At 73.6% G+C, this 55,718-nt stretch carries 52 protein-coding genes and 1 pseudogene (2 of these 53 only partly in view); 25 read left to right on the top strand and 28 right to left on the bottom strand.

Annotation, left to right across the window (positions count from 1 at the left end; translation table 11 throughout):
* Both SMD20_RS12540 and SMD20_RS12535 read left to right on the top strand, forming a co-directional pair.
* Positions 1 to 336, top strand: the 3' portion of a protein-coding gene (locus tag SMD20_RS12540) for a (2Fe-2S)-binding protein (protein WP_329579462.1). The gene continues 33 nt to the left of window position 1, outside the view; only the last 336 of its 369 coding nucleotides appear in the window; the start codon falls outside the window, past its left edge; its stop codon occupies positions 334 to 336.
* Positions 320 to 1,780, top strand: coding sequence for an FAD/NAD(P)-dependent oxidoreductase (locus tag SMD20_RS12535; RefSeq protein ID WP_329579459.1), 1,461 nt, complete (start codon positions 320 to 322; stop codon positions 1,778 to 1,780). Before SMD20_RS12540 ends, SMD20_RS12535 begins: the two co-directional genes overlap by 17 nt.
* Before the next feature lie 85 nt (positions 1,781 to 1,865).
* Here the strand turns inward: SMD20_RS12535 and SMD20_RS12530 are convergent, their stop codons facing one another.
* From SMD20_RS12530 to SMD20_RS12515, 4 genes are all read right to left on the bottom strand, one after another.
* A complete protein-coding gene (locus SMD20_RS12530; RefSeq protein WP_329579457.1) occupies positions 1,866 to 2,798 on the bottom strand; it encodes a M23 family metallopeptidase in 933 nt (310 codons plus the stop codon).
* Positions 2,799 to 2,932: 134 nt separating this feature from the next.
* Positions 2,933 to 3,298: a helix-turn-helix domain-containing protein gene (locus tag SMD20_RS12525; RefSeq protein ID WP_329579454.1), complete on the bottom strand. Its 366-nt coding sequence runs from the start codon at positions 3,296 to 3,298 to the stop codon at positions 2,933 to 2,935.
* 132 nt (positions 3,299 to 3,430) lie between these two features.
* Complete coding sequence (locus tag SMD20_RS12520; RefSeq protein ID WP_329579451.1) at positions 3,431 to 4,321, bottom strand: alpha/beta fold hydrolase; 891 nt, start codon at positions 4,319 to 4,321, stop codon at positions 3,431 to 3,433.
* A gap of 77 nt (positions 4,322 to 4,398) precedes the next feature.
* Positions 4,399 to 4,977 carry a hypothetical protein gene (locus SMD20_RS12515; protein WP_329579447.1) on the bottom strand — a complete coding sequence of 193 codons (579 nt, stop codon included), beginning with the start codon at positions 4,975 to 4,977 and terminating at the stop codon, positions 4,399 to 4,401.
* A 142-nt stretch (positions 4,978 to 5,119) separates the two neighbouring features.
* Between SMD20_RS12515 and SMD20_RS12510 the strand changes: the two genes are divergently transcribed.
* The gene (locus SMD20_RS12510; protein WP_329579443.1) at positions 5,120 to 6,988 is read left to right on the top strand and encodes an ABC transporter ATP-binding protein; all 1,869 of its coding nucleotides are present in this window, start codon (positions 5,120 to 5,122) and stop codon (positions 6,986 to 6,988) included.
* A 30-nt stretch (positions 6,989 to 7,018) separates the two neighbouring features.
* Here SMD20_RS12510 and SMD20_RS12505 read toward each other — a convergent pair whose 3' ends face one another.
* The 5 genes from SMD20_RS12505 to SMD20_RS12485 form a co-directional block, all read right to left on the bottom strand.
* Entirely contained in the window at positions 7,019 to 7,846 is an 828-nt protein-coding gene (locus tag SMD20_RS12505; protein ID WP_329579440.1) for an SAM-dependent methyltransferase, read from the bottom strand.
* 64 nt (positions 7,847 to 7,910) lie between these two features.
* Entirely contained in the window at positions 7,911 to 8,921 is a 1,011-nt protein-coding gene (locus SMD20_RS12500; RefSeq protein WP_329579438.1) for a TerC/Alx family metal homeostasis membrane protein, read from the bottom strand.
* Between the two features lie 207 nt (positions 8,922 to 9,128).
* Complete coding sequence (locus SMD20_RS12495) at positions 9,129 to 9,599, bottom strand: SPW repeat protein (protein WP_329579435.1); 471 nt, start codon at positions 9,597 to 9,599, stop codon at positions 9,129 to 9,131.
* A 71-nt stretch (positions 9,600 to 9,670) separates the two neighbouring features.
* Positions 9,671 to 10,051 carry an STAS domain-containing protein gene (locus SMD20_RS12490; RefSeq protein WP_329579433.1) on the bottom strand — a complete coding sequence of 127 codons (381 nt, stop codon included), beginning with the start codon at positions 10,049 to 10,051 and terminating at the stop codon, positions 9,671 to 9,673.
* Positions 10,048 to 10,713: a DUF1345 domain-containing protein gene (locus SMD20_RS12485; RefSeq protein WP_329579431.1), complete on the bottom strand. Its 666-nt coding sequence runs from the start codon at positions 10,711 to 10,713 to the stop codon at positions 10,048 to 10,050. The genes SMD20_RS12490 and SMD20_RS12485 overlap by 4 nt, the downstream gene beginning before the upstream one ends.
* 178 nt (positions 10,714 to 10,891) lie before the next feature.
* Here SMD20_RS12485 and SMD20_RS12480 point away from each other — a divergent pair, with 178 nt between their 5' ends.
* On the top strand, positions 10,892 to 11,761 hold the full coding sequence (locus SMD20_RS12480) for a glycerophosphodiester phosphodiesterase (protein ID WP_329579428.1): 870 nt from the start codon (positions 10,892 to 10,894) through the stop codon (positions 11,759 to 11,761).
* 17 nt (positions 11,762 to 11,778) lie between these two features.
* Here SMD20_RS12480 and SMD20_RS12475 read toward each other — a convergent pair whose 3' ends face one another.
* A complete protein-coding gene (locus SMD20_RS12475; RefSeq protein WP_329579425.1) occupies positions 11,779 to 12,246 on the bottom strand; it encodes an adenylyltransferase/cytidyltransferase family protein in 468 nt (155 codons plus the stop codon).
* Positions 12,247 to 12,433: 187 nt separating this feature from the next.
* Between SMD20_RS12475 and SMD20_RS12470 the strand changes: the two genes are divergently transcribed.
* Positions 12,434 to 12,871: an ATP-binding protein gene (locus SMD20_RS12470; protein ID WP_329579421.1), complete on the top strand. Its 438-nt coding sequence runs from the start codon at positions 12,434 to 12,436 to the stop codon at positions 12,869 to 12,871.
* 4 nt (positions 12,872 to 12,875) lie between these two features.
* Here the strand turns inward: SMD20_RS12470 and SMD20_RS12465 are convergent, their stop codons facing one another.
* Positions 12,876 to 13,220: a winged helix-turn-helix transcriptional regulator gene (locus SMD20_RS12465; RefSeq protein ID WP_329579419.1), complete on the bottom strand. Its 345-nt coding sequence runs from the start codon at positions 13,218 to 13,220 to the stop codon at positions 12,876 to 12,878.
* A gap of 88 nt (positions 13,221 to 13,308) precedes the next feature.
* Between SMD20_RS12465 and SMD20_RS12460 the strand changes: the two genes are divergently transcribed.
* Positions 13,309 to 13,884, top strand: a complete 576-nt coding sequence (locus SMD20_RS12460) for an NADPH-dependent FMN reductase (protein ID WP_329579416.1) — start codon at positions 13,309 to 13,311, stop codon at positions 13,882 to 13,884.
* A gap of 6 nt (positions 13,885 to 13,890) precedes the next feature.
* Here the strand turns inward: SMD20_RS12460 and SMD20_RS12455 are convergent, their stop codons facing one another.
* A complete protein-coding gene (locus tag SMD20_RS12455; protein WP_329579413.1) occupies positions 13,891 to 14,862 on the bottom strand; it encodes a helix-turn-helix transcriptional regulator in 972 nt (323 codons plus the stop codon).
* 188 nt (positions 14,863 to 15,050) lie between these two features.
* On the opposite strand from SMD20_RS12455, the pseudogene thrS reads away from it, so the two are divergent.
* Positions 15,051 to 16,250: pseudogene (thrS, locus tag SMD20_RS12450) on the top strand (threonine--tRNA ligase); the annotation flags it as partial.
* A 16-nt stretch (positions 16,251 to 16,266) separates the two neighbouring features.
* Here thrS and SMD20_RS12445 read toward each other — a convergent pair.
* Together SMD20_RS12445 and SMD20_RS12440 are read right to left on the bottom strand one after the other, a co-directional pair.
* Positions 16,267 to 17,235, bottom strand: a complete 969-nt coding sequence (locus tag SMD20_RS12445) for a magnesium transporter CorA family protein (protein WP_329579410.1) — start codon at positions 17,233 to 17,235, stop codon at positions 16,267 to 16,269.
* Positions 17,235 to 17,942 (bottom strand): DUF72 domain-containing protein, encoded by a 708-nt coding sequence (locus tag SMD20_RS12440; RefSeq protein ID WP_329579407.1) that lies wholly within the window; start codon positions 17,940 to 17,942, stop codon positions 17,235 to 17,237. Before SMD20_RS12440 ends, SMD20_RS12445 begins: the two co-directional genes overlap by 1 nt.
* Positions 17,943 to 18,014: 72 nt before the next feature.
* Here SMD20_RS12440 and SMD20_RS12435 point away from each other — a divergent pair, with 72 nt between their 5' ends.
* Entirely contained in the window at positions 18,015 to 19,490 is a 1,476-nt protein-coding gene (locus tag SMD20_RS12435) for a YibE/F family protein (RefSeq protein WP_329579405.1), read from the top strand.
* Between the two features lie 48 nt (positions 19,491 to 19,538).
* Here SMD20_RS12435 and SMD20_RS12430 read toward each other — a convergent pair whose 3' ends face one another.
* Entirely contained in the window at positions 19,539 to 20,396 is an 858-nt protein-coding gene (locus SMD20_RS12430) for an NAD(+)/NADH kinase (protein ID WP_329579402.1), read from the bottom strand.
* Positions 20,397 to 20,440: 44 nt separating this feature from the next.
* Here SMD20_RS12430 and SMD20_RS12425 point away from each other — a divergent pair, with 44 nt between their 5' ends.
* From SMD20_RS12425 to SMD20_RS12415, 3 genes are all read left to right on the top strand, one after another.
* Positions 20,441 to 21,304, top strand: a complete 864-nt coding sequence (locus tag SMD20_RS12425) for a DUF72 domain-containing protein (protein ID WP_329579399.1) — start codon at positions 20,441 to 20,443, stop codon at positions 21,302 to 21,304.
* Between the two features lie 76 nt (positions 21,305 to 21,380).
* On the top strand, positions 21,381 to 21,965 hold the full coding sequence (locus SMD20_RS12420) for a hypothetical protein (protein ID WP_329579396.1): 585 nt from the start codon (positions 21,381 to 21,383) through the stop codon (positions 21,963 to 21,965).
* 40 nt (positions 21,966 to 22,005) lie between these two features.
* Positions 22,006 to 22,749, top strand: a complete 744-nt coding sequence (locus tag SMD20_RS12415) for a DUF427 domain-containing protein (protein ID WP_329579393.1) — start codon at positions 22,006 to 22,008, stop codon at positions 22,747 to 22,749.
* On the opposite strand, the gene SMD20_RS12410 is transcribed toward SMD20_RS12415, so the two are convergent.
* Genes SMD20_RS12410 through SMD20_RS12395 form a run of 4 tightly spaced genes read right to left on the bottom strand, consistent with a single transcriptional unit; the run spans position 22,746 to position 27,620 of the window.
* Complete coding sequence (locus tag SMD20_RS12410; RefSeq protein ID WP_329579390.1) at positions 22,746 to 23,345, bottom strand: TIGR03086 family metal-binding protein; 600 nt, start codon at positions 23,343 to 23,345, stop codon at positions 22,746 to 22,748. The genes SMD20_RS12415 and SMD20_RS12410 overlap by 4 nt on opposite strands.
* A 33-nt stretch (positions 23,346 to 23,378) precedes the next feature.
* Entirely contained in the window at positions 23,379 to 24,680 is a 1,302-nt protein-coding gene (locus tag SMD20_RS12405; protein ID WP_329579387.1) for a M20/M25/M40 family metallo-hydrolase, read from the bottom strand.
* Entirely contained in the window at positions 24,677 to 26,539 is a 1,863-nt protein-coding gene (locus tag SMD20_RS12400) for a prolyl oligopeptidase family serine peptidase (protein WP_329579384.1), read from the bottom strand. The genes SMD20_RS12405 and SMD20_RS12400 overlap by 4 nt, the downstream gene beginning before the upstream one ends.
* Before the next feature lie 4 nt (positions 26,540 to 26,543).
* The gene (locus SMD20_RS12395) at positions 26,544 to 27,620 is read right to left on the bottom strand and encodes a C39 family peptidase (RefSeq protein ID WP_329579381.1); all 1,077 of its coding nucleotides are present in this window, start codon (positions 27,618 to 27,620) and stop codon (positions 26,544 to 26,546) included.
* 94 nt (positions 27,621 to 27,714) lie between these two features.
* Between SMD20_RS12395 and SMD20_RS12390 the strand changes: the two genes are divergently transcribed.
* Both SMD20_RS12390 and SMD20_RS12385 read left to right on the top strand, forming a co-directional pair.
* Positions 27,715 to 29,076, top strand: a complete 1,362-nt coding sequence (locus SMD20_RS12390; RefSeq protein WP_329579378.1) for an SWIM zinc finger family protein — start codon at positions 27,715 to 27,717, stop codon at positions 29,074 to 29,076.
* Positions 29,077 to 29,327: 251 nt separating this feature from the next.
* Positions 29,328 to 32,021 carry a DUF6493 family protein gene (locus tag SMD20_RS12385; RefSeq protein ID WP_329579374.1) on the top strand — a complete coding sequence of 898 codons (2,694 nt, stop codon included), beginning with the start codon at positions 29,328 to 29,330 and terminating at the stop codon, positions 32,019 to 32,021.
* 16 nt (positions 32,022 to 32,037) lie between these two features.
* Here the strand turns inward: SMD20_RS12385 and SMD20_RS12380 are convergent, their stop codons facing one another.
* Both SMD20_RS12380 and SMD20_RS12375 read right to left on the bottom strand, forming a co-directional pair.
* Entirely contained in the window at positions 32,038 to 33,147 is a 1,110-nt protein-coding gene (locus SMD20_RS12380; RefSeq protein ID WP_091075230.1) for a DUF5925 domain-containing protein, read from the bottom strand.
* 59 nt (positions 33,148 to 33,206) lie between these two features.
* On the bottom strand, positions 33,207 to 34,628 hold the full coding sequence (locus SMD20_RS12375) for a protein kinase domain-containing protein (protein WP_329579367.1): 1,422 nt from the start codon (positions 34,626 to 34,628) through the stop codon (positions 33,207 to 33,209).
* Positions 34,629 to 34,723: 95 nt separating this feature from the next.
* Here SMD20_RS12375 and SMD20_RS12370 point away from each other — a divergent pair, with 95 nt between their 5' ends.
* The 5 genes from SMD20_RS12370 (at position 34,724) to scpA (ending at position 42,362) form a co-directional block, all read left to right on the top strand.
* The gene (locus tag SMD20_RS12370; protein WP_329579364.1) at positions 34,724 to 36,592 is read left to right on the top strand and encodes a CASTOR/POLLUX-related putative ion channel; all 1,869 of its coding nucleotides are present in this window, start codon (positions 34,724 to 34,726) and stop codon (positions 36,590 to 36,592) included.
* 28 nt (positions 36,593 to 36,620) lie between these two features.
* Complete coding sequence (gene mtnA / locus SMD20_RS12365; RefSeq protein WP_329579361.1) at positions 36,621 to 37,559, top strand: S-methyl-5-thioribose-1-phosphate isomerase; 939 nt, start codon at positions 36,621 to 36,623, stop codon at positions 37,557 to 37,559.
* Between the two features lie 79 nt (positions 37,560 to 37,638).
* Entirely contained in the window at positions 37,639 to 38,415 is a 777-nt protein-coding gene (locus SMD20_RS12360) for a peptidoglycan recognition protein family protein (RefSeq protein WP_329579358.1), read from the top strand.
* 60 nt (positions 38,416 to 38,475) lie between these two features.
* Complete coding sequence (locus SMD20_RS12355; protein WP_329579356.1) at positions 38,476 to 40,212, top strand: methylmalonyl-CoA mutase subunit beta; 1,737 nt, start codon at positions 38,476 to 38,478, stop codon at positions 40,210 to 40,212.
* Entirely contained in the window at positions 40,209 to 42,362 is a 2,154-nt protein-coding gene (gene scpA / locus SMD20_RS12350; protein ID WP_329579353.1) for a methylmalonyl-CoA mutase, read from the top strand. Before SMD20_RS12355 ends, scpA begins: the two co-directional genes overlap by 4 nt.
* On the opposite strand, the gene SMD20_RS12345 is transcribed toward scpA, so the two are convergent.
* Positions 42,340 to 44,121, bottom strand: coding sequence for a serine/threonine-protein kinase (locus SMD20_RS12345; RefSeq protein WP_329579350.1), 1,782 nt, complete (start codon positions 44,119 to 44,121; stop codon positions 42,340 to 42,342). The two genes, scpA and SMD20_RS12345, sit on opposite strands and share 23 nt — an antisense overlap.
* Positions 44,122 to 44,197: 76 nt before the next feature.
* On the opposite strand from SMD20_RS12345, the gene meaB reads away from it, so the two are divergent.
* From meaB to SMD20_RS12330, 3 genes are all read left to right on the top strand, one after another.
* Positions 44,198 to 45,193: a methylmalonyl Co-A mutase-associated GTPase MeaB gene (meaB, locus tag SMD20_RS12340; RefSeq protein ID WP_329579348.1), complete on the top strand. Its 996-nt coding sequence runs from the start codon at positions 44,198 to 44,200 to the stop codon at positions 45,191 to 45,193.
* Between the two features lie 79 nt (positions 45,194 to 45,272).
* Complete coding sequence (locus SMD20_RS12335) at positions 45,273 to 45,893, top strand: TetR/AcrR family transcriptional regulator (RefSeq protein WP_329579345.1); 621 nt, start codon at positions 45,273 to 45,275, stop codon at positions 45,891 to 45,893.
* Complete coding sequence (locus SMD20_RS12330; RefSeq protein ID WP_329579342.1) at positions 45,890 to 46,975, top strand: acyltransferase family protein; 1,086 nt, start codon at positions 45,890 to 45,892, stop codon at positions 46,973 to 46,975. The genes SMD20_RS12335 and SMD20_RS12330 overlap by 4 nt, the downstream gene beginning before the upstream one ends.
* 18 nt (positions 46,976 to 46,993) lie before the next feature.
* On the opposite strand, the gene SMD20_RS12325 is transcribed toward SMD20_RS12330, so the two are convergent.
* Together SMD20_RS12325 and SMD20_RS12320 are read right to left on the bottom strand one after the other, a co-directional pair.
* Positions 46,994 to 48,748, bottom strand: a complete 1,755-nt coding sequence (locus SMD20_RS12325) for an AMP-dependent synthetase/ligase (protein ID WP_329579339.1) — start codon at positions 48,746 to 48,748, stop codon at positions 46,994 to 46,996.
* A gap of 51 nt (positions 48,749 to 48,799) precedes the next feature.
* Positions 48,800 to 48,964 (bottom strand): hypothetical protein, encoded by a 165-nt coding sequence (locus SMD20_RS12320; RefSeq protein WP_329579336.1) that lies wholly within the window; start codon positions 48,962 to 48,964, stop codon positions 48,800 to 48,802.
* A gap of 130 nt (positions 48,965 to 49,094) precedes the next feature.
* Here SMD20_RS12320 and pcp point away from each other — a divergent pair, with 130 nt between their 5' ends.
* The 3 genes from pcp to SMD20_RS12305 all read left to right on the top strand — a co-directional run bounded on the left by pcp (position 49,095) and on the right by SMD20_RS12305 (position 52,676).
* On the top strand, positions 49,095 to 49,736 hold the full coding sequence (gene pcp, locus SMD20_RS12315) for a pyroglutamyl-peptidase I (protein ID WP_329579333.1): 642 nt from the start codon (positions 49,095 to 49,097) through the stop codon (positions 49,734 to 49,736).
* Between the two features lie 277 nt (positions 49,737 to 50,013).
* The gene (locus tag SMD20_RS12310; protein ID WP_329579330.1) at positions 50,014 to 51,648 is read left to right on the top strand and encodes an ABC-F family ATP-binding cassette domain-containing protein; all 1,635 of its coding nucleotides are present in this window, start codon (positions 50,014 to 50,016) and stop codon (positions 51,646 to 51,648) included.
* Positions 51,649 to 51,812: 164 nt separating this feature from the next.
* Positions 51,813 to 52,676: a hypothetical protein gene (locus SMD20_RS12305; RefSeq protein WP_329579327.1), complete on the top strand. Its 864-nt coding sequence runs from the start codon at positions 51,813 to 51,815 to the stop codon at positions 52,674 to 52,676.
* Between the two features lie 46 nt (positions 52,677 to 52,722).
* Here the strand turns inward: SMD20_RS12305 and SMD20_RS12300 are convergent, their stop codons facing one another.
* On the bottom strand, positions 52,723 to 52,983 hold the full coding sequence (locus SMD20_RS12300) for a TFIIB-type zinc ribbon-containing protein (RefSeq protein WP_329579324.1): 261 nt from the start codon (positions 52,981 to 52,983) through the stop codon (positions 52,723 to 52,725).
* Between the two features lie 58 nt (positions 52,984 to 53,041).
* Positions 53,042 to 53,905, bottom strand: coding sequence for a phosphotransferase (locus tag SMD20_RS12295; RefSeq protein ID WP_329579321.1), 864 nt, complete (start codon positions 53,903 to 53,905; stop codon positions 53,042 to 53,044).
* A gap of 45 nt (positions 53,906 to 53,950) precedes the next feature.
* Between SMD20_RS12295 and SMD20_RS12290 the strand changes: the two genes are divergently transcribed.
* Positions 53,951 to 54,838: a TIGR03619 family F420-dependent LLM class oxidoreductase gene (locus SMD20_RS12290; RefSeq protein WP_329579318.1), complete on the top strand. Its 888-nt coding sequence runs from the start codon at positions 53,951 to 53,953 to the stop codon at positions 54,836 to 54,838.
* Here the strand turns inward: SMD20_RS12290 and SMD20_RS12285 are convergent.
* Together SMD20_RS12285 and SMD20_RS12280 are read right to left on the bottom strand one after the other, a co-directional pair.
* Positions 54,835 to 55,215, bottom strand: coding sequence for a VOC family protein (locus SMD20_RS12285; protein WP_329579316.1), 381 nt, complete (start codon positions 55,213 to 55,215; stop codon positions 54,835 to 54,837). The genes SMD20_RS12290 and SMD20_RS12285 overlap by 4 nt on opposite strands.
* A gap of 34 nt (positions 55,216 to 55,249) precedes the next feature.
* Positions 55,250 to 55,718, bottom strand: partial view of a serine hydrolase domain-containing protein gene (locus SMD20_RS12280; RefSeq protein ID WP_329579314.1) — the 3' portion only. It continues 578 nt past the right edge of the window; 469 of the gene's 1,047 nt are visible here — the last part of the coding sequence; the start codon falls outside the window, past its right edge; it ends in the stop codon at positions 55,250 to 55,252.

Here is a 55,718-nt window from a genome sequence, read left to right as displayed (position 1 = left end):
GTGCCCGCCGAGCCGGGCCAGAGCGTCGGCGCGGCGCTGGTCGCGGCCGGGATCCGCGACTGGCGCAGCACCCGCAAGGGCGGCCGGCCGCGCGGCCTGTTCTGCGGCATCGGCGTCTGCTTCGACTGCCTCATCACGGTGAACGGCGTCCCCGACCGCCGCGCCTGCCTCACCCCGGCCGCCGACGGCCTCCACCTCACCGACACCCCCGTCACCGCCGAGGATCCCGCCCCCGAGGCCCCCGCTCTGGGCGGCCCTGCCCGCAAGGCCCCTGCCCCTGAGGACCGTGTCCTCGGGGGCGGCGAGGTGGGGGGTGGGCATGCGCCGTCAGCATGACGTGGCCGTGGTCGGGGCCGGGCCGGCGGGGCTGGCCGCGGCGGTGCAGGCGGCCGAGTCCGGGCTGCGCGTCGCGCTCGTCGACGCCGCCGCCCAGCCCGGCGGCCAGTACTGGCGGCACTACGACGAGCGCCACGCCCGCCCCGCCGACCGCGCGGGCCACCACGACCTGCGTACGTTCACCGCCCTGCGCGCCCGCCTGCGCGCCCTGTCCGCCGCCGGCCTGATCCGCCACCTCCCCGGCCTCCAGGTCTGGCTGATCACTCGCGCCGCCGACGGCGCCTTCACCCTCCGCACCACCCCGGCGGCCGGCGCGCCGGGCGAGACCGGCGCCACGGTCACCGCCGCCGCGCTGATCCTGTGCCCCGGCGGCTACGACCGCCAGCTCCCCGTCCCCGGCTGGGACCTGCCCGGCGTGATGACCGCGGGCGGCGCGCAGGCCCTGCTCAAGGGCCACCGTACGGCGGCCGGCCGGCGCGCCGTCGTCGCCGGCACCGGCCCGTTCCTGCTGCCGGTCGCGACCGGCCTCGCCCGCGCCGGCACCGAGGTGGCGGCCGTCGTCGAGGCCAACGCCACTCTCGGCTGGCTGCGCGACCCGGCGGGCGCGGCCTCGGCCCCCGGCAAGGGCCTGGAGGCGCTGCAGTACGCGGCGCTGATGGCCCGGCACCGCATCCCGTACCGGACCAGGACGGCCGTCACCGAGATCCTCGGCGAGGACCGGGTGGAGGCGGTCCGGGTCGCCCGCGTGGACCGCGACGGCCGCCCGTACGGGCCGGCCGAGGAGATCCGCGCCGACCTCGTCGCCCTCGGCTGGGGCTTCACCCCGTCGATCGAGCTGCCGCTCATGCTCGGCGCCGCCACCCGCAAGGACGTGGACGGCTCGCTCGTGGTGTCCGTGGACGCCCTGCAGCGCAGCAGCGTCCCCGGCCTGTACGTGGCCGGCGAGGCGACCGGCGTCGGCGGCGCGGCCCTGGCCGGGCAGGAGGGCCGCCTGAGCGCGCTCGCCCTGGCCCGCTCGCTGAGCCGCCCGGCCGACCCGGCGCTGATGGTCCGGCTGCGGACCGCGATCGTACGGGGACGCCGCTTCGCCGCCGCCATGCACCGCACCTACCCGGTGCCGCCCGCGTGGACCGGCTGGCTGCGGGACTCGACGCTGGTGTGCCGGTGCGAGGAGGTCTCGTACGGCGAGCTGCGCGCGGCCCACGCCGAGCTGGGCGCCGCCGACCCCCGTACGCTGAAGATGCTGGCCAGGCCCGGCATGGGCTGGTGCCAGGGCCGGGTGTGCGGTTTCGCCACCGCGGGCATCGCGGCGTGCCTGAGCGGCCGCGAGAGCACCGCCGACGACCTGCGGCCGATGTCCACCCGCCCGATCGCCGCCCCGGTGACGCTGGGCGAGCTCGCCGCGCTGGCCGACGAGACGGCGGAGGCGGGCGGCGCCCCCTGACGCCGGGCCGGCCGGACGTCAGGGGCCCGGAACGACGACGCCCCGGCCGGGCGCGATGCCGGCCGGGGCGACGGAAGAACGGCTGTCAGCCGCAGTGCTCGAACGGGCTGGTGTAGGAGCTGGAGCCGATCGAGCCGCCCCACCGGACGCACTTGCCGGGGGCGCTCCGCTTGACCGGCCCGGCGTAGTAGGCGAAGCTGCCCGAGTCGGTGGCCCTGCTCGCGCCCTTCGGCTCCAGGAACGCCGACACGGGCGAGGCCGCGCCGAGCTTCGTCGTCTTGAGCGTCACGACGCAGTTGGAGCCGTTGCCCGCGTTGTAGAGCAGATAGGCGCGGCCCCCGGTGAGCGCCGCCGAGTCGATGACCGCGTAGCCGCTGCCGCAGACACCCGTGGGGGTGTAGCGGTTGCCGCCGTCACCGCTGTCGCTGCTTCCGCCGCAGGAGTTGGTGCTCTTGACGGCCTTCTTCTGGCCGAGGGAGACGGTCACGCCGTTCACGGTCGGGCTGGTGTCCATCGCGCCCGAGGAGGTGCGCTGCTCGTAGTGCAGGTGCGGGGCCTTGGAGCCGCCCGTCGAGCCGACGGTGCCGATCACGGTGCCCTGGCCGACGCTCATCGAGCCGCCGGCCGCCCGCACCATGGTCGCCAGGTGGGCGTAGCGGGTGCGGGAGCCGTCGCTGTGGCGGATCTCGACCCACTTGCCGTAGCTCTTGCTGCCGGCGTTGTAGAAGGTGGCGGTGCCCGCGGCGGTGGCGCGGACGGTCTCGCCGTTGATGCCGGCGCTGCCGTGGTTCTGCCAGTCGATGGAGCCCGGCGGGTTGTGCTTGGGGGTCCAGTTGTTGGCGTAGAAGGTCTTGCCGCAGTTGAACGGGCTCTTGTGCGTCACCGCGAGCGTCGCCGCGTCCTGCTGCTGCGCCGACGCGGCGTGCTGGGGAAGCAGCGCGGCGGGGACGGCGAGCAGCAGGGCGGCGATCGTGGATCTGAAGGTCTTCGGCCAGGTCGGCGCGCCGGTGGTCGGCATGCTTACCTTTCTGAACGGGAACGAGGGGGACGCTGTCAGGCGTTCCGCCTTTCGGTGCCGGAGTGACAGCCGGTAAGGCAGAGGATCAAGAAGATATCTGTGAAGGATGTCTTCATCAACGCCCGGCCCCGTCGTCACTCGCCGGGCCCCGGCTCCTCCACGTACCGCAGCGTGACGGTCAGCTCGATCGCCGTCCCCGTCGCGGCCCGCGTCAGAACGGCCAGGTCCGCCGCCTCCAGGTCCAGCGCCTGGGCGAGCAGCCGCAGCGACGTGGCGCGCGGCCTGCTCAGCGCGCCCGCCTCCAGCCGGCGCACCGTGCGCACGTTCAGCCCCGCCCGCGCCGCCAGCTCCTCCTGGGTCACCAGGGCCCGCTCCCGCCAGGCCCGCAGCAGCGCGCCCAGCACCGGTTCCGCTCCCGTGGGAACCGGTGCGCCGCGCTCCGGCGGGGCCTCGTCCTCCGTGGCCGGTGCGGCCACGGTGATGTCCGCCAGCACCCGCATGGGCTCTCCTCCTTCCGTACGCCGGCACCGCGCCGGCCGGACCCACTCTTCGCCGGGGCCCGGCCGCGCGGCAACGACACCGGCCGTCCGTGTCCTGATCCCTGCGAACGCTGGCCGAAATCCGCGCGGGGCTCAGCCGGTGGCCGGCGCCTTCCGCAGCGCCTCCCTCAGCGCCTCCCCGAACGCGGCCGGGTGCGTGCCGAAGCCGCCGTGGCCGCCGGGGAACGGGGCGATCTCCGTGCCCAGCCGCTCGGCCACCAGCCGCGTGGCGCGCGCCCACGGCTCGTCCTCCGCCGTCGCCTCGCCGAGCGCCGGCACCACCCGCACCCCGGCCGCGCGGACCGCGGCGAGGTCGGGGGAGTGGCGGGAGAAGGACGGAACCTCGTAGCCGATGAAGAACGCGGCGTTCTGCTCGATGCGGCCCATCATGGCCATGATCTCGGGGTCCTGCTGCCCCTCGGGGGCCTCGCCGCCGTCCGTGCCTCCCTGCTGTTCCTCCTCCGTGTGTTCGCCGCCGCCGCCCAGGCCGGCGGCGAAGATCTGGTGCGCGGCGCCCGGGCCCTCCTTGTGGAAGGCCTCCTCGACGTCCTGGAACAGGGCCCGCCAGCGGTCGCGCTCGGGCAGCAGCTCGAACAGGGGCGGCTCGTGGGCGACCAGCGTCCGCACCAGCTCGGGACGGCGGGCCGCCAGCTCCAGGCCGATCAACGCCCCGGAGCTGTTGCCGAAGACCAGGGCCGGCTCCTCCGGCGTGACGCCGGCCGCCGTCAGCAGCCGGGCGGCGTCGTCGGCGTGCACCTCGACGCTCTGCGGCTCCGGCGGGCCGTCCAGGGGGCTGCGCGAGTTGCCGCGCCGGTCGTAGGTGACCACCGTGTAGCGGTCGGCCAGCGTCGTGGCGAGGGCCGCGAAGCCGGCGGCGTCGTACATGCCGCCGCAGATCAGCAGCAGGATCGGGCCCGAGCCCCGCGTCTCGTGGTGCAAGGTCGCGCCGGGCGTGGCGAGCGTGCCGGTCCTGACGGCTTCCATGGTGTGTCTCCTCAGGGTGTTGACGGTGACTCCTTCACCGAGCAGTCGGAGCCGCTGCCGGCTTCTCGACATCGGGGTCACCAAAAAAGGGTGGATTCTCCTCCCTCGTTCACGAGGCGACCGATCCGAGTCACGATGCTGTAGTTGAGGCCGATGTGCAGGGCTGGTTCGCCGTGGCCGATGTCGGCGGTGACCAAGGGTGTCACGCCGTCTATCCGGAAGAGGGCCTGCGTCGACCGGTGTGCCAACCGCACCTCCACGAGGTCGCCGCTCCAGGAACGTGGGTAATTCGTCCAGGGGTCCACTCCATAGGCGATCATTTTCATGATCCAGGCATGTTGGAGCAGGCGCGGGTCGTCGTCGTCAGGCATGCCGAGGGTCCCGTCGTCCGGTGGGGCCGCGCGGAGCGGGACGCCTTGCGCGGCGAGCGTGTCGCGCAAGGCGTCCCGCGATGAGAGTGAGTAGTCCACCTGGCAGTCGACGGCTGAACGGCCGGCCGGTACGACCGCGCACCGGCCGCGGTCGCCGTCGAGCCGGATCGACGCGATGGTCAGGCCGTCGCCGGCGTTCGCCCGCTGCGTCGCCGCCAGGTGGTACAGCAGGCGCAGGCGTGCGACCAGTTCGGGCTGGTCCTCGTCCCGGGCGTCGATGCGCATGCGAAGTCCTCGATCACCTGCGGTTCTTGGTCGACATTTCCGACCATTCTGACGTTCCGGCTGCCTGGCCCGGAAAATCGTTGGCTCCCGCCGCGAGCGCTGCGGCAGCATGACAGGGCGGCGTCGGCATTCGGGAGGGCGGATGGCTGTGCTCGGATCACTCGTGGGCTCCGGAGAGCGATCGTCCGCACGAAAATCGGCGGTCCTGCTCGCGCTGCGCTACTACTGGAACGAACTGCGCCGGCAGTGGCCGGTCGCGGTGCCCGCGCTGACGCTCCCCGCCGTCGGCAACATCTGCCTGTTCTACCTGGCGCCCCTGGCCGTGGCCGGCCTGGTGGGGCACCTGGCGGGCGGCGGCGACGGGTCCGTCGAGTCGCTGCTGCCGTACGTCGCCGGCTTCGCCGGGATGCTGCTGGCGGGCGAGGCCCTGTGGCGGGTGGGCCTGCACTTCCTCAACCGCACCGACGCCCGCGGCATCGAGCGGCTCGGCGTCGTCGGCATGGACGAGCTGCTGGCCAAGGACGCCGCGTTCTTCCACAACAACTTCGCGGGATCGCTGACCAAGCGGGTGCTCGGGTTCTCCTCCAGGTTCGAGGAGTTCGCCGACACGCTCGCCTTCTCGATCATGGCCAAGGTGGTGCCGCTGGGCTTCGCCTCGGTGGTGCTGTGGCAGTACCACCCGCTGCTGGTCCTGGTGCTGGTGGGCCTCATCGTGGTCACCGGCCTCCTCGTCGCCCCGCTCATCCGCCGCCGGCAGGCGCTGGTCGACCGGCGGGAGGCGGCCAAGGTGCTGGTGTCGGGGCACGTCGCCGACGTGCTGGCGAACATGGACACCGTCCGCGCCTTCGCCGCCGAGGACCGCGAGGCCGCCGAGCACCGGGCCAGGGTCGCCGAGCAGGGCCGGGCGTCCCTGCGCTCGTGGGACTACGGCAACCTGCGGGTCGACACCGTCGTCGCGCCCCTGTCGGTGCTGACCAGCGCCGTCGGCCTGCTGCTCGCCGTGGCGCTGCGCGGCGGGCTGGGCGTGGAGGCCATCGTGGTGACGTTCACCTACTACACCAACACGATCAGCATCATGTTCGAGTTCAACCAGATCTACCGGCGGGTCGAGAGCGTGCTCACGGAGGCCGCGCAGTTCACGGAGCTGCTGCTGGACCCGCCGACCGTGGTGGACCCGCCCGATCCGCAGCCGCTGCGCCCGGCCGACGCGAGCGTGCGCTTCGAACGCGTGCGCTTCGGCTACGCCGACGGCGACCCGCTCTTCGCCGATCTGGACCTCGACATCCCCAGCGGCACCAAGATCGGCCTGGTGGGCCAGTCGGGCGGCGGCAAGACCACGCTCACCCGGCTGCTGCTGCGTCTCATGGACGTCGACGGCGGCCGGATCCTCGTCGGCGGCCAGGACATCTCCCGCCTGCGCCAGGCCGACCTGCGGAGCCTGATCGCCTACGTCCCGCAGGAACCCGCGATGTTCCACCGTACGGTCCGCGACAACATCGCCTTCGCCCGGCCGGGCGCCACCGAGGCCGAGATCCTGCGGGCGGCGCGGGCGGCGCACGTCACGGAGTTCGTCGAGGCCCTGCCGGAGGGGTTCGACACCCTGGTCGGCGAGCGGGGCGTGAAGCTGTCCGGCGGGCAGCGCCAGCGCGTCGCGCTCGCCCGCGCCATCCTCCGCGACGCCCCGATCCTGCTGCTGGACGAGGCCACCAGCGCCCTCGACTCCGAGAGCGAGATCCTCGTCCAGGAGGCCCTGTGGCGGCTCATGCAGGACCGCACGGCGATCGTGGTCGCCCACCGGCTGAGCACGGTGGTGAGGATGGACCGGCTCGTCGTGCTCAACCGGGGGACCGTCATGGAGGAGGGCTCCCACAGCGAGCTGCTGCGGGCGCAGGGCCCCTACGCCCGCCTCTGGAGCCACCAGTCCGGCGGCTTCCTGCCCGAGGAGGACACCTCCGACGGGGTCGCGGAGGCCGGAGCGGGCCACCGGGCGGGCCGGGAGATCACGGCCTGAGCCCGGCCGGAGCGCGGATGCCGGGCGGGGTCAGGCCGGGGCGGGTTTGCGGGCGACGCCGCACACCGCGCTGACCACGCCGGTCGCCTCCGGCGGCTCGCCGGCGCCCGCGTCGGGACGCCACAAGGGCGTCGGCACCACGCCCGGCTCCACCGGCTCCAGCCCGGCGAAGAAGCCGGCGATGCGCTCGGGGTCGCGGAGCTGATAGGTGTTGGCGGCGTTGGCGTTGTAGGCGGCGACGGCCTCGACCAGCGCCGGGTTCGTGTTGACCCCGTCGCTCAGCACCAGGTGGCTGCCGGGGGCGAGCGGTTCCAGCAGCCGGGAGACGACCTCCTCCGGGGCGTCGTCGTCGGTGAGCTGCCCGGCGACGCTCAGCATCATGAGCGCCACCGGCTGCGACAGGTCGAGGGTCCGGGCCGCCTGCTCCAGGATGAGGCCGGTGTCGCGGACGTCCGCGTGCACGTAGTCCGTGGCGCCCTCCGTGGCGTCCTCCGTGGCGCCGGCCAGCAGGGCGCGGGCGTGCGCCAGCACGATGGGGTCGTGGTCGACGTACACGACGCGCGACCCGGGCGCGAGGGCCTGCGCGACCTCGTGCGTGTTGTCCGCCGTGGGCAGCCCGCTGCCGACGTCCAGGAACTGCCGGATCCCGGCCTCCAGGACCAGATGGCGGACGGCCCGGATGAGGAACGCGCGCTGCGTGCGGGCGACCGCCGCGAAGTCGGGGAACAGCCGCAGCAAGGTGCTGCCGGCCTCGCGGTCCACGTCGAAGTTGTCGCTGCCGCCGAGCAGGAAGTTCCACACCCGCGCCGAGTGCGGGACCGTGGTGTCGATCTCGGCCCAGGCGTCGTGCTGGCTCATCGGCCCGCTCCCATCCCGTCATGATCCGGAACGGGTTCCAGGCCATCACGGGAGGGAGGGACGGTCAAGCCTCTTCCTCCGCCTGAGGCGGAGGGACGCGTTCGGCCCGCAGGCTGGTGACCGTGACGGTGAACAGGACCGTGACGATGACGCCGAGCGAGGCCGGCGTGGGGATCTCCGGCACCCACGTCCAGATCCCGTGCGCCCAGTGCAGCACCAGCTTGACCCCGATGAAGGCCAGGATGATGGCCAGGCCGTAGTTGAGGTGACGCAGCCGGGCCAGCGCGCCGCGCAGCACGAAGTACAGCGCCCGCAGGCCGAGCAGGGCGAAGGCGTTGGTGGCGAAGACCAGGAACGGGTCGTCGGTGACGCCGTAGACGGCGGGCACGGAGTCGACGGCGAAGACGATGTCGGTGGCGAACACCGCGACGGTCGCCAGCGCCAGCGGGGTGATCGCGGTCCGGCCGTTCTCCCGCACCACGAGCCGGAAGCCGTGGTAGCGGGGCGAGACCGGGACGAAGCGGCGCAGCAGCCGGACGCTGCGCATGGAGTCGATGTCCACGGCGTGCGCCTCGCCCTTGCGCGCGTCCCTGAGCACCTTGCCCGCGGTCAGGATGAGCACCGCGCCGAACAGCAGGAACGCCCACGTGCCGCTCTGCAGGGCCGCCGCCCCCAGCGCGATGAAGATCGCCCGGAGCACCAGCGCCCCGACGATGCCGTACAGCAGCACCCGCTGCGCCAGCTCGGCGGGCACCGCGAAGGCCGCCAGCAGCAGCATGAACACGAACAGGTTGTCCACCGACAGCGACTTCTCCACCACCCAGCCGGTGAAGAACTCGACCGCCACGCCGCCGTCGAACTCGGCCCACAGGTAGAAGCCGAACAGCACCGGCAGCACCAGGTAGAAGACCGACCAGCCGACCGCCTCGCGCATGCGCACCTCGTGCGGGCGCCTGGTCAGGACGATGTCGACGATCAGCAGCACGAGCAGCGCGGCGATGGTGACCGCCCACAGCGTGAACGACGCGATGGTGCCCGACGTGTCGGGCGCAGCCGAAAGTGCCCCCAAGGACATGGAACCTCCTCGAACGTGACTCAACCGTTCGAGGTCTCCTTCACCCGGGGGTTACGGGCCGCCGTCCGGGGACGCTCAGGTACGTCCGTACTGACCGGATCGGCGCTTGCGAAGTACTCCCCTCGCCACGCTGAGCGTAGACCAGATCAGGACGTACCTGAACCTTTCCGGCCGAAGTAATGGCCGGAAAGCCGGATCGCGCGGCTCTCACCTGGTGGGCCGGGTCCCGTTCACATGCGTGTGACTCCGGCCACGCAGCATGCGGCCGCTCGCCGCCATCCCGGCCGCCGCCACGCCCGTGAGGGCGATCCAGATGCCGACGACGACGTTGTTCAGCACGGCTCCGCCCGGGGCCGCGCTGCCGTACATGACCCAGGGCGCGATGATCGTCCAGACGCCGATGACCGGCGCCACCCAGGCCAGCCCGTGCGTGCGGCCGTAGGCCGTGGCGAAGCCCACGGCGAGGGCCGCCACCGCCAAACCGGTCACCAGGTTGCTGACGGTGAGCCGGCCGAGCTGGGTGAAACTCGCCACCCAGGGCGAGATCGCCAGATAGAGCCCGGCGAGAAGGGTGAGCCCGTCGAGCGCCTGGAAGCCGGCCCGGCAGGCCGTCTCCTCGTAGTGCTGCCGCATTTCCGCCATGTCGGGACGCGCCCGCGTCCCCGATGTTCGCACCATCGTGCACCGCCTTCCTGAACGTGCGCGGACCTCGGTGCCTCATGCCCTCATACCCCTGGTGAGGGGCCTATTCAAAGGAGCGGGCCGTCCTCCAGTCGCCGCACGGCCTCGGCCAGCGTCGGCTGGATGTCCAGGAACCGGTCGAGGCCGCGGTCGCGGAAGATGCGGCGGGGGAGCGGGCCGACGCCGAACACGACGAGGCCGCCTCCGGTCGTCCGCACGTGCCGCTCGGTGGCCAGCAGGACGGTCAGCCCGTACGAGTCCGCCGAGGTCAGGCCGCTCAGGTCGATCGCCAGCAGCGGCGGGTCGCGCACGGTCAGCGCCCGGGCCAGCGCGTCCTGCAGGACGGGACAGGTGTCCATGTCGAGCGGCCCGCGCACGGTCACCACGACGACCCGGTCGCCGGCTGGGCGGTCGCCGACCTCCAGCCGGCGGTTGCTCGACGGGCTCACCGGCCCACGCCCGCGACCAGGTTGATGGTGAGGGCCAGGATGACGGCGCCGAACAGGTAGGACAGCAGCGCCTGGCGCAGCACCGCCGCGCGGAACCAGGCGTTGTTCAGCTCGGTGTCGGAGACCTGGAACGTCATCCCCACGGTGAAGGCGAGGTAGGCGAAGTCGGTGAAGCGGGGCGTGGGGTCCGGGTCTTGGTCGTGGAAGTCCACCCCGCCCCAGGGGTCGGGGGAGTAGTACATCCGCGTGTAGCGCAGCGTGAAGATCGTGTGGACCACGGCCCACGAGACCATCACGCTGACCACGCCGATCCCCACGTGCAGCACCACCTCCCCCGGCGTGTTGGCCTGGACGACCAGGTAGGCCACGGCCACCAGGCTGGCCACCGCGGCGGTCAGGACCGCGAGGTCCGCCCCCGCCCGTGACGGGTCCTCGCTCTCGATCGCGGCGGCGGTCGCGGAGCCGTCGAGCCGGCCGATCCGCCACCAGGTGCTTGCGAGGAAGGCGAGCGCGGCGGCGTCCCAGCCAATGAGCGGCACGAAGGACGTCGGCAGGAGGGCCGCGGCCACGGCCATGACGACGACCCCGATCGCGGCGGCGATCTCCGCGGTCCGCCGCGCCGCGGCCCCCGCCAGCCAGGACACCCGCTTCGGCCGCACCACCTGGGATCCCTCCGTTCGCCTGCCACGTCGGGTCCAGGCTAGCGCCGCGCGCCGCCCCGGATGATCTCCCGCGGGGCGGGTCGCGAACACTGACCTGCCCGAAAGGGGAGTGATCAACCTCTTAACGGGCACAGCCCGTATGTCCGACATAACTTTCCGTAGTGGGTGAAGGAGGGAGATGTACCGCTCAATCGGCATCGCCGCCGCACTTCTCACCGGCACGGCGCTTCTCGGCGGCACGGCGTGGGCCTCGACGGCCTCGCCGGGCAGGCCGCCGAAGCCATCGAGGCCGCACTTCGCGCGGGCCGAGAACATCGCGCACCGCGCGGGCTCCGGCATCGCGCCGGAGAACACGATCGCCGCCTGCGTCAGGGCCAGCGCCTCGGGCGCCGACCGGTGCGAGTTCGACGTCCAGCAGACCAAGGACCAGCAGCTCGTGCTCATCCATGACGAGACGCTGGGCCGTACCACGAACGTGGAGGAGGTCTTCCCCGATCGCAGCCCGTGGCGGGTCTCCGACTTCACTCTCGCCGAGATCCGCCGCCTGGACGCCGGGTCGTGGTTCTCGCCGCGCTTCCGCAACGAACGCGTGCCCACGCTCCGGGAGGCCCTGGAGATGCTGGGCAAGGGCAGGGCCGGGCTGCTCCTGGAGATCAAGCACTCGCCCCGCAGCCCCGGCATCGACAGCCGGGTGGCCGCCGAGCTGCTGGAGAACCGGGACCTGTGGGAGGGCCGGCGCCTCGCGCTCCAGTCATTCGACCGGCGGGCGTTGCGTACGCTGCACCGCGCGGTGCCCGACGTCCCCATCCTCCTGCTCGGCGGGAGCGGCGCGGAGCTGTCCGAGGTGGAGGACTTCGCCGACGCGCTCGTCCTGCCGCACGCCGCCCAGCTCAGCGCAGGGCAGGTGCGTGAGATCAAGGCACGCGGCCTGCGGGTCTACGCCGGCCCGACGGACCGGCCGCGGGTGCAGCGCCGCCTGCTCTCCTTCGGCGTGGACGGCATCATGACGGGCGTTCCGTCCCGTCTGCGGGACGTGTTGCGCTATTGACGCCTGTGACGCTCCTGTCAGCCCTTTCCCGCGGCGTTGACGATGCGGGTGGTCGAGCGGCCGGGGATGGCCTCCATCTCCCAGCAGTCGGCGCCGAGGATCGCCGCCGCCGCGGCGCGGGCCCCGGCGTGCGGGTCGCCCGCGGTGTGGGCCAGGGCGCGGGGGCTCATGGGGGCGAGCAGGTCGATGTAGTCCTCCGGGCCGTGCGCCTCGGGCGGGCCGGTCACGATGAAGACGCCCACGACGAACCGGAGCGCGGCCAGCACCTCGGCCCGCTCGGCGGCGGGGTTGAGCGGGCGGGTCGGCCCCTTCCACGCGCGCACGCGGGGGTCGTCCTCGACGCCGACGACGAGCGGCAGCCCGCGTGCCGCCACGGCGCCGAGATAGCGCACGTGGCCCACGTGCAGGATGTCGAAGACCCCGGTCACGACGGCCGCCCCCGGCCGGTCGTACGGCTGCACCCAGAGGGCCTCCAGGCTGCTCACGCGACCTCCTCCGCTGCCCTGCCGGCCTAGACGATTCGTCGATCGCAGCGTACTCGGTCGCTCAGGAGGGCCGTGCAGGTGACCATGGGAAAGTGCATTCCTACCTTTTGGCGAGGCTCCGGAAGACGGGCGCGGCGCGTCTCATAACGCCGCCCGGGTTCGGGCACGATCATGGGGGAGGTCGCTGATGCCGGACTTTCACCGCGTTGACGGGGGTGTCGACGGGGGCGACTTCGTGGTCCGGCTGCCGGGGGCGCCCTCCCAGGTGGCGAGGGCGCGGGGGATCGTCACCGACGCGCTGGGCCGCGATCATCCGCTCCACGACGACGTGGTGCTGCTCACCAGCGAGCTGGCCACGAACGCGGTCCTGCACACCCGCTCCGGCGCGGGCGGCTCGTTCACGGTGAGCGTGACCAGCTCGCCGTCGGTGGTGCGGGTGCGCGTGGAGGACGCCGGGTCGGACGGGCCGCCGTGCGTGTGCCGTACGGGGGCGCAGTCGACCAGTGGGCGCGGCCTGCCGCTCATCGAGGCGCTCAGCCACCGCTGGGGCTTCACCCGCGAGAACGGCTCGACCACGGTCTGGTTCGAGCTGCTGCAGGCGGGCGTCGCGGCGGTCGCCGTCTAGCGGCTCATCCGGCCGCCTGCCCGGGGCGGTCGCCGGGGAGCGGGATCCACTTGTGGGACCAGGTGACCAGCTCGTCCAGCACCGGGCGCAGCTCCTCGCCCATCTGGGTCAGGTGGTATTCGACGCGTACCGGGGACGTGGCGAGGACGCGGCGCTCGACGAGCCCGGCCGACTCCAGCTCGCGCAGGCGGCGGGCGAGCATCGTGTCGTTGATGCCGGGGATGGCCGCCTTGATGTCGCCGTAGCGGTGCGCGCCCTTGAAGATCATGTGGATCACGGCGCCGGACCAGCGGGCGCCGATCAGCTCCAGGGCGATGTGGAAGCGCGTGCAGACGGAATCCGAGCTCACCTCTTGATCCTACATTTGCTAAGGAATGTTGAGCTACTCAATAATGTTGAGTGCTGCGTTCCGGCAGTACAGCACCAAGAGGAGAGTCATGGACAAGCCCGTTCTGCAGGTCATCGTCGCCAGCACCCGCCCCGGCCGCTCCGGCCGCGCCCTCGCCGACTGGTTCGCCGAGCGGGCCACCGCCTCCGGGCTGTTCGAGGTGGAGCTGGTGGACCTGGCGGAGGTCGACCTGCCGTTCCTGGACGAGCCGAACCACCCCCGGCTGCGCCAGTACGTCAACGCCCACACCAAGGAGTGGAGCGCCACCGTCGAGCGCGGCGACGCGTACGTGTTCGTGACCCCCGAGTACAACCACAGCTTCAACGCCGTGCTGAAGAACGCGCTGGACTACCTGCACCACGAGTGGAAGTACAAGCCGGCCGGCTTCGTCAGCTACGGCGGCGTCTCCGGCGGCACCCGCGCCGTCGCCGCCCTGCGCGCGGTGATCAGCCTGCTCAAGATGGTTCCCGTGTCGGAGGCGGTGAACATCCCGTTCCTGCCGCGCTTCCTGGCCGAGGACGGCACGTTCCGCGCCGGCGAGGAGACCGTGGCCGCCGCCGACGCCATGCTGGCCGAGCTGGCCAAGGTCGGCGGGGCGCTGCGCCCGATGCGCCTGGCGTCCTGACCGGCCTCACACGTCCAGGCGGCACAGCCCTTCCGCGAGCGCCTTCGTGGTGAGCCTGGTGCGGCTGTCGCAGCCGAGCTTGGCGAAGATGTGCTCCAGGTGCGTCGTCACCGTGCGCACGCTGAGCACCAGCGCGGCGGCGATCTGCGGGTTGGAGTCGCCCGCCGCCACCCGGGTGAGCACGTCCACCTCGCGGCCGGTCAGCTCGTACGGCAGCACGCACGGCCGCTCCCCGGCCACCGCCCCCTGGAGCGACCCCTGGAACCCGACGCCGGCCCGCACCAGCCGCAGTTCGTGCCAGCGCCCGCCGCCGTCCAGCCAGAGGCCGTGGCGGCTCAGCTCCCGCGAGTCGATGAACGCGCGGGCGTAGGCCGCCACGGCCGGATCGTCCCAGAGCGCCGGCGACGGCTCCCGCCCCGGGACCTCGCGCCGGACGCCGAGCCGGTCGAAGGCCACCGCGCGGAAACCCGGCGGCAGGCCGACCGGGTCGATCACGCATCGGCTCAGGTCGGTGAGGTGCGCGAGCAGCGGGCTGACGGCCGACACCACGGCCCCCGTCCGGATCGGGAACGTCTCGCGGGTGGCCAGGTGCAGCAGCCCCGTGTAGCGGCCCTCGGGCAGGAACAGCGGCGCGGTCAGGCCCGCCCGCCAGCCGTAGGGCGCGAGGTGACGGCGGAAGTAGCGCTCGGTGCAGGGCTCGGGCATCGGCACGGGGGAGCGGGTCGCGCGGGCGCGGCGGTAGGCCTCCAGCCCGGCGTACTCCTCGGCGGCGTCGCGGTCGATCTGCCGATGGCCGTCGGAGACGACGCTGTGATGACGCCCGGTGGCCGGATCGAACGCGACGAACTCGTACGCGTCGAGCGGCACCACCCTGCGCAGCGCGGCCATCGCCGCGTGCGCGTCGCCGCCGCCCGCCACCTGATAGCCGACCTCCGCGAACGCCCGGAGATGGCGGACGTCCAGGGTGATCTCGGCCACCGCCCCTTTATATCATTCGCCAATCTCCGAGGCCCCGCTGAAGATTATTTTCAGCGGGGCCGGGGTGCTACCGTGATGCCATGCAGCGCGCTCACGTCCTCGCCACGACGACGCCGGACCCCGTCCCGGCGCGCTGACTCCACGCTTCCCGGGCGAACGCCCGGGACCGCTGGTCGTTCGCCCTTTCCCGCGAAAGGATGATCATGAACGACCACCGCAGACTCGGCCGCGAGCTCGGCATCTTCGACACCGACCCGCTCATCGGCTCCGGCCTGCCCTACTGGCTGCCCGCCGGCGCGGCGGTGCGCAAGGCCGTCGAGGACTACGTGCACGAGCTCGAACGCCGCAACGGCTACCAGCACGTCAACTCGCCCGTCCTCGGCAAACGCGAGCTCTACGAGCGATCCGGCCACTGGGCCCACTACGCCGAGGACATGTTCCCGCCGATGAGCGTCGGCGGCGAGGAGTTCGTGCTGCGCCCCAGCCTGTGCCCGCACCACGCGATCGTCTACCGCTCCCGGCAGCGCAGCCACCGCGACCTGCCGCTGCGCCTGGCCGAGCTGGGCGGCATGTACCGCTCCGAGCCGTCCGGCGTGCTCGGCGGCCTCAGCCGGGTGCGCTCCATCCAGCTCAACGACGGCCACGTCTTCTGCCCGCCCGAGCGGGCCGCCGCCGAGGTCTCGGCCGCGCTCGACCTCATCGCGCAGGCCCACGCGCGGCTCGGCGTCGGCGCCGTCCGCCACCGGCTGTCGCTGCGCGGCGAGGGCGGCAAGTACGTCGACGACCCCGCCATGTGGGCCCGCTCCGAGTCCCTGCTGCGCGAGGCGCTCGACGAACGCGGCCAGGACTACGACGAGGAGCCCGGCGAGGGCGCCTTCTACGGCCCGAAGATCGACATCCAGATCACCGACCCGGCCGGCCGCGAGAGCACCCTGTCCACCGTCCAGGTCGACCTCTACCAGCCCGCCCGCTTCGACCTCGCCTACGTGAGCCCCGACGGCCCGCGACGGCCCGTCATGGTGCACCGCAGCGTCGTCGGCGGCCTCGAACGCCTGGTCGCGCACCTGATCGAGGTGCACGCCGGGGCGTTCCCCGCCTGGCTCGCGCCGGTGCAGGCCGTGGTGCTGCCGCTGTCGGACGCCGAGCTGCCCGCCGCCGACGGGCTGCTGCGCCGGTGCCTGGCCGCCGGGCTGCGGGCCGAGCTGGCGCCCGCCGACCGGGGCAGCCTCGGGGCCAGGATCAGGGCGCACCGGCTGGTGCCGTACCAGCTCGTGGTGGGGCCGCGCGAGGCGGCGGCCGGCGGCGCGTCGGTGCGGCTGCGGGACGGCGGCCAGGCGGGGGACGTGCCGGTCGAGCGGCTCGCCGCCGAGGCGCGGCCGTTCCCCTGACCGGTCCTGCCGGACCCTATAACCAGTCCTTCTTCCTGAACACCGCGTACAGCGCCACCGACGTGACCGCCACCAGCAGGGACGACAGCCAGAATCCCCACGGCTCGCCGGAGCCCGGATAGGGCACGTTCTGCCCGTAGAAACCGGTGATCATCGTGGGGACGGCGATGATGGCCGCCCAGCTCGTGATGCGTTTCATGATGTCGTTGAGCCGGAAGCCCTGCTGGGCCAGGCGGGTCTCGCGGGCGTTGGCCAGCATGTCGCGGACCTCGCCCACCCACTCGGTGGTGCGCAGCACGTGGTCGCGGACGTCCTCGTAGTAGGGGGTCATCGCCGCGTCGCCGACGAAGTCCTGGTCGGGGCGGAGCAGCGTGCCCAGGACCTCGCGCATCGGCATCGCGATCTTGCGCAGGCGGGTGGTGTTCCTGCGCAGCTCGTACATGGTCCGCTGCAGCTCCCTGCCGTCGCGGACGTCGTCCTCGAACAGCGACTCCTCCAGGGCCTCGGCCTGCGCGTCGAGGTCCTGGACCAGGTCGAGCTGGCCGTCCACCACGTAGTCGAGCAGGCCGTGCAGCAGGAACGTCACGCCGTGCCCGGCCAGGCGGGAGGCGGCGTCCCAGCGGCGGGTCACCGCGCCGATGTCGAAGCGCTCGCTCCCGCGGACGGTCACCAGGGCGTTGGCGGTGACGAAGACGTCCACCTCGACCGGCTCCAGACGGCCCTGGTCGACGTGCACGCCGTACACCGTGAGGAACAGGTGGTTGTCGTAGACGTCCACCTTCGGGCGCTGGGGGCCGCTGAGCACGTCCTCGACGGCCAGCTCGTGCAGCCCCAGCTCCTGCCCGAGCACGGCCAGGTCCCCGGGCGCGGGCGCGCACAGGTCGAACCAGACCGTGTTGTCCGGATCGCCGACGTAGTCGGAGACCTCCTCGATCGGGAACCCTTCCTTCTCGAGGACGCCGTTCCTGTACAGACGCGTGTGCACTACGCGAGTGTGGCAAATAGCCGCGCGTTGCGCACCGCGGCGCCTCCCGGGTCGTTGTTGAAGTAGACGTACGCGTCGTCCCAGCCCGCCTCGCGCATCCGGGCCGCCCACGCCGACAGGACGGGCTCGCCGTACTCCCAGCCGTCCGCCGCCTGGTGCAGGCGCACGTACCCCCAGTCCGCGGTGCGCCAGAGCGGGCTCACCGGCCGGTCCAGCCGGTCCGCCCAGCACAGCGCCGCGCCGCGCGCCTCCAGGACGCCCCTGACCTCGCCGGTCCACCAGGACTCGTGCCGGGGCTCCACCGCCACCCGCACCCCGGCGGGGAAGGCGGCCAGGCACTGGTCGAGGCGGTCAGGCTCGGCCCGCAGGGTGGGCGGGAGCTGCAGCAGGATCGGGCCCAGCTTCTCCTTCAGCCCCGCGGCCGCGTCCATCAGCCGCCGCACCGGCTCCTCGGGATCCCGCAGCCGCTTGATGTGCGTGAGGAACCGGCTCGCCTTGACCGCGATCACGAACCCGTCCGGCGTGCGCTCCCGCCAGGCGGCGAACGTCTCCTGCCGGGGCAGCCGGTAGAAGGCGTTGTTGCTCTCGACGGTGGGGAACTCGGCCGCGTACGTCTCCAGCCAGAGCCGCTGCGGCACCCCCTCCGGATACAGCACCTCCCGCCAGTCCTTGTACTGCCAGCCCGAGGTGCCCACCAACCATGTCACGGCTTTACGCCTACCCTGACCCCCGCCGTGCAGTACTGTCACTATTCGTCAGGCGAGGAGGACCAACACGCGATGGGCGCCAATCACGCTCACGGCCCGGCCGCGCCCCTGTCGCGGCGCACCCTCATGGCCGGGCTGGCGGTTCTGGTGCCGCTGGCGATCGTCACGCTGGCGGCGCTGATCTGGCTGTGGCCGCAAGGCGGCCAGGCCGCGGCCCCGGCGGAGACCGGCAGCCAGAGAATCGGCGGCACCGTCACCGCCGTCACGCTCACGCCCTGCACGGCCGTGAGCGAAGGCGCCCCCCGGCCCGACCCCGCCACGTGCGGCAAGGCCACCGTCAAGGTCGGCGACGGGCCCGACGCCGGCAAGGACGTCGAGCTCCGCCTGCCCAGCGGGCCCGGGGCGCAGCGCTTCGCCGCCGGCGACGCGGTGATCCTGCTGCGCGCCCCCGACGGCGGCTACCAGCTCTCCGACCACGACCGGGGCACGCCGCTGCTGCTGTTCGGGCTGGCGTTCGCGCTGGCGGTGATCGCCTTCGGCCGCTGGCGCGGGGTGACTGCGCTGGCGGGGCTGGCGGTGACGTTCGTGCTGCTGCTGACGTTCGTCATCCCCGGCATCATCGAGGGCAAGCCGCCCATCCTGGTCGCCGTCGTCGGCGCGGCGGCGATCATGCTGACCGTGCTCTACCTCACGCACGGCTTCTCGCCGTCCACCACGACGGCCGTGCTCGGCACGCTCGCCGCGCTGGCGCTCACCGCCGGGCTGTCGTCCGCGGCGCTGGGGTTCGCCCAGCTCAACGGCGCCACCGACGACGTCGCCGTCACCGTCGGCATGAGCCTGCCCATCGACACGCGGGGCCTGCTGCTGGCCGGGATCATCATCGGCGCGCTCGGCGTGCTCGACGACGTCACCGTCACCCAGGCGGTCACGGTGACCGAGCTGGCGCAGGCCAACCCCTCCTACGGCTTCGTACGCCTCTACCGGGCCGCCTCCCGGGTGGGGCGGGCGCACATCGCCTCGGTCATCAACACGATCATCCTGGCGTACGCGGGTGCGTCGCTGCCGCTGCTGCTGCTGTTCAGCATCGGCTCCCAGCCGCTGGGCGAGGTGCTGACCACGCCGGTGGTCGCCCAGGAGATCGTCCGCAGCATCGCGGGCACGCTCGGCCTCATCTCGGCCGTGCCCGTCACGACGGCGCTGGCCGCCTTCGCCGCCTCCCGCCGCACCCGCTCCGCGCCCGAGCAGGCGGAGCCGGCCGAGGACGAGCCCGGAGACTTCTTCAGCCGCCGCGACGACGCCGACGACGACGACTTCTTCAGCCGGGTGGGCGGCGACGGGCACGTGGCCGCGCAGGGCGAAGCCGAGCGCCGTGAGTCGCCGGTGCCGGAGGGCGGCTTCTTCACCCCGGCCCCGCAGCGTCCCGGCGGCCCGTCCGCGCTGCGCCCCGACCCGCACCCGGCCTACCCGTCGTCGGGCGCGAACGACGCCCACGCCCACGCCCAGCCGCCCGCCGAACGCCGCGCGTCCCGCCACCGCCGCCGCGCCTGACCGGCGCGAGAGGCCGGGTCAGCAGGGGCCGGGTCAGCAGGGGCCGGGTCAGTACGCCTCGGCGCTGCCGTCCACCCGCAGCTTGCGCCGGGCCCGTTCGTAGAAGGTGGTGCCGACCCGCACCACCTTGGCGGCCCCCGGCCACGCGCTGACCGTGACCGAGTCGCCGGGGCACAGGTGGCCGACGACCGCGCCGTCCACCTCGACCGCGAGCCGGCCGCTGCTGGGCAGCACCTCCAGCGTCACCTCCTCGTCCGCGGGCAGCACCAGCGCCCGGTTGAACGACGAGTGCGCCGCCGCGGGCACCACCAGCACCGCCTCCACCCGCGGCGAGACGATCGGCCCGCCCGCCGAGAAGCTGTAGGCGGTGGACCCGGTGGTGGTCGCCACGATCACCGCGTCGGCGGAGAACCGGACGAAGTCGCTGCCCGACAGGGTGACCGCCACGCCCGCGAGCCCTTCGCCGGGGATGCGGACGAGCGCGATGTCGTTGAAGGCGGTCACGTGCGTGTCCCCCACCCGGCTCCTGATCGCCATCCGCGGCTCGACCGTGTAGCGGTGCCCGTCGATGGCCGACAGGGTGTCCGCCAGCTCGTCGACGTCGATCTCCGCGAGGAACCCGAGCCGCCCGAGGTTGACCCCCAGGATCGGTGTCGGCCGCCCGGCCAGCAGCCGCATGGTGCGCAGCATCGTCCCGTCGCCGCCGAGCCCCACCAGCAGGTCGGACCGCTCGACCAGCGCGTCGGCGTCCACCGCGACCGCGCTGCAGTCGATCCGCCCGACCTCCTCCGGCAGGCCGAGCACAGTGGCGTCCTTGGCCCCCGCCCAGCGCAGGATGGTGTCGATCGCCTTCTTCGAGTCGCGCTCCGGATGCAACACCAGCCCGACCGTCCCGACCATGCCCATACGCCCAGCCTATGCGGTGCCTCTCCTCCGCTACGGTCGAGGGCATGCGGCTTCATGTGGGATGCGCGATGTGGACGCACGCGAAGTGGCCGGGGCGGTTCCTGCCGCCCCACCTGCCGGCGGGGGAGCGGCTGGGCGCGTACGCGACCTGGTGCAACGCGGTGGAGGGCAACACGACCTTCTACGCCACCCCGTCGCGCGACACCGTGGAGTCGTGGGCGCGGCAGACGCCGCCGGACTTCCGGTTCGTGGTGAAGTTTCCCAAACCGGTCACGCACGAGCGGCGGCTGGTGGACGCCGACGAGCCGGTGCGGGCGTTCCTGGACGCGATGGAGCCGATCGCGTCGCGTACGCACGCGCTCTGGGTGCAGGTGCCCGGCTCGTTCGGGCCCGGCGACCTGGGGGCGCTGGCGGCGTTCCTGCGCCGGGTGCCCAGCACCTATCGGTGCGCCGTCGAGGTGCGGCACCCGGCGTTCTTCGCCGACGCCCGCGCCGAGCGGTCCCTGGAGCGGGTGCTGGACGCGGCCGGGGCCGAGTGGGTGCCGTTCGACACCACCGTGCTGTTCGCCGCGCCGCCGACCAGCGACGCCGAGCGCGACGCGTGGACCAAGAAGCCCCGCGTGCCGCGCAGGACCCGCGCGCTGACCGGGCATCCGATCGTCCGCTACCTCGGCCGCGACGCCACCGAGCGCACGGTGGAGGGCTGGCGGCCGTGGCTGGACACCGTCACGGCGTGGCTGCGCGAGGGCCGCTCGCCGACCGTGTTCGTGCACACCCCCGACAACGCCGACGCCCTTGAGCTCGCCCGGCGCTTCCACGACGAGGTACGGGCCCGCCTGCCCGAGCTGGAGCCGCTGCCCGAGCCGATGCCGCTGCCCGCCGAGGACGAGCCCCTGACCCTCTTCTGAGCCGGCGCCCGGCGGGGGACACGCGGCGGACCGGTGTGATCGGGCCGCGGCCCATGATCGCGTAACCTTTCCAGGCATGACGGCCGACTCGCTGGCGCGACGGGTGACGGACCTGCTGGCGCCCCAGGTGCTGGTGATCCTCATGCCGCCGCTCGTCGGCCTCATCGCGCAGGGCTGGAGCGGGGCCGCGTGGGGCCTGGTGGCCTCGGCGCTGTGCGGCGGCGTACCGGCGGCGGTGATCGCGGCCGGGGTGCGGTCGGGACGGCTCGACTCCCACCACATCGTGGACCGCGCGCGGCGGGCCGGGCCGCTCATGGCGGCCGCGGCGGCGGTGCTCGTGGCGCTGCTGCTGCTCATCCTGCTGGGCGCGCCGCTGCTGCTCGTGGCCACCGTGACCGCGATGCTGGTCGCGCTGGCGGTGACCGTGCCGATCACGCTGCGGTGGAAGATCTCCTTCCACGCCGCCGTGTCGGCGGGGACGGTCGTCGTGCTGGCGTACGTGCTGCCGTCCGCGCCGACGCTGCTCGCCGGAGCGGCGGTGGTGGCGCTGATCTGCTGGGCGCGGGTGCGGCTGTCGCACCACACGTGGCCGCAGGTGGCGGCGGGCACGGCGGTCGGCGCGCTGACGACCTGGGCCACTTTGACCGCCTTCGGGCTCTGAACGCCGGAATAGGCGGGCCCGCGGCGGGGTTGCCGCGTTCATGGATACCGCAGCTCGCGGCCGGGTGCGCGTCGAGCGCACGGCCAAGCGTGTCAGGGCCTACCTGGGTGGCCGGGCGGTGGCCGACACCACCGCCGCCCTCCTCGTGTGGGAGGTCCCGTACTATCCGACCTACTACTTCCCGCTCGCCGACGTCGACGAGTCGGCGCTGAAGGCGACCGGCGCCACGAAGCACTCGCCGTCGCGCGGCGAGGGCGTCGTGCACACCGTGACGAGCGGCGCCGCCGAGGCGCCCGACGCGGCGCTCACCTTCCCGGACTCGCCGCTGGAGGAGATCCGCGGGCACGTCAGGTTCGAGTGGGACGCGATGGACGCCTGGTTCGAGGAGGACGAGGAGGTCTACGTCCACGCGCGCGACCCGTACACGCGGGTGGACATCCTGCCCACCTCCCGGCATGTACGGGTGGAGGTGGACGGCGTGACCGTGGCGGACTCGCGCGGCGCCCGCGTCCTGTTCGAGACCGGGCTGCCCGCGCGCTACTACCTGCCGAAGACGGACGTCCGGCTCGACCTGCTGGAGCACACCGACACCGTGACCCGCTGCCCCTACAAGGGGACGGCCGAATACTGGTCCGTCAACGGGCAGAAGGACCTGGCCTGGTCCTACCGAACGCCGCTGCCGGAGAGCGAGCGGATCGCCGGGCTGATCGCGTTCTACAACGAGAAGCTCGACATCTACGTGGACGGCGAGCTCCAGGAGCGGCCGAGGACGAAGTTCTCCTAAGCGGCGGGCCGCCACTCGGGGTCGCGGCCGAGGTAGCGCAGCAGCGCGGCCACGTCGTCGTCGCCCTGCTCGGGGGCCAGGGCGGCGGCGTACGCGCCCCACGCGCGCAGCGGCTCGACGATCTCGCGGGCCACCCGCATGAGCGGCCGGGCCAGACCGGGCGTGAGCGGCGAGGGCGCGCCGGCCGCCACCGCGATGTCCCAGGCGTGCACGGCGGCGTCGAGCGCGCACGCGGCCATGCCGGACCAGGCCGTCATGCGGTGCGGCGGGACCGGGGTGGGCACCTCGGCGGCGTCGTGATCGACGGCCGCCCAGGCGGCGGCCGAGCGGGTCAGCGCCGCCTCCAGGAACGCCACCGGGTCCTGCTCCGGCTTGCCGGAGGGGGAGAACGGGTCGAAGTCCGGGCCGGGCTCGCCGGTGAGCGCGGCGGCGAACCCGAGCTGGTCGCCCGCCGCGTGCTGCAGGACGGCGGTGACGTTCCAGCCGGTGCAAGGCGTGGGGAGGTCCCAGCCGCCGGCGGGGACGCCGGCGACCGCCGTGCGGAGCGCCTCGTGTGCCTCGTCCAGAACGTCCCAACCGCTGGTGATGCCGCTCATGTGTGAGTCCCCTTTCGTGGTGACTCCACTCTATCAGAACGGAATGCTTTGTTCCACTATTGGATCGGGTCGGCCTGCCAGGAGCCGGGTGAGAACGCGGACGCCGAACTCCAGTCCCTCCACTGGCACCCGCTCGTCCTTGCCGTGGAACATGCCGAAGTAGTCCAGGTCGGGCCGGAGCATGAGCGGGGCGAAGCCGTAGCCCTTGATGCCGATCCTGGCGAACGACTTGGCGTCCGTCCCGCCCGCCATCACGTACGGCACCGGCCGCGCGAGCGGATCCTCCGCCGTCAGTGCCCCGGCCAGCTCGTCGAAGAACGCCGACGGGTACGGCGCGTCCGGCGCGTCCTCCAGGTTGACGAACTCGCGGGTCACCTTCGCCCCGAGCAGCTCGTCGATCGTCTCCAGGAACTCCTCGCGCTGCCCCGGCAGGTACCGCCCGTCCACGTGCGCCTCCGCCGTCGAGGGGACGACGTTCACCTTGTAGCCGGCGTCCAGCATGGTCGGGTTGGCCGAGTTGCGGATCTGGCTCTTGAACAGGCCGCCGAGCGGGCCGAGCCGGGCCGCCTCCTCGTCCAGCCGGTCCAGGTCCACGGGCCGGCCGGTGATCTCCCCGAGCTCCTTCAGCAGCGCCGCCACCGACGGCGTCAGCCGTACCGGCCAGCGGTGGGAGGCGACGCGGGACAGGGCGTGGACCAGCGTGGCGACCGGGTTGTCCACCGGCGGGCGCGAGCCGTGCCCGGCCACGCCGTGCGCGGTCAGCTTCATCCAGGCGGTGCCGCGCTCGCCCACCGCGATCGGGTACACCCGGTGCCCGCCGGAGGCCACGCTGAACCCGCCGGACTCGCTGATCGCCTCGCTCACCCCGTCGAACAGCTCGCGGTGCTCGGTGACCGCGTGCCGCGAGCCGTGGTCGCCGGTCGCCTCTTCGTCGGCCAGGAACGCGAGCACCAGGTCCCGCCTGGGGCGCTCGCCGCGCGCCGCCATGCCGAGCACGGCCGCCAGGGTCATCGCGCACGAGCCCTTCATGTCGACCGCGCCGCGCCCGTACACGCAGCCGTCCACGATCTCGCCCGAGAACGGGTGCATCCGCCACTCGGCCGGGTCGGCCGGCACCACGTCCAGGTGGCCATGGACGAGCAGCGCGTCCGGCGAGTCGCCGGCGATCCGCGCGACGACCGTGGTCCGCTTCGGCGCCGCCTCGAACACGACCGGCTCCAGGCCGGCGTCGGCCAGCAGGGTGGCGGTGTACTCGGCCGCGGGGCGTTCCCCGGATCCCGGATTGGTGGTGTCGAACCTGATCAGATCCGAGCAGATCTCGGCGACGCTCTTCACACTCGTCCCTTCAGGGTCAGCGGCGGCACCTCGGGCGTCTCCATGCCGAAGATCAGCCCGTAGAAGGCCAGCTCGGCCTCCAGCGTCGCGACGATGGTCTCCTCCCTGCGCCAGCCGTGCTGCTCGCCGGGGAAGGTCAGCAGGGCCCACTCCTTGCCGTGCCGGTCCAGCTCGGCGGTGAAGCGCTCGGCCTGGCTCACGTCCACGATGGCGTCCTCCAGACCGTGCAGCATCAGGCACGGGCCCGAGGCGCGGGCGGCGTTGAGCAGCGGCGAGCGTTCGGTGTAGCGCTGCCGGGTCTCCGGCAGCGGGCCCACCAGGCCGTCCAGGTAGCGGGACTCGAAGTCGTGCGTCTCGGCCGCCCAGCTCTCCGGGTCGGTGATCGCGTAGTGGGCGACGCCGCCCGCGAACACGTCGCTGTGCACCAGAGCGGCGACCGTCGTCCAGCCGCCCGCGCTGCCGCCGCGGATCGCCAGCCTGGCGGCGTCGGCGCGGCCCAGCTCGACCAGGCCGCGGGCGACCCTGGCGCAGTCCTGCACGTCCACCACGCCCCACTGGTGGCGCAGCCGCTCCCGGTAGGCGCGGCCGTAGCCGGTCGAGCCGCCGTAGTTGACGACGGCGACGCCGATGCCGCGGCTGGTGAAGTAGGCGATCTCCAGGTCGAGCACGATCGGCATGTGGCCGGTGGGCCCGCCGTGCACGAAGATCACGTACGGGGCCGGCCCCGCGGGCGCCTCGGACGGCGGGTAGAGGTGCGCGTGCACGCCCTCGACCGTCACCGCCTCCGGGGCGGGCAGCAGCGCCCGGTCCGGCAGCGGCTTGGGCGCCGAGACGACCTCGGGCGCGCCGCCGTCCAGATCGAGCAGCACGACCTCCATCGGCGTGTACGGCGTCGCCGCCACGCCGGCCACCCGCCCGTCCGCCACCGACACGGTCGAGGCCCAGTACGTCGCCTCCCCGCCGATCTCGCGCAGCTCGCCGCTCCCCGGGTCGAGCACGCCGAGCCTGCGGCGGTCGGCCGTGCCGTACAGGGCCGCCAGCCGGCCGTCCGCCGCCACGGCGAAGAACGACATGCCCGGCTTCCACGTGGCCGCGCCGAACTCCGACTCCATCGGGGTGAGGTTGACCGAGGGGGAGCCGTCGAGGGGCACGAGGTGGATGTTCCACCAGCCGGTGGGGTCGGTCACCGCGTACAGGCTCGCCCCGTCGCGCCACTCCGCCTGGGCGACCGACTCGCTCGGGCCGCCCGCCACCACGCGGTGCGCGCCCGCCGTGCCGTCCGCGCCGAGCGGGGCCACGCACAGCTCGGTGCCGTCCCACGGCATGTTCGGGTGGTCCCAGCCGATCCAGCAGACGTGCCGGCCGTCCGGCGACAGGCGGGGGTTCATGAGGAAGTGCTGGGCCTTCGCGACCACCCGGACCTCGCCGCCCGCCAGCGGCACCGCCACCAGGTCGCGGACGTCGTCCACCTCGCGCACCGCCCACACCTCGTCGCGGCCCGGCGGCAGGTACAGGTCGGCGTACCTGGCGGGGCCCTCCGGGGTGAGCGGGACCGGCTCGGCCCCGCCGTCGCGGCGGTAGAGGCGCTGGTCGGCCCAGTTCGTGAAGACCAGGCCGCCGCCGGGCAGCGGGCGCCAGGAGCGGCCGCCGTACTCGACCACCCGGTTGCGGGCGTTCCAGCCGGGCGGCAGCGCGTCCGTACGCGTGCCGTCCGGCAAGCTGCGCACCACGCACCGGCGGCCGCCCTCATGGGGACGCGGCTCGTCCCACCACACCTCGACGCCGGCGGGCGTGGCCACCGCCTCCACCCACTGGGGGCCGCCGTCGGTACGGGCCACGTCGATCGGTCGAATGCTCATCAACTCACCAATTGCCATCACTACTGTAGGGAAGGGACTGCTCGGGCGGGTGCAGCACGTACGCGATGCCGCCGCTGCCCGAGCCCCGCAGCCACACGTTCTCGAACGCGGCCCGCGGATACACCCGCCGCACCTCGCCGTCGGGCGCGGCCGGGTCGTTCACGATCACGTCGCCGGCCGCGGTGAAGCCGGTCACGACGTGGATGTGGCCGTTCGTGGAGTAGCCGGAGCCGGGCAGCTCGTGCGCCTTGAACGACTGCGACGTGACCACCGGGATCCCGGCCCTGACGAACAGCTCCAGCTCCGCCGCCGAGCGCAGCCGCGTCACGAACCCGGCCAGCCCGTAACGGCCCGCGTAGGCCACGTTGAACGGCCAGTTTCCGGTGCCCTGGTAGCTCTCGTCGTAGGCGCCCATGGCCGCGTGGTCCACGGACGGGGCCGCGTCGCCGGCGCCCACCCAGGCCAGCTCGTCCGGGCCCGGGCCGCGTCCCCAGTAGCCGAGCACCATGGCCACCGACGCGGGGCCGCACCAGTTCGCGCCGCCGCCGTCGAAGCGCGGATGGTGGCCGGCGTGCGCGTGCTGCCAGTGCCGGGGCACGGCCAGCTCCACCGGCTCGGCGGCGAGCGGCGCGCTCGGCGTGACCGGCCGGCGCGGCACGGCCGAGGCCATCACGCCCAGCCCGGTCACCCGCGCGGGCCCGTGCCGGACGATCCGCACCTGGTAGGCGGTCACCGGCCGCCGTGCCACGAACGTGTCCACCGCCACGTCGCCGTCCTCGTCGCCCTGGCCGGGCACCGACGTGCGGGGAGCGCCCTGCTCGGACCAGCGGCCCATCACGTACCACTTGGTGAGGGCGCCCGACGGGACCCTGGCCCGGAGCGCGACCTCGATCCACGCGCCCGGCGGGGTGCGCGCGGTCCACGAGGGGACGAGCTGGGTGGCAGGGAAGCCGATCTCGCGTTCCTCGCCGGTCCACACGTCGCTCGCTGGCATGCCCGTCGCTGGGGGCACGGCGAAGCGGGCGAAGGAGACGCGGGCGAGGTCGACGGTGAGCACCAGGCACATTGTGGTTTCGTCCACGGATGCCGCACATCGGATGGTTTACGTACCGGCCTGGGCGGGGCCGTTTCCCGGCGGCGGAATTGTGTCGGTGTTGATCTCTAATGTGCGGGCCATGACTCAAGCCGTACAGGCCTACTCCTACGCGGGCCACTCCACCCTGACCGACGGCAGGCTCGGCCTCTCCACCTCCGGCGGCACCGCGCTGTCCGGCCCGCAGGCGCACCCCCGCTTCTTCAGCGGCCTGCTCACCCACGCCGCCCCGGCCGCCGCCGGGCTGCTGGCCGTCGCCGACGTCGCGCTCGCCCGCTACCACCAGCCCCGGCCCGGCTGGACCCGCGACCCGGTGGTGACCTGCGACGGCGACCGGCTCAGGTTCGAGTCGTTCTCCGCCTGCGGCGGCGTCTACGCCCGCCTCGACGTGCTGGAGCTCGACGGCGACGTCCTCGACCGCGGCACCACCAACGTCGACGTCAACGGCCCGCTGCGCGAATCCCTCGCCAGGGTCGGCGGTCGCGACCCGCTCCACCTCGGCGTCGGGCCCGAGGAGCTGACCGTCACCACCCTCGACGGCGCCGTCGTGGAGAAGAAGGTGCCGCTGCCCGAGCGGTGGCTGCGCGGCTTCGCCGAGGTGCAGGTGATCGCCGCCGGGTTCGACCTGCGGGCCGAGCTGGCGGGGCCGCAGGCGGTCCGCTTCCTGCGGTCCCTGCCGCGCGGCGCCCGCTCCACCGTCTGGGCCGTCCCGTCCGGGCGCGACCTGCGCCTGTCCTCCGGGCCCGCGCGCGGCGGCGTCTGCCTGTCCGGCACCGGGCGCGTCGCCACCCTCCTGCCGCTGCTGCGCTTCGCCAAGAAACTCCGCGTGTACGGCCCCGCCGACGGCTCCTCCACCGCCGGCGTCTGGGAGCTGGAGCTGCCCGGCATGCGCTACACGCTCGCCGTCTCGCCCGAGCCGTGGCGCGGCTTCTCCGGCGAGGGCGCCGTCCTGTCCGACCTCGCCACCGACGAGGCCGCCGGCGACGCCGACCTGGTCGGCATGCTGCTCAACTTCGAGCCGACCGTCGAGCTCGGCCTGCTCGCCGACCGCTCCGGCCTGCCCGCCGAACGCGTCCGCGCCGCCCTCACCCAGCTCGGCGTCGCCGGGCGCGTCGGCTACGACCTGCACGAGGCCGCCCACTTCCACCGCGAGCTGCCGTACGACCGCGACCAGGTCGCCCAGCTCAACCCCCGCCTCACCTCCGCCCGCCGGCTGGTCGCCTCCGGCGCGGTGCGCCTCATGGGCGACACGGCCGAGGTCACCACCGACGGCGGCGTACGCCGGGTGCGCATCGAGTCGGGCGAGTGCACCTGCACCTGGTGGTGGGACCACCGCGGGTCGCGCGGGCCCTGCAAGCACGTCCTCGCCGCCCGCATCGCCGCCCGCCCCGCCACCCCGCCCACCACCCTGCCCGAGCCGACCCCGTCCGAGGCCACCCCATGACCCCCACCCACTCCCCACCCACCCGGCCCCCGGCCCCCTCTTCCCCTGGGGACCTTGCCCGGGTGGGTGGGGAGGCGGATGGGCCTGAAGAGGCTCCTGATCCTTCTTTTCCTGGGGGGCTTGCTCGGGCGGGTGGGGAGGTGGATGGGCCTGAAGAGGCCCTTGCTCCGGGTCCCGTCCCTGGGCTCCCCACCCCAAGCTCCTCCTTCCCTGGGGGGCTTGGCCAGGGAGGGGTGTGGGAGGGGGCGGTGGTGGCGATCGACAGCGGGGATCCGGGGCTGGTCGCCGAGTACGTCCTGAGCCTGGACGCGGAGGGACGCAAGGCGGTGGCCGCCGCACTGCCGGGCCACCTTTCCGTCGTACGGGGCATCGCCGTCCCTGGCCAGCCGAGCGACGAGACCTGGATCGACCCCATGCGCGTCGCCGGCGCGGGCACCATCTCCGGGGCCGCCGCCACCGTCGCCTGGCTCAACCGCCGCGACTTCCAGGACCGCCGCCACGAGGCCCCCGACGCCACACCCGTCCTGGTACGCGTCCTGTCGGCCCGCCCGCCCGCCTGGCAGGCCGACTTCGCCACCCGTGCCGCGCTCAGGCTCCCCGGCCGCACCCGTGGCAGCTACCGGCGCTCCGGCGACGCGGGCGCCCTGGCGCTGGCCATGCTGCGCCACACCGGCGTCACCCCGCCCGAGCACGACCCCCTCGTGGTCGAGTGGGCGGCCCGTCCGCCCACCGCCGACCGGCTCCGCCGCGACCCGCTGCTCGGCCACCTCCTGCCCCGGCTGTTCGAGGCGGAGGGCGTCGGCAGGGCGCTGCGCGACGAACGCGGCGACCGTTCCGCCTCCGATGGCTGGCTCGCCGCGCTCACGACACTGGCGAGCGAGGGCGGCATCGACCGAGACCTGCTGCTCGACGGCTGCGTACGCCGGTTCCTGCGCGGTGGCCCCGTGGCCGGCCTGCGCTTCTTCGCCCGCCTGCACGAGCGGCTGGAGCCCACGTACGACGAGGTGCGCGAGCGCGCCCCCGCCTACCTGCGCCTGCTGCCCGCCGCGCCGGGCTCGGTCGCCGACCTGGCGCTGCGGCACCTGCGGCGGCTCGCCGAGCTGGGCCCGGAGGACGTGGGGGAGGCGGTGCGGGCACTGCTGCCCCGTCCGGAACGCAAGCTGGTGACGGCCGGGCTCGTCTGGCTCGACGAGTACGCGCGCGACCGGCACGCCGGGCTGGACACGTTCGCGCCCGCGCTGGCGGACGCCTTCCGCTGCCCGTCGGCCGACGTGCAAGGGCGGGCGGTGCGGCTCGCGGTCACGCACGCCAGGCAGTTCGGGCCCGGGGGCGTCGCGGCCGTACGGGCCGGAGCCAGGGTGCTGCCCCGGGACCTCGCGGAGACCCTGGCGGCGGCGTTCGGCGGCGAGGCGCACGCGGGGGTGCGGCGCGAGGACGACGGTTTCGTCCCCGTTCCGCTGCCCGCCCCTCGGCTCCTCGCGCCGCTGCCGCCCGCGCCCCGAACCGCCGCCGACCTCGCGGAGCTCCCCCAGCGGGACGACTGGCAGGCCATGGAGCGGTGGCTGGCAGGCGTCGTACGGCTCCACGGCGAGGACCCGGGCGGCCTCGCGGCGGCCCTGGCCGGACGCGCCGCCAGGAGGACGGGAACCGGCGGCCCCCGCCACGGGATCGAGGCGTGCTCAGAGGCGATCGTCGCCCTCGTCGCGGACGGGTCCATGGACCGGCTCGTGCACCGGCCCGTGGACAAGCCTGCGGGCGAGTCCATGGATCGGCTTGCGGGCGGGCCCGCCGATCGGCCTGCGGGCGGGCCCGAGGAGTGGCTCGTGCACCGGTCGGAAGGTCTTTTGCGGGGGCCTTCCGACGAATCCCCGGACGGGGGCGCGGGCCCACTCGCCGGGGGTCCTCGTTTGCCCGCGCCCCACCTGTTCCTGCTGAGCCGCTGGGCCGAGGTCCGTGACGGGCTGCGTGAGGGGACGCTGCCGCCGTTCCTGCTGGCCGAGCCCACCGAGCCGACCGGCCACCTCGATCCCGCCGCGCTGGTCACCCGGCTGGAGTCGTACGAGCGCGCGGGCCTCCAGGCCATGCCCGCCGACCTGCAGCAGGCGCTGCTCCGGTTGCCCCGCGCCGTACCGCCCGAGGTGGTGGGCCGGGCCCGCGCGCTCACCTCCCCGGCAGGGCGCGCGGCGGTCAACTGGATGGACGGAGGCCGCCCGACACCGCTGACCACGATCGACTGGCCGGACGACGGGCTGGGCGCTCTCGTGCCGCGCGTCCAGGCCCCCGCCACCGGGCTGCCGCTGATCGATCTGCTGTTCGCCGGCCCCGAGCCGCATCCGGACGAGGAGCACGGCGGCTGCCTGTCGTGGTGGCCGTACGTCATGCCGTCGGATCGGGAGGTGGTCGCGCAGCACTACCTGCCCCACCTGCGCCCGGCCAGGACGCCCGCTCGCGGGGACGTCGGGCCGGGCGAGGCGCTGGCGCTCGCGGCGACCGGCGGGCCGCCGGGGGAGGGCGTCGCCCTCGTGCTCGCCCACGTCGTCGCCGAGAGGGTCCGGGGCGGCGCTCCGGAACGGCGGGCCGCGCCGGTGGTGGAGCTGGCGGCGCGTGGCGAGCTGGACGGGGCCGGGCTCGGGCGGCAGCTCGGCCGGCTGCTGCGCCGGGGCTGGTGCAAACCGGGTCCGGCGCTGGAGACGCTGGAGGCCGCGGCGGCGCTCGGCGCGTACCGGCAGGTGTGGGAGGTCGTGACCGGGTTGCTGGAGACGTTCCTGCCGGGGCCGGAGGAGCGGCCGGCCGCGCGGCACGCGCAGGTGCTCGCCTTCGCCCTGCGCGCGGCGCGGTGGGCCGGGGCGCGCGGAGCGGTGCCGCGCGTCGCGGAGGCCGCCGCGCGCCGGGCGTCGAACAACTTCGTACGCGAGGCGCGGCGGCTCCACACCTATCTGACGTGAGCCGGTGTGCCGGATCTCAGAGGTAGAGGCCGGTGGACTCGTCGCCCTGGGCGGGGGTGAACTCGCGGCCGGCGCGCAGCGCGTACAGCTCCGCCAGGGTCGCCCCCGACGGGCCCACGCCGTCGGACCTGCCGAGCCAGGCGACGGCCTCGTCCCTGCTCAGCGGCCCGACCTCCAGCTGGGTCAGGCACCGGCCCGGACGGACGACGGCCGGGTGGAGCCGGGCGAGGTCCTCGTTGGTGGTGATGGCCACCAGCACGTCCCGGCCCTGGCCGAGCAGGCCGTCGGTCAGGTTGAGCAGCCGCGACAGGCCCTGCCCCGCCTGCGCCTTAGCGCCCGAGCTGATCAGCTCGTCGCAGTCCTCCAGGACGAGCAGCCGCCAGCGCTGCGCGTCCTCGTCGGTGTCGTAGCCGACCGCCACCTCCATCAGGTAGCCGGGCTCGTTGAACAGGCGCTCCGGGTCGAGCACGCAGTCGACCTGGCACCACTCGCGCCACTGCTTGGCGAGCGTACGCAGCAGCGTGGTCTTGCCGGTGCCGGGCTGGCCGTGCAGCAGGATGAGCCGGCCGTTGACGTCGGCCGGGGTGATGGACATCAGCCGGTCGAGGGCGGGACGCACCTTGCCGGAGTAGTTCTGGCTGATCTCCGGCCAGGGCTGGGCGGTGATCGGCTTCTCCGAGCGCGTGCCCCCGTGCGTGCCCCGCCACCAGAAGCCCATGTCGACGTGGTCGGCCTCGGGCACGGCCTCCTCGGCGCCCTCGATGCTCTCGCGCAGCACCGACTTGGCCAGCTCCTCGTCGATCGCCGTGACGCTGACCGTGGCTGTGCGGTTGCGGTGGCGCACCACGCGCAGCGTCCAGCCGTCGCCGCAGATGAGCCGCGACTCCGTGCCGTCCTCGACCCGCGCCGTACGCAGCACCCGGCCGCCCTTCGGGGCGAGCGGCGCATCGGAACGCACGCGCTCCAGGTTCGCCAGCCGGGACCACGGCTGGGCACCCGTCGCGAACGGCGACAGCGCCAGGGCGTCGATCACGTCGATGGCGGAGTCGGCGTCGTCGATCCAGATGTTCATCGGAAGCTCCGAGGACTCCGGGCTGGGGAACGGCACCTCCTTAATCACAGACATAGCGTCCATGATCTAGTCAGCCGGGCTCAAATGTCGAAGGTTTTTGCCTGCCGATCTGGTTAGTTCTTGCTGAGCGAACCGGTCTGCGTGACGAGGCCGAAACCCGGCACGTCGCGCCAGGTGTAGCCGAGCGTGCCGTCGGAGCGCAGGTCGAGCCAGATGGTGCCGGCGATGCAGCCGCCGTCGTTCGCGCCGAGGGAGAAGGTGAGCCGGGTGTTCTCGACCTGGGTGAGGGTGATCGTGCCCTTGCACTTGCCGCTGTTGTTGTCCTCGCGCCATTCGGCGGTGGACTCGCCCTTCTTCAGGCGTACCTCGTTGTCGGCGCCGTCGCCGGCCAAAGGGTTGGTGCTGGTGGTGTGGCCGGACCAGTCGCCCGCGAAGGCGGACGGGATCTCCAGTCCGGTGGCGGGGCGGGAGGGGGCGCTGGTGCCGCTGCCGGAGCCGGGAGTGGCGGGGGAAGTGGTGGCGGGCGGGGCGGCCGACGGGGAGCGGCCGGTGTCGGTGAGGCGATCGGGAGGCCGGTTCAGCAGGACGACGGCGACGACGGCGGACGCCGCCAGGACCGCCGCCACGCCCACCGCGCCCATGACCAGCCCCCGGGGCCCGGAACGGCCCGGCACGGTGTCGGCCGGCGGCGGAGACACCTCCATGGGCGCGGAGCCGCCGGGAGGGGCCGGGGAGCGGGAGGGGGCGGGGGCGACGAGGGCGACCATCAGTTGCTGCGCCGTGGGCCGCCGTTCCGGCTCCTTCGACAGGCAGGCGGCGAGCAGCTCCCGCAGCCGCCCCGGTAACACCGACAGGTCGGGCTCGGCGTGCAGCACCCGGTGCAGCACCGCCGGCACGGTGTCGGCCCCGAACGGGCTCACCCCCGTCCCCGCGTACACCATCGAGGCCGCCCACGCGAACACGTCCGAGGCCGCCGAGGCGGGCGTGCCGTTGATCTGTTCGGGCGCGAGGTAGGCGGGCGTCCCGATGATCCCGGACGTGAGCGTCGCCGAGCCCTCCGCCCGCGCGATGCCGAAGTCCACCACGCGTGGCCCGTCCGGCCCCAGCAGGACGTTGCCGGGCTTGAAGTCGCGGTGCACGATGCCCGCCGCGTGGATGGCGGCCAGGGCGGTGGCGGTGCCGACGACCAGGCGTTCGAGCTCGCCGCCGCGCAGCGGCCCGCGTTCGCGCACCCGCTCGGCCAGCGAGGGGCCGTCCACGTACTCGCTCACCACGTACGGCCGCGGCCCGTCCACGGAGGCGTCGAGGACCCGCGCCGTGCAGAAGGAGGCGATGCCCTCCAGCGCGTCGAGCTCGCGGGCGAGCCGGGCCCGCGTCTCCGGGTCGCCCGCGCTGAGCAGTTTGACCGCGACCGGGCCGCCACCCCCGGCCGGATGCGCGAGGTAGACCACGCCCTGCCCGCCCTCGCCGAGCCGCCCCGCCAGGCGGTATCCGCCCAGCGATTCCGGGTCGTCCGGGGCGAGGGGGTGCACCATGGCGGATACGTTACCGGTCCTCCTGCATCAGGGAAGATCGCCAGGTACCTTGTTGCCCCGTGTCAAACAGCTCCTTACACGGAGGTAACGGGGAAATGTCCAGGGTCACGGTGCGTGCGCGCCTGCGGTACTGGTTCGACAACACGATGTCCAAAGGCACCGCCTCGCTGATCGGGTGGCTGGCCGTCGTGTCGGTGGCGCTCATCGTGACGGTGGCCGGGTTCACGCTGTGGCTGGCGCCGGGCGAGCCGGACGGTACGGGCCGCGTGGGCGAGGTGTTATGGATCACGCTCATGCACGCGCTCACCCCGAGCAAGGTGGCGAGCGACAAGGGCTCGGCCGCGTACCTGGCGGTGATGTTCGCCGGCTCGCTCGGCGGCCTGTTCATCGTCAGCATGCTCGTCGGCCTGCTGTCCAACGGGCTGAAGCAGAAGGTGGACCGCCTGCGCAGGGGACGTTCGCAGATCGTGGAGTCCGGCCACACGGTGGTGCTCGGCTGGTCGGACCAGGTGTTCACGATCGTGGGCGAGCTGGTCAAGGCGCACGCCAGCCAGAAGCGGTCGGCCGTGGCGATCCTCGCCGACCGCGACAAGCTGGACATGGAGGAGGACCTCCGCGAGCACCTCGGCGACCTCGGGCGTACCCGGCTGGTCTGCCGCACCGGCAAGCCCACGGAGCCGCACGACCTCGCGCTCATGAACCTCGCCGCCGCGAGGAGCGTCGTCGTGCTCTCGCCCGAGGGCGAGGACCCGGACGCGCACGTCATCAAGATCCTGCTCGCGCTGGCCAAGCGCGAGGGCGCCCACCCGCCGGTGGTCGCCGCGCTCACCTCCGGCCGCAACCTCGCCGCCGCCCGCCTGGCCGGCGGCCCCGACGTGCACCTCGTCGACTCCGACGACACCGCCGCCCGGCTCATCGTGCAGTCCTCCCGCCAGTCCGGGCTGTCCGTGGTCTGCATGGACCTGCTGAACTTCGACGGCGGCGAGATCTACCTGCGCACCCCGAAGAAGCTCGTCGGCGTCACCTACGGGGAGGCGCTGCACGCCTACCAGACCGCCTGCGTGATCGGGCTGCGCCGCCCGTCCGGCGTCGTGCTCAACCCGCCGGGCGACACCGTGATCGCCGCGGACGACGAGGTCATCGTCATCGCCGCCGACGACTCCCACGTACGTCTCGCCGCCGGCAGGCCGTCCGTGGACGAGTCCGCCATCGCCGCTCCCGCCGCGCGGCCGGCCCCCGCGCCCGAGCGCACGCTGCTGCTCAACTGGAACGCCCGCGCCGAGCGGATCGTCCGCCTCCTCGACGCCTACGTGGCGCCCGGCTCGGTCCTGGAGATCGCCGCCGGCGACCCGAGGGCCGGCGCCGGGCTGACCGGGCTGCGCAACCTCACCGTCAACGTCAAGGACTGCGACACCACCGACCGCTTCGCGCTGGAGTCGCTCGGCGTCGGCCTGTTCCAGCACGTCATCGTCCTGTCCGACGACCGGTTCGACCCGCATCACGCGGACACGCGCACGCTCATGACCCTGCTGCAGCTCCGGGACATGCAGAGCGTGCTCGGCGAGCACTACTCGATCGTCAGCGAGATGCACGACGAGAACAACCGGGCCCTGGCCGAGGTCACCGAGGCCGACGACATCGTCATCAGCGACACGGTCATCGGCCTGCTCATGGCACAGCTCGCCGAGAACCGCCACCTCGCCGAGGTGTTCGGCAGCCTCTTCGACTCGCACGGCTCGGAGATCTACCCCCGCCCCGCCTCCTCGTACGTCCGGACCGGTACGGAGGTGACGTTCTCCACGGTGATCGAGGCCGCGCGGCGCCGCGGCGAGAGCGCCATCGGCTACCGTTCCTGCGCCGGCCGCGACGACCCGCCGCACTACGGGATCGTCCTCAACCCGGGCAAGTCCGACCCGATCGTCTTCGCCGAGGGCGACGCCGTGATCGTTCTCGCCGAACACTAGGCCGCGCCCGACCCGTTACCGTTCTGCCGTGAGGACCATCGACTGGGTGGACGGCGCGATCGAGCTGATCGACCAGACGCTGCTCCCCGACATGTACGTGACGCTGCGCGTCCACACCGTGGACGAGCTCGTCGACGCGATCCGCCGGCTCGCCGTGCGCGGCGCGCCCGCCCTCGGCGTGGCCGGCGCGCTCGGCGTCGTGCTCGCCGACGGCGACCCGGAGCTGATCGCCCGGCTGCGCGCCGCCCGGCCCACCGCCGTCAACCTCGCCTGGGGCGTCGACCGCGCGGCCGCCCGCCTCGGCGAGGGCAGGGAGGCCGTGCTCGCCGCCGCGCTGCGCCTGCGCGACGACGACATCGCCGCCTGCCGCGCCATGGGGGAGCGCGGCGCCGACCTGCTGGAGGGCGACCGGCTGCGGATCATGACCGTGTGCAACACGGGCGCGCTCGCCGCCGTCGAGCACGGCACCGCGCTCGGCGTCGTCCGTACGCTGCACGAGCGCGGCCGGCTGGCCGAGGTCCTCGCGCTGGAGACCCGGCCGCTGCTGCAGGGGGCCAGGCTCACCACCTGGGAGCTGGCCAGGATGGGCGCGCCGCACCGCCTCGTCGCCGACTCGGCGGGGCCCTACCTGCTGGCCAGGGGCGGGGTGGACGCGGTGCTCATCGGCGCCGACCGCATCGCCGCCAACGGCGACACCGCCAACAAGATCGGCTCGTACGCCCTCGCGCTCGGCGCGGAACGCGCCGGCGTCCCGTTCTTCGTCGTCGCGCCCGAGTCCACCATCGACCCCGGCACCCCGACCGGCGAGCACATCGAGATCGAGGACCGCGGCCCCGGCGAGATCGTCTCGTTCCGGGGCGTGCGGGTCGCCCCGGAGGGCACCGACGCGATCAACCCGGCCTTCGACGTCACCCCGCACGACCTCATCACCGCCATCGTGACGGAGAGTCGGGTGATCCGGCCCTAGGCAAATCAGCCAACTCCGGGACCTGTCCGCGTATCCCTTGTTACGCTCAGTATTCCCCGCACTAGTCTCGGAGTTCGTCTTGGCCATCGACCTGGTGTCACGGCGCGATTGGAACGCCCGCGCCCCCCGCGGAGACTACTCACAGCTCGACTCCGCCAAAGGCGTGAAGGTCCACTACACCGGCGGCAGGGTCGATCCCGGCATCGTGAGCGACCACGGCGCGTGCGCGGCCCTGGTGCGCTCCATCCAGACCCACCACATGGACGGCAACGGCTGGGTGGACATCGGCTACTCCTTCGTGGCCTGCCCCCATCGCAAGGTGTTCGAGGGGCGCGGCCTGCACCGCCTGCCCGCCGCCAACGGCCCCGGGCTCAACGCCGGCCACTACGCCGTGCTCGGCCTGGTCGGCAACAGCGGGCTCGTGCAGCCCACCGACCAGATCCTGCACGCCATCCTCGACGCCGTCGAGCACGTACGCGCCCGCGGCGGCGCCGGCAAGGAGATCAAGGGGCACCGCGACGGCTACTCCACCGACTGCCCCGGCGAGCCCCTGTACGCCTGGGTGCGGCGGGGCGCGCCCCGGCCCTCGGGCGGAGAGGAGCCGCCTCCGTCCGGGCCGGCCGCGCCGCCGTTCCCCGGGCGGCTGCTGTCGTACCCGCCGGTCATGCGGGGTGACGACGTACGCACCTGGCAGGGCCGCATCCGGCAGCGCGGCTTCGACCTCGACGCCGACGGCGCGTACGGCCCCGCCTCGCGCGCCGCCTGCCTCGCCTTCCAGCGGCAGCAGGGCATCGCCGACGACGGCGTGGTGGGCCCGCTCACCTGGCGGCTCACCTGGGAGGCCCCGCAAAGCTGATCAGGGTGTCGGGGGCCCCTGGGGTGCTGGTTCCTACCGGTTCCGCCTACTATCCGAGACATGGAACTCGCAGCGGGGTTCACGCCCACGACCCGTGACGACTGGCGGGAGCTGGCGGCGGCCGTCCTGCGCAGGTCCGGGATCGAGGCGGGCTCGCCCGAGGAGGCGCTGTCCACCCCCACCTACGACGGGCTGACGATCGCGCCTCTCTACGACCTGGACGACCTGCCCGGCGATCCGGGGCTGCCCGGCGCGCCGCCGTACGTGCGGGGCGTCCGCACCGTCCCCGGCTGGGACGTCCGGCAGCGGCACGCCGTGCCCGACTCCGAGGCGGTGCTGGCCGACCTGGAGAACGGCGTCACCTCGTTGTGGCTGGTCGTCGGCGACGGCGCGATCCCGCCGGAGGCGCTGGCAGGCGTGCTCAAGGACGTGCTGCTCGACCTGGCCCCCGTGGTGCTGGAGGCGGGCCCGCGCACCCGCGAGGCGGCCGCGGCGCTGCTCGCGCTGGCCGCCGAGCGCGGCGTCGCGGTCTCCGGCAACCTGGGCGGCTCCGGCGCGGCCGGGGCGGAGCTGGCGGTGCGGTGCGCCGCCGAGTTCCCGGGGCTGCGGGCCGTCACCGTGGACGCCACCCGCTGGCACGACGCGGGCGGCGGCGACGCCGACGAGCTGGGCTGCTCGATCGCGCGCGGCGTGGCCGAGCTGCGCGAGCTCACCGGGGCCGGGCTCTCGATCGAGCAGGCGCTGGGGCAGATCGAGTTCCGCTACGCCGCCACCGACGACCAGTTCGCCACCATCGCCAAGCTGCGCGCCGCCCGGCGGCTGTGGGCCAGGGTCGCCGAGGTGTGCGGCGCGCCCGAGCACGGCGGCCAGCGGCAGCACGCGGTCACCAGCTCGGCCATGATGACCGTCCGCGACCCGTACGTGAACCTGCTGCGCACCACCGTCGCCTGCTTCGCCGCCGGGGTCGGCGGGGCCGACGCCGTCACCGTCCAGCCGTTCGACGCCGCGCTCGGCCTCCCGGACGCCTTCTCCCGCCGCATCGCCCGCAACACCCAGACCCTGCTGCTGGAGGAGGCGCACCTGGCCCGCGTGCTCGACCCCGCGGGCGGCTCCTGGTACGTCGAACGCCGCACCGCCGACCTGGCCGGGCGGGCGTGGGCGTGGTTCCAGGAGATCGAGGCCGCCGGTGGCGCCGACGCGGCCGGGGAGCTCATCGCGGCCCGCGTGGCCGCCACCCGCGAGCGGCGCGCCGCCGACATCGCCTGCCGCCGCTTCCCGATCACCGGCGTCAGCGAATACCCCGACCTCGGGGAGCGGCCCGTCCGCCGCGACGGGAACGGCATCGCCACGCCGCGCTACGCCGAGGAGTTCGAGGCGCTGCGCGACCTCGCCGAGTCGCGGCCGGAGCGGCCCAAGGTGTTCCTCGCCACGATCGGGCCCGTCGCCGCCCACACGGCGCGGGCCGCGTTCGCCGCCAACCTGTTCCAGGCCGGCGGCTTCGCGACCGAGACCGCCGGGCCGGGCACCGACCCCGAGCAGATCGCCACCGCCTTCGCCGTCAGCGGCGCCCGCGTCGCCTGCCTGTGCTCCAGCGACCGGCTGTACGCCGAGCACGCCGCCCCCGTGGCCGCCGCGCTCAGACGGGCGGGGGCCAGGCGGGTGTGGCTCGCGGGCCAGGGCGGGTACGAGGGCGTGGACGGCGTGGACGGCACCGTGCACGCCGGCTGCGACGCGCTGCACGTGCTGCGCACCACCTATGACGACGTGCTCGGCGACGACCTGGGGGTGACCCGATGATCCCGGACTTCTCCGGCGTACCGCTCAACGGCCTGGCCAAGGAGCCGGGGCGGCGGCCCGAGCCGGGCGGCGAGGTCTGGGAGACGCCGGAGGGCATCGCGGTCAAGCCTCTCTACACGGCGGGCGACCTCGACGGGCTCGACTTCCTGCGTACTTATCCCGGGGCGGCGCCGTACCTGCGCGGGCCGTACCCGACCATGTACGTCAACCAGCCGTGGACCGTCCGCCAGTACGCGGGTTTCTCCACGGCCGAGGACTCCAACGCCTTCTACCGGCGTAACCTCGCGGCCGGTCAGAAGGGCCTGTCGGTCGCCTTCGACCTGGCCACCCACCGCGGCTACGACTCCGACCATCCACGCGTGGCGGGCGACGTCGGCATGGCCGGGGTCGCCATCGACTCCATCTACGACATGCGTCAGCTCTTCGACGGCATCCCGCTCGACCGCATGTCGGTGTCGATGACCATGAACGGCGCCGTGCTGCCGATCCTGGCCCTCTACATCGTGGCCGCCGAGGAGCAGGGGGTGAAGCCGGAGCAGCTCACGGGGACCATCCAGAACGACATCCTCAAGGAGTTCATGGTCCGCAACACCTACATCTATCCGCCGGCCCCCTCGATGCGCATCATCTCCGACATCTTCGCCTACGCCAGCGAGAAGATGCCGAAGTTCAACTCGATCAGCATCTCCGGCTACCACATCCAGGAGGCCGGGGCCACGTGTGACCTGGAGCTGGCCTACACCCTGGCCGACGGCATGGAGTACCTGCGGGCCGGGGTCGCGGCCGGGATGGACGTCGACCGGTTCGCGCCGCGCTTGTCGTTCTTCTGGTGCATCGGCATGAACTTCTTCATGGAGGTCGCCAAGCTGCGGGCCGCCCGCCTGCTGTGGAGCCGCATCGTCAGGGACATGGGCGCCAAGGACCCCAAGTCGCTGAGCCTGCGTACGCACAGCCAGACCTCCGGCTGGTCGCTCACCGCGCAGGACGTGTTCAACAACGTGGCCCGCACCTGCGTCGAGGCGATGGCGGCGACCCAGGGCCACACGCAGTCGCTGCACACGAACGCCCTGGACGAGGCCCTGGCGCTGCCCACCGACTTCTCCGCGCGCATCGCCCGCAACACCCAGCTCCTGCTCCAGCAGGAGTCGGGCACCACCCGCGTCATCGATCCGTGGGGCGGCTCCTACTACGTCGAACGGCTCACCCACGACCTCGCCGAGCGGGCGTGGCAGCACATCGAGGAGGTCGAGGCGGCCGGCGGCATGGCCAAGGCCATCGAGGCCGGGCTGCCGAAGCTGCGCATCGAGGAGGCCGCCGCCCGCGCCCAGGCCCGCATCGACTCGGGGCGGCAGCCGGTCATCGGCGTCAACAAGTACCGGACCGGCGACGACCAGGTCATCGACGTGCTCAAGGTCGACAACAGCGCGGTCCGCGGCCGGCAACTGGAGAAGCTGGCCAGGCTGCGGGCCGAGCGGGACGCCGACGAGGTGCGGCGCGCACTCGACGCGCTCACCGCGGCCGCCGCGAACCCGCGGGCGCGGCTGGAGCACAACCTGCTCAAGCTGTCCGTGGACGCCGCCCGCGCCAAGGCCACGGTGGGGGAGATCTCCGAGGCCCTGGAGCGGGTGTTCGGGCGGCACGCCGAGCGGGTCCGTACGATCTCAGGCGTGTATCGCGACGAATCGGGCCCCGCCGAGAACATCGAGCGCGCCCGCCGCGCCTGCGCCGACTTCGAGCGGGCCGAGGGGCGCCGGCCGCGCATCCTGGTCGCCAAGATGGGCCAGGACGGGCACGACCGCGGCCAGAAGGTGATCGCGACGGCCTTCGCCGATCTCGGCTTCGACGTGGACGTCGGCCCGCTGTTCCAGACGCCGGAGGAGGTCGCCCGGCAGGCCGTGGAGGCCGACGTGCACGTGGTCGGCGTGTCCTCGCTGGCCGCCGGGCACCTGACGCTGGTGCCCGCGCTGCGCGAGGCGCTGGCCGGGCTCGACGCGGGCGACATCATGATCGTGGTCGGCGGCGTCATCCCGCCCGGCGACCACGACGAGCTGCGTGCCGCGGGCGCGTCCGCGATCTTCCCGCCGGGCACGGTGATCGCCGACGCCGCGCTCGGCCTGCTGGACCAGCTCAGCCGGCGGCGCACAGCGTGAGCGTGACCGACCGCTGGACGACGACCGGGGACGTGATCCGCAGCGTGACGCGGCGCGTGGCGCCCTCCGGCGGCGGGTCCGCCGTCAGGGCCCGCGGTGAGGTCAGGTAGCGCTGGCCGTTCCCGGGGATGAGCGTGGAGGCGGTCGCGCCCGCGGGCGCGCCGTCCACCAGCCATGCGTAGCGGATGGTCAGCGGGCCGCCGGTGCGGGCGACCAGGGCTCGTACGGTGACCTCGCCGGGGGTCCAGCAGCCGTCGTTCCCGGTGCCGTCGTTCCTGGTGCCGTGCGGGCGCAGGCGGGTGACCTGGAGGCGGGCGGGGCTCGAGGCGGCGGCGCTGCTGCTCTCCGGCGGGGCGGCGGAGGGCTCGGGGCGCGGGGGCTCGGCGGGGGTGAGCCAGACGATCGCGGCGGCCAGGACCGGCACGAGAACGCCCGAGACGGTCGTGATGAGCGCCATCCTGACGCGCCTTCCCCTGCTCGTGGGAGCGGCCGGGGCGTCGCCGGTGACGAGGATGTCCACGAACGCCGACCGCTGCCCGTCCTCGACCCGCGGCTGCTCGACGCGATGGAACGCCGTCCAGTCGGCGGGGTGCGCGGCCGCCCGCGCCTGACCGGGATGCGCGGAGGCCGCGAAGGGACGCACCAGGAGCGTCCCGGTGTCCCGCGTCCGCAGCGGGCCCTGCACCGCCGTCGAGGAAAGGCCCGCCGCCGGGGCCGGGGCGTGCTGGTCCGGGGGCGGGACGTGCGGGCCCGGATGCGGGAGGTGCTGGTCCGGGAGTGGGGCCTGTGGGTCCGGGAGCGAGAAGTGCTGGTCCGGGAGCGAGGCGTGTGGGTCCCGGCGGGGGAGCTGTGGGGCCGGGAGGTGCTGGTCCGGGGGTGGGGTGCGTGGCGTTCGGCGCGGGAGGCTAGGGGGGCGGAAGTCGTGGGTGGCGGCTGGGGTGGCGAAGTCGTCGTCCGGGGCGGGGGCGGGGCCGATGAGGCGCAGGAGCACCTCGCGCATGGCCGGCCGGGCCGCCGGGTCCTTGGCCAGGCAGGCGGTCACTACCTCACGCAAGGGAGCGGGCAGCCCGTCCAGTCGTGGCTCGCCGCGCAGCACCTGCTCGGCGACCTCGGCCGGGGAGCCGTCCCCGAAGGGCGGCATCCCGGTGGCGGCGAACCCGACCACCGCGGCCCAGGCGAACACGTCGGCGGGCGCGCCGCCCGGCAGCCCGGCGACCTGCTCGGGCGCCAGATACGCCAGACAGGCGGGCGTCCCCCCGCCGCCCACCACCGCCCCGGCGCCCCCCGCCACCCCGTACGCCCCCGCGATCCCGTAGTCGGCCACCCGCGCCCCGCCGGGCCCCAGCAGCACGTTGGCCGGCTTGAGCGCCAGATGCGCGATGCCCACCTGGTGCAGGGCGTTCAGCCCGGTCGCGACGGCGACGGCGAGCCGGGGCAGCTCCGCGGCCGGGGCGGGCGCGGCCTGCTCCAGGGTGGGCCCGTCCACGTACTCGCGCACCACGTACGGCCGCTCGCCGGTCGCCGCGTCGAGCACCCGCGCCAGGCAGGACGGCTCCATCCGCCGCGCCACGGTCAGCTCCCTGACCAGCCGCTCCCGGTCGGCCGGGCCCTCGGGCAGCAGCTTGACCGCGACGGGCCTGCCGTCGCGCGCCCGTCCGAGGTAGCCGGTGCCGTGGCCGCCCGAGCCGAGCCGCCCGACGAGCCGATAGGGTCCGGCGGCAGCCGGGTCGCCCGCGCGCAGCGGTTCGACGTTGGGCATGAGGGGAGTGACTCCTGTGACGGCTGAGACGGGAACCCCAGCACCATACTGGCAAAGTCAACGTTTGTCAGAAGACATGATGACCAAGAGGGAGAAAGGGGTGCGGGGCGTGCACTCGCTGGAGGATTACGCCGACGGCGTCCGCGCGGGCTCGCGTACGTGGATCGCCCGCGCGATCACGCTGGTCGAGTCCACCAGGCCGGACCACATGGCCCTGGCCCAGCGGCTGCTCGTCGAGCTCACCCCGCTCACCGGCCACGCCCGCCGGATCGGCGTGTCGGGCGTGCCGGGCGTGGGCAAGTCCACGTTCATCGACGCGTTCGGCACGATGCTGACCGGGGAGGGGCACAAGGTCGCCGTCCTCGCGGTCGACCCGTCCTCCACCCGCACCGGCGGCAGCATCCTCGGCGACAAGACCCGCATGTCCCGGCTGTCCGTCGATCCCGCGGCCTTCATCCGGCCCTCGCCCACGTCGGGGACACTGGGCGGCGTGGCCAAGGCCACCCGGGAGGCGATGGTCGTGGTGGAGGCGGCCGGGTTCGACGTGGTGCTCGTCGAGACCGTCGGCGTCGGCCAGTCGGAGACCGCCGTGGCCGACATGGTGGACACGTTCCTGCTGCTCACCCTGGCCCGTACCGGCGACCAGCTCCAGGGCATCAAGAAGGGCGTGCTGGAGCTGGCCGACGTGATCGCGGTCAACAAGGCCGACGGCGAGTACCAGCTCCCCGCCAAGAAGGCGGCCAGGGAGCTGGCCGGCGCGCTGCGCATGCTGCGCTCCGACAGCACCCCGCCGCCCGTCCTGACCTGCAGCGGCCTGACCGGCGACGGCCTGGAGAAGCTGTGGCGGCACGTCGTGGCGCACCAGGAGTCGATCGACCTGCCCGCCAGGCGCCGGGCCCAGCAGGTCGGCTGGACGTGGACGATGGTCCGCGAGCGGCTGCTGGCCGAGCTGCGCGACGACCCCGAGGTGGCCGCCATCAAGGACGAGGTGGAGCGGCAGATCCTGGACGGCTCGCTGACCCCGGCGCTCGCCGCCGACCGGCTCCTCTCGGTCTTCAAGCGTCCCTGTTGACGTCCGCTCGAAGGCGGCCCTGCCACTTCTGATCGAGGGACGCCGCTCGTTTCCTGGCCGCGCGTGCTAGATTTTGGCCATGCGGTCAGAAAATGAGCCAACTGGTCAGAAGGTGCGGTCGTTCATCGAGGACGCCCGGAGGGCTCAGATCGTGGCCGCGGCCATCGACGTGATCGCCGACGTCGGGTTCGCCCAGGCGTCCCTGGCGCGCATCGCCAGGCACGCCGGCATCAGCAAGGGGCTCATCTCCTACCACTTCGCCGGCAAGGACGAGCTGATGACCGAGGTCGTCGTGGTCACCTACACCGCCATCGCCGACCACGTCCTCGCCGAGATGAAGGGCATCGAGTCGCCCACGGAGCTGCTGCGCACGCACGTGCTGTCCGTCGCCGCCTACATGCGGGGGCAGCGCAAGGGACTCAAGGCGCTGGGCGAGATCTTCGGCAACCTGCGGGACGCCGACGGCAGCCCCCGCTTCGGGATCAGGACCAACGAGGAAATCTACCGGAGCCTGGAGAGCATCTACCGCGCCGGCCAGGCCACCGGGGAGTTCCGCGACTTCGACGTCCGGGTGATGGCCGTCACCCACTCCGCCGCGGTGGACGCGATGTTCGCCTACTGGGTCGCGCACCCCGAGCACGACCTGGACGAGCACGCGCGCCAGCTCGCCGACCTCCTCGAAAGGGCATGTGTGACATGAAGACCGAGGCCACCGGCACCACGAGCACCACCACCAGGATCCTCGCCCTCGACAACCTGCGCGTCGTGCTCACCGCGCTGGTGGTCGTGCACCACGCCGCCATCACCTACTCCCACATCCCGCTCTGGTACTACACCGAGCCCGCCCAGGACCCCTCGGGCTTCCTGCTGGACGTCCTGCTCATCACGAACCAGGCGTTCTTCATGGGGTTCTTCTTCCTCATCTCCGGCTTCTTCACCCCGGGCTCCTACGACCGCAAGGGCGCGGGCCGGTTCCTCGCCGACCGGCTGCTCCGGCTCGGCGTCCCGCTGCTGGTCTACGTCGTGCTGCTGCGACCGCTGGCCGGGCTCGGGGGTTACTTGGCGGAGGACCGGCCGGTCCCCTACTGGCAGTACTACCTCGACACCGTGGACGCGGGCCCGATGTGGTTCGCCGAGGTGCTGATCGTCTTCGCGCTGGTCTACGCCGGCTGGCGCGCGCTGCGCGCGCCGCTCCCCGCCCGCCCGGCCCCGCTGCGGCCGCGGTGGATCGTGCTGTTCACGCTGGGGCTGGCGGTGGCCACGATCCTGTGGCGGATCCCGGTGCCCACCGGCACCTACGCGCTGGGGCTGCCGACGCCGGACTTCATGCCGCAGTACGTGGCGATGTTCGTGCTCGGCTGCGTCGCCCACCGGCGCGGCTGGTTCGAGACGCTGCCGGTGCGGGCGTCCCGTCTGGGCTTCGGCGCGGCCGGGGCCGCCACGGCGGCGCTCATGCCGGTGGCGCTCGGCGAGGGGCCGCTGGCCTCGGTCGCGATGAGCGTGTGGCAGTCGGTCTTCGCGGTCGGCATGATCATCGGGCTCACCGTGTGGTTCCGCGAGCGGTGGAACCGGCAGGGGCCCCGCGGCCGGTTCCTGTCCCGGCACGCCTACACCGTCTACGTCGTTCACCCGCTCGTGCTGGTCGGCCTCGGCTGGGCGCTGCGCTGGCTGTCCGCGCCCGCCGCGGTCAAGTTCGCGATCATGCTGGTGCCGGCGCTGCCTTTGTGCTGGGGGCTGGCCTTCCTGGTCCGGCGGCTGCCGGGGGCCGATCGGGTGTTGTGACCGGCCCCCGGGACGTGCTCAGCCGTCGTAGAAGCCGTCCAGGGTCTTGCCGTGGCGCTCCTCGACGATCTTGCGGCGGATCTTGAGGCTGGCGGTCAGCTCGCCGCTCTCCACGGTGAAGTCCTCGGCGAGGATCGCGAACTTCTTGACCGTCGAGTAGCTGGCCTGGTCGGCGTTGACCTGGTCGATCGCCTTCTGGACCTCCTCGCGCATGCGCGGGTGCTCGCGCAGCGCCTCGGCGTCGGCCGGCAGCGACTCGGCCGCCGCCCATGGCGCGACCACGTCCATGTCGAGCGTGACCAGGGCGGTGACGTAGTTGCGCCGGTCGCCGTGGACGAACACGTGCGACACGTACGGGCAGGCCGCCTTGATCGAGCCCTCCAGGTGGGTCGGCGCGACGTACTTGCCGCCGGAGGTCTTGATCAGCTCCTTCTTCCTGTCGGTGATGCGCAGCCGGCCGGCCTCGTCCAGCTCGCCGATGTCGCCCGTGCGCAGCCAGCCGTCCTCCAGCGCCGCCGCGGTCTCCTCGGGCAGCCCGTGGTAGCCGCGCATGATCCCGCGCCCGCCGATGAGGATCTCGCCGTCGTCGGCGATGCGCACCTCGGTGCCGGGCAGCGGCGGGCCCACCGTGCCGAAGCGCGGCGAGTCGGGCCGGTTGAGGAAGCTGCCCGCCGACGACTCGGTCAGCCCGTAGCCTTCGAGGATCGTCAGGCCGGCCGCGTCGAAGAACTCGGCGATGTCGGTGTTGAGCGGGGCCGCTCCCGAGATGAAGTAGCGGACCCGGCCGCCGAAGCGCTCCCTCAGCTTGGCGAAGACGAGCCGGTCGGCCAGCGCGTACTCGGCGCGGGTGGTGAGCGGCAGGCTCGCGCCGCGCTGGCGGGCCCGGCTGACCCGGATGCCGGTCCTGCGCGCCCACTCGAAGATGCGCAGCTTCGCGCCGCCCTCGCGCCGCATGGACGCGACCACGGTGTTGTGGATCTTCTCGAAGATGCGCGGCGCGGCGGCCATGATGGTCGGCCGCACCACCCCCAGGTTGTCGGCGATCTTGTCGAGCCGGCCGTCGATCGCGGTCGGCACGCCGATGCCGATCATCACGACCTCCAGCAGCTTGCCGAACGAGTGCGACAGCGGCAGCCAGAGGAAGTGCAGGTCGGCGGGGGAGATGAGACCGAGCTGCCGGACCGCGTCGGCGGCGTACAGCCAGTTGTCGTGGGTGAGCTCCACGCCCTTGGGCCGGCCGGTGGTGCCCGAGGTGTAGATGAGGGTGGCGAGGTCGTCCTCGGTGATGGCGTCCACCATGGCGTCGTAGTCGCCCTCGCCGGTCACCGCGTCGAGCGGCACCACCCAGCCGTCGTCGCCGGGGGAGCCGTCGACGACGATCACCTGCGTGACGCCGGGCAGCTCCTGCCGGACCGAGCGCAGCTTGGCCACCTGCTCGTCGTTCTCGGCCACGACGATCGTGCTGCCGGAGTCGGTGATGACGAAGGCCGCCTCGGCGGCCGTGTTGGACGGGTAGATCGTCGTCGTGGCGGCGCCGGTCGCCAGCACGGCGAGGTCGGTGAGGATCCACTCCAGCCGGGTCGAGCACAGGATGGACACCCGTCTGCCGGGGCCGGCTCCCAGTGCCGCCAGGCCGAGGGCCAGCCCGCGCACGCGCTCGCCCACCTCGCGCCACGACAACGACTCCCAGCCGTCGTCGGTGGGCACGCGGTACGCCTCGGCGTCGGGGGTGGCCGCGATCCGGTCGCGTAACAGGGCGGGGATGCTCGACATGCCTGTCCTCCAGAGGTGCTTTTGTGCCGACTCTAGGACGGGAGGCCGCGATCAGTCGACGGTCCGGCTCCGCGGCTGGATCGCGGCGACCGTTCCCGGGGTGCGGACCTCCCATGCGCCGCAGGCGCAGCGGAGATAGCACACCAGGCCGTCGGAGGTGCGGTGGGAGGAGACGACGGTCAGGGCGAGGGGGTCGTGCCGGTGTCCGGGGTGCATGATTCCAACCTGAGGTAAGGACCTTGTTCAGTTCAACACTTACAACCTGCTTCGCCGGCGGCGACCCGCACGTGGGCCATCATGGAGGGGCCTCCCCGCCCCTTCCCCCGCACCCGAGAGGAAACCCCCGATGCGTGTGCTGCTCACCGGGTTCGAGCCGTTCGGCGGCTCCGCCGTCAACCCGTCGTGGCAGGCGGTGCGGCTGGCCGAGGCCACGCCGCCGGACGGGGTGTCGCTGACCACGGCGCTGCTGCCGGTGGTCTTCCACGACGCCATCGCGCGGCTGCGCGCGGCCGTCGAGGAGTCCGGGGCGGAGGTCGTCATCTGCGTCGGGCAGGCGGGCGGGAGGGCGGGCATGACGATCGAGCGCGTCGCCGTCAACCTCGACGACGCCAGGATCCCGGACAACAAGGGCGTCCAGCCCGTCGACGAGCCCATCGTGGCGGGCGGTCCGGCGGCGTACTTCTCCACTCTCCCCGTGAAGGCGTGCGTGGCCGCCGTCCGCGATGCCGGCCTGCCGGCGTCCGTCTCGCACACGGCGGGCACGTACCTCTGCAACCACGTCTTCTACGGCCTGATGCACCTCCTGGAGTCCGGCCGGCCGGGACGGCGCGGCGGCTTCGTGCACGTGCCCTACCTGCCCGAGCAGGTCCCGGACGGCGACAAGCCGTCGATGCCCGCCTGGTCCATCGCCGAGGCGCTGACGGCGATCGTGTCCGCGGCGGTCACCACGACCGAGGACCTGAAGGAGACCGGCGGCTCCCTCCACTGACCCGCGGTTGCCCCTGCTCGGGGTGATCCCCTAACCTGGGACGGTCTTATCGCCGACCCACGGGGGCAGTTGACGTGAGGATCTGAGGTCGCGGGCACCGCGCAGTTCCGCCCTGTCACGGGCTTTTCGTGCGCTCACCTGGACCTCTCGGCGATCTCTTCGCCCCTCCGTCGCGGGCTCGGCCCCGGCTTCCATGTGTGTCGCACGTCTGCGGTGTTTCCCGCCTGTCACGAAATTTGTCGCAAGATTTCGACTTTTGTGCTGGGAGCCGCCTCCAATGCCTTGTTCCATCGTCGTCGACCGGGTCAGCTTCGCCTGGCCGGACGGCACCCGGGTGCTCGACGGGCTCGACGCCGCCTTCCCCGCCGGCCGTACCGGCCTGATCGGGGTCAACGGGTCGGGCAAGTCCACCCTGCTGAAGATCATCGCTCGTGAGCTGGCCCCGCGGTCCGGCTCGGTCACCGTCACCGGAGAGGTGGGATACCTGCCGCAGAACGTGCCGCTCGTCGCCGCCCGTACGGTCTCCGACCTGCTGGAGATCAGCGAGAAGCGGGCCGCGCTGCACGCCATCGAGAGCGGCGACGTCGCCGAGGAGCACTTCGCCGCGATCGGCGACGACTGGGACGTCGAGGAGCGCGCGCAGGCCGAGCTCGACCGGCTCGGCCTCGCCCACCTCGGGCTGGACCGCACGGTCGGCACGCTGTCCGGCGGCGAGACCGTCATGGTCGCGCTCGCCGCCCAGTTGCTCAAACGGCCCGAGGTGCTGCTGCTCGACGAGCCCACCAACAACCTCGACGTGGACGCCCGCGAACGGCTGTACGCCGCCGTGACCGCCTGGCCCGGGGTGCTCGTCGTGGTCAGCCACGACCGGGCGCTGCTGGAGCTCGTCGACCAGATCGCCGAGCTGCGCGAGGGCGGCGTGCGCTTCTACGGCGGCAACCTCACCGCCTACGAGGAGCAGGCCGCCGCCGAGCAGGAGGCCGCGCTGCGGACCGTACGCGCCGCCGAGAGCGAGGTGCGGCGGCAGCAGCGCGAGCTCATCGAGGCGCGGATCAGGATCGACAGGAACATCAGGGCCGGCAAGAAGGCCGCCGCGAACAACAGGGCGCCGAAGATCGTCGCCAACGGGCTCAAGCGCAAGGCGCAGGCCACCGCGGGCAAGCAGCGGACCCTGCACGAGGAGAAACTGGAGGAGGCACGCGAGCGGCTGGGCGAGGCCGAGCAGGCGGTGCGGGGCGACGCGGAGATCAGGATCGAGCTGCCCGGCACCGAGGTCCCGTCCGGCCGCACGGTCCTGTCCCTCCCGCTCACCCCGCCGCAACCCGCTCCGCCCGCGGAAACGGAGGAAGGGGAGGCGGAGGAGGACGCGGCGGCGGACCGCGCCGTGCCGCTGGAGACGCTGGTCGTCCGCGGTCCCGAGCGGATCGCGCTGCTCGGCAGGAACGGCTCGGGCAAGACGACCCTGCTCAAGCGCATCGCCGCCGGCGAGGGCGTGCACGTGCCGGTCCGCTACCTGCCGCAGCGGCTCGACCTGCTCGACGACGCGCTCAGCATCATCGACAACGTCCGGGCCGTGGCGCCCTCGGCGTCGGTCAACGAGGTACGCGGCCGGCTCGCGCGTTTCCTGTTCCGCGGCGAGCGGGCCGCCCAGGCCGTCGGCACGCTGTCGGGCGGCGAGCGCTTCCGCGCCACGCTGGCCGCGCTGCTGTCGGCCGAGCCGCCGCCGCAACTCCTCCTGCTGGACGAGCCGACCAACAATCTCGATCTGGCCAGCGTCCGCCGGCTCGCCGAGGCCCTGGCGGCCTACCGGGGCGCGCTGATCGTGGCGAGCCACGACCTGCCGTTCCTGGAGACGATCGGCGTCACCAGGCGGCTGGTCCAGGACCGGGAGAGGGGGCTGACGGAGGTCTGACCGGAGGGGGCTCCGATTGACGGGCGGGGAGCAACCGGGCGATAGTGTGGCAGGTGGCTTCACCCCGTTTGATCTCGTGTGTTCTCGCTCTCGCGACCCTCACGGTCGGCGCCTGTTCCTCCACCGCGCCGACCCCCGAAGGGGGTTCGTCCACGGTCTCCGGCGTGGCCGGCGGCACCGGGGGGACCGGCGGCGACGCGGCCTCGGCCGCGCCGAGCGCGAGCGCGCTCACCCCCGAGGCGTACAAGGCCGAGCTCGACGGCAGGCACAAGCCGATGGCCGACGCGATCGGCTCGCTCGCGGGGGCGCGCGGGGTCAAGGCGCTCGACCAGCGGGTCAGCAAGGCCGAGGAGACACTGTCCGGCGCGGCCGAGTCGCTGGCCGCGCTGGTCCCGCCGGCCGACGTGCGCCCGCAGCACGACGCGTACGTCACCAGCCTGCAGGACTTCGTCACCGCGCTCGGCACCACGAGCGGCAAGGTCGGCGCGCGCGCCCTGTGCACCTCCTCGGCCGTGCTCGCCGACCTCGGCGCCAAGCTCAAGGCGCTGGACGAGGCGGGGGAGGCGCTGCAGAAGGCCGGCGGCTACCCGGCCGACGTGGTGGACGTGAAGGCGGCGCGCAAGCAGACCCGGCGGCTCGGCAACGGCTCGTTCGTCCGGAACGGATCGTTCGGCGGGCGCAGCTCGCTGGAGATCGACAACGGCGCCACCAGGGACGCGGTGGTGACCGTGATGCGCGGCAAGAGCAAGGCGTTCAGCGTGTACGTGCGCCGCAAGGCCAAGTTCAAGGTGAAGGGCGTGCGCGACGGCTCGTACAAGATCTATTTCACGCACGGCGTGGACTGGGACGGCCGGAACAAGGCGTTCACCCGGGAGTGCAGCTTCGAGAGGTTCCAGAAGTCGGTGACGTTCAAGACGACGGTCACCGCCACGCAGATCCGCTGGCACGACTGGCGCGTCACGCTGCACGCCATCACGGGCGGCAACGCCCGCACCGCCCCGGTCGACCCGGAGTCCTTCCCCGGCTGACCGGCCAGGAGCCGCGCCCTCGCAGGAGGACGCGGCCCGCGCACGATCAGGTGGAGAACAGCATGCCCACCCAGCTGCGCTGGTGGCGGTGGTGGCCGTGGTGGTAGCCGCCGTGCGGCGGCGCGCCCCAGGCCGGGCCGGGGGCGGGCGGCGGCGGGGGAGCCGCGTGGTACTGCGTCTCCATCCTGGTCAGGGTCTCCAGCTCGCCGTAGTCGAGGAAGATTCCGCGGCAGTTGTCGCACTGCTCGATGTGGACGCCGTTGCGCTCATAGGTCCGCATGTTCCCGCGGCACTTGGGACACTGCATCGAAGTCGCTCTCCTTGGCTTTCAGGTTCCAGGATGAAACCTACCGCGCGCAACCCGCCTACGCTCTGACGATTCGGTTGCACGCCTCGATCAACGAATGCTCGACGTCGTCGAGTTCCCGGCCCTCGCGCCCGGCGTTGACCACGGCCACGGCGGCCAGTTGCACGGTCAGCGCCCGCGCCGGGACGTCCAGCCGCGCCCACGGGTCGCCGCCGCCCAGCGCGGGCCCGCCCGCGGCCAGGTAGGCGCCCAGGAACCGCTGCCACACGGCCGGATCGAGCAGGCCGGCGGCGTACCAGGCGGCCGGCCGGGCCAGGTCCCAGGCCGGGTCGCCGACGCCCAGATCGTCGACGTCGATGAGCAGCCAGCGGTCGCGGCGGACGAGCTGCCCGAGATGCCAGTCGCCGTGCGTGAGCAGCCCGGGGGTGGGCCCGGGGATGGGCGGGGGCGCGGGCAGCTCCTTGAACGTCCGCCGGATCAGCGCCTCCACCGGACCGTCGCCGGTCATCCTGCCGACGGCGCGGGCGGCCCGCGCGGGCCCTCCCGCGGCGGGGAGCGCGGGCATCAGCGTGAGAGGCACGGCGTGCAGCGCGGCCAGCAGCCGGGCCCCCTCCTCCCAGGGAGCGTGGTCGAGGTCGTCCTGACGGACGGGCCGCCCGGCGGGCCACACCGTGACCGCGCGCCCGGCGACCGTCAGCACCTCGGGGTCGAGCGGGGCCAGCATGACCGCGCTCACCGCGGGGGAGGCGGCGGCCCACAGTCGTAAGCGCAGCTCCTCCGCGTCGTCGCGGGCCGAGTGGGCCTTGACCACCACCTCGCCCCTGCGCAGCACGACCACGTCCGTACGTGTCGGATGCAACACGGGCGCGCCCGTGCCGCCGTAGCCGGCGGCGACCTCGGCCAGCTCCTCCTTGAGACCCACGGGGTACAGACTATTGGCGGCAAACCGGTCGGTCAGACTGGGAGCATGAAAATAGGTTTCGCCGTACCGCAGTCGGGAGCCTGGGCCACCCCGGACAACCTGCGCCGGGTCGCCGTCCGGGCCGAGGAGCTCGGCTACCACGACCTCTGGACGTTCCAGCGCCTGCTCTACCCCGTGGGCCACGAGATGGGGCCGACCTACCGCAGCGTGCACGACCCCGTGGTGACGCTCGCGCACCTGTCGGGGGTGACCGGGCGGATCGGGCTCGCGGTCGCCGTGCTCAACGCGTACGTACAGCCCGTGGTGCTGGCCAAGCAGCTCGCCACGCTGCAGACGCTCTCCGGCGGGCGGCTCACCGCGGGCATCGGGCTCGGGTGGGTGCCGGAGGAGTTCACGGCGGCCGGCGTGGCGTTCGAGGGGCGCGGGCGGCGGGGCGAGGAGTTCGTCGAGGTGCTGCGAAAGGTGTGGAACGACGACCCGGTCGAGCACGAGGGCGCCTTCTACCGGGTGCCGGCGTCGCACCTCGACCCCAAGCCGGAGCCGGGGCCGCCGCCGATCCTGCTCGGCGGCACGGCCGAGGTGGCGCTGCGCCGGGCGGCCCGGCTGGCGGACGGGTGGGTGAGCTCCAGCAGGGAGGACCTGACGGCCATCGCGGAGCGGATCAAGCTGATCAAGGCGGAGCTGGCCGCGTCGGGGCGGGACGCGGCCGGGTTCCGCTTCGTCTGCCGCGGCGTCACGCGGGTCAGGCCCGAGCCCGGCGAGCGGCCGCTGACCGGCCCGTACGACAAGATCCGCGCCGACGTGGACGCGCTCGCCGCGGCCGGGGTGACCGACGTCTTCCACGACCTCAACTTCGACCAGGAGTTCGTCGGCCTCGACGCTGGCGAGGCCGCGCGCCGCGCCGAGGAGGCCCTGGAGGCGCTGGCTCCCTAGCCTCCGCCGTACGGGACGGTGATGATCTCCAGATTGTGTCCGTCGGGACCGGACCAGTAGAGGCCGCGCCCGCCGTCGTTGGTGTTGATCTCGCCGGGCCGCCGGTGGTGCGGATCGGCCCAGTACGTCAGCCCCCGCTCCTTGATACGCCCCCAGATCCGGTCGAACTCCTCCTCGCTCACCAGGAACGCGTAGTGCTGGGCGGTCACCGGCCCGTCGGCCTGGGCCACGTCCAGCGAGACGCCGTTGCCGAGCGAGACGACCCGGAAGGGGCCGTAGACGGGAGCGGGCTCCAGCCCGAGGATCTCGGTGAGGAAGGCGGCGGTCGCGTCCCGGTCGCGGGCCGCGACGATGGTGTGGTTCAGCTGCACTGCCATGCCTTCCACGCTATGCGCAGAAGCGGCGGGGCGGTCAGCCGGCCAGGCGCAGAGCCTCGGCGGCGACGGCGTGGCGCAGCTCGCGGATGCCGTCGCGGCCCCGTACGGGGTGGACGGCGTTGGTGAGCAGCACCACGGTGAGGCGGCGGACCGGGTCCACGACGAGGGACGTGCCGGTGAAGCCGGAGTGGCCGTAGGCGCCGGTCAGCGGCCCGACGATGGCCGGGTCGCCGAGGCGCACGCCGAGCCCGTGGCGGAAGGGCGCGCCCGTCGCGCCCTGGTCGCGGGTCAGCTCGGCCACGCTCTCCGGCCGCAGCACCGGGCCGCCGCCGCGCCGCAGCGTCTCGCCGAAGGCCAGCAGGTCGGCGGCGGTGGCGAACACCCCGGCGTGGCCCGTGACGCCGCCGAGGGCCCAGGCGGTCTCGTCGTGCACCTCGCCGCGTACGCAGCCGGTGCCGGGACGCCCGGCCTTGCACTCGGTGGCGGCGACGCGGGCGGGGTCG

Source organism: Nonomuraea sp. LP-02, assembly GCF_036289125.1.
Taxonomy (GTDB): Bacteria; Actinomycetota; Actinomycetes; order Streptosporangiales; family Streptosporangiaceae; genus Nonomuraea; species Nonomuraea bangladeshensis.
Note: the sequence above shows the minus strand (reverse complement) of the source record. Positions and strands in the feature narration are given on the sequence as shown.

Coding starts and splice junctions, on each gene's coding strand:
- SMD20_RS12535 (WP_329579459.1), top strand. CDS start 320: ATGCGCCGTCAGCATGACGTGGCCGTGGTCGGGGCCGGGCCGGCGGGG.
- SMD20_RS12530 (WP_329579457.1), bottom strand. CDS start 2,798: ATGCCGACCACCGGCGCGCCGACCTGGCCGAAGACCTTCAGATCCACG.
- SMD20_RS12525 (WP_329579454.1), bottom strand. CDS start 3,298: ATGCGGGTGCTGGCGGACATCACCGTGGCCGCACCGGCCACGGAGGAC.
- SMD20_RS12520 (WP_329579451.1), bottom strand. CDS start 4,321: ATGGAAGCCGTCAGGACCGGCACGCTCGCCACGCCCGGCGCGACCTTG.
- SMD20_RS12515 (WP_329579447.1), bottom strand. CDS start 4,977: ATGCGCATCGACGCCCGGGACGAGGACCAGCCCGAACTGGTCGCACGC.
- SMD20_RS12510 (WP_329579443.1), top strand. CDS start 5,120: ATGGCTGTGCTCGGATCACTCGTGGGCTCCGGAGAGCGATCGTCCGCA.
- SMD20_RS12505 (WP_329579440.1), bottom strand. CDS start 7,846: ATGAGCCAGCACGACGCCTGGGCCGAGATCGACACCACGGTCCCGCAC.
- SMD20_RS12500 (WP_329579438.1), bottom strand. CDS start 8,921: ATGTCCTTGGGGGCACTTTCGGCTGCGCCCGACACGTCGGGCACCATC.
- SMD20_RS12495 (WP_329579435.1), bottom strand. CDS start 9,599: ATGGTGCGAACATCGGGGACGCGGGCGCGTCCCGACATGGCGGAAATG.
- SMD20_RS12480 (WP_329579428.1), top strand. CDS start 10,892: ATGTACCGCTCAATCGGCATCGCCGCCGCACTTCTCACCGGCACGGCG.
- SMD20_RS12470 (WP_329579421.1), top strand. CDS start 12,434: ATGCCGGACTTTCACCGCGTTGACGGGGGTGTCGACGGGGGCGACTTC.
- SMD20_RS12460 (WP_329579416.1), top strand. CDS start 13,309: ATGGACAAGCCCGTTCTGCAGGTCATCGTCGCCAGCACCCGCCCCGGC.
- SMD20_RS12435 (WP_329579405.1), top strand. CDS start 18,015: ATGGGCGCCAATCACGCTCACGGCCCGGCCGCGCCCCTGTCGCGGCGC.
- SMD20_RS12430 (WP_329579402.1), bottom strand. CDS start 20,396: ATGGGCATGGTCGGGACGGTCGGGCTGGTGTTGCATCCGGAGCGCGAC.
- SMD20_RS12425 (WP_329579399.1), top strand. CDS start 20,441: ATGCGGCTTCATGTGGGATGCGCGATGTGGACGCACGCGAAGTGGCCG.
- SMD20_RS12420 (WP_329579396.1), top strand. CDS start 21,381: ATGACGGCCGACTCGCTGGCGCGACGGGTGACGGACCTGCTGGCGCCC.
- SMD20_RS12415 (WP_329579393.1), top strand. CDS start 22,006: ATGGATACCGCAGCTCGCGGCCGGGTGCGCGTCGAGCGCACGGCCAAG.
- SMD20_RS12410 (WP_329579390.1), bottom strand. CDS start 23,345: ATGAGCGGCATCACCAGCGGTTGGGACGTTCTGGACGAGGCACACGAG.
- SMD20_RS12400 (WP_329579384.1), bottom strand. CDS start 26,539: ATGAGCATTCGACCGATCGACGTGGCCCGTACCGACGGCGGCCCCCAG.
- SMD20_RS12390 (WP_329579378.1), top strand. CDS start 27,715: ATGACTCAAGCCGTACAGGCCTACTCCTACGCGGGCCACTCCACCCTG.
- SMD20_RS12380 (WP_091075230.1), bottom strand. CDS start 33,147: ATGTCTGTGATTAAGGAGGTGCCGTTCCCCAGCCCGGAGTCCTCGGAG.
- SMD20_RS12375 (WP_329579367.1), bottom strand. CDS start 34,628: ATGGTGCACCCCCTCGCCCCGGACGACCCGGAATCGCTGGGCGGATAC.
- SMD20_RS12370 (WP_329579364.1), top strand. CDS start 34,724: ATGTCCAGGGTCACGGTGCGTGCGCGCCTGCGGTACTGGTTCGACAAC.
- SMD20_RS12355 (WP_329579356.1), top strand. CDS start 38,476: ATGGAACTCGCAGCGGGGTTCACGCCCACGACCCGTGACGACTGGCGG.
- scpA (WP_329579353.1), top strand. CDS start 40,209: ATGATCCCGGACTTCTCCGGCGTACCGCTCAACGGCCTGGCCAAGGAG.
- SMD20_RS12345 (WP_329579350.1), bottom strand. CDS start 44,121: ATGCCCAACGTCGAACCGCTGCGCGCGGGCGACCCGGCTGCCGCCGGA.
- meaB (WP_329579348.1), top strand. CDS start 44,198: ATGATGACCAAGAGGGAGAAAGGGGTGCGGGGCGTGCACTCGCTGGAG.
- SMD20_RS12335 (WP_329579345.1), top strand. CDS start 45,273: ATGCGGTCAGAAAATGAGCCAACTGGTCAGAAGGTGCGGTCGTTCATC.
- SMD20_RS12330 (WP_329579342.1), top strand. CDS start 45,890: ATGAAGACCGAGGCCACCGGCACCACGAGCACCACCACCAGGATCCTC.
- SMD20_RS12325 (WP_329579339.1), bottom strand. CDS start 48,748: ATGTCGAGCATCCCCGCCCTGTTACGCGACCGGATCGCGGCCACCCCC.
- SMD20_RS12320 (WP_329579336.1), bottom strand. CDS start 48,964: ATGCACCCCGGACACCGGCACGACCCCCTCGCCCTGACCGTCGTCTCC.
- pcp (WP_329579333.1), top strand. CDS start 49,095: ATGCGTGTGCTGCTCACCGGGTTCGAGCCGTTCGGCGGCTCCGCCGTC.
- SMD20_RS12310 (WP_329579330.1), top strand. CDS start 50,014: ATGCCTTGTTCCATCGTCGTCGACCGGGTCAGCTTCGCCTGGCCGGAC.
- SMD20_RS12300 (WP_329579324.1), bottom strand. CDS start 52,983: ATGCAGTGTCCCAAGTGCCGCGGGAACATGCGGACCTATGAGCGCAAC.
- SMD20_RS12290 (WP_329579318.1), top strand. CDS start 53,951: ATGAAAATAGGTTTCGCCGTACCGCAGTCGGGAGCCTGGGCCACCCCG.
- SMD20_RS12285 (WP_329579316.1), bottom strand. CDS start 55,215: ATGGCAGTGCAGCTGAACCACACCATCGTCGCGGCCCGCGACCGGGAC.